This window comes from Kineococcus gypseus (assembly GCF_050871305.1).
Classification (GTDB): Bacteria; Actinomycetota; Actinomycetes; order Actinomycetales; family Kineococcaceae; genus Kineococcus; species Kineococcus gypseus.
On sequence record NZ_JBJLRD010000035.1, the window covers coordinates 1 to 46006 of the forward strand.

Sequence of the window (46006 nt, forward strand, 5' to 3'; positions counted from 1 at the left end):
GGCGGGGGCGGGGCCCCGCCGGCCCCCGCGCCCCCCCGCCCCCCCCCCCCCCCCCCCCCCCCCCCCCCCCCCCCCCCCCCCCCCCCCCCCGGCCGCGCCTCAGCACCAGCCGGTGTCGACGTGGCACTCGTCGGAGGGCCGGTGGCCCACCGGCGCGAGCGAGCCCGGCACCGTCGTGCCGAAGAGGTCGACCACGCCGCCGGCCGCCGGGCGCCCCGCACCGCTCCAGGCGACGGTGAGCTCGGCCACCAGCAGGCCCGCTCCGCAGTACAGGCCCGGTGGGCACACCGGCTGCTCCAGCGCCGCGACGGTGACGGCGCCGGCGGTGACCTGCGTGACGCTGACACCGCGCAGCACGACGCGACGTCCCGCCCCGGAGGTCTCGGACCGCACGGCGGAGATGGTCGTGGCGCAGTACGACGCCCCCTCGAACGGCACCGCCGAGCAGATCGTGGGGCTCGCGGTGGGCGTCGGCGTGGTGGTGGTCGGCGTCGGCGTCGGCGTGGGCGTCGGCGTCGGCGTCGTGGTGGGCGTCGTGGTGGGCGTCGTGGTGGGTGTCGTGGTGGGTGTCGGCGTGGGTGTCGTGGTGGGTGTCGGCGTGGGGATCCGCGTCGCCGGCGGTCGCCCGGGGCGGGGGGCGGCCGCGGCGGCGCCACCGGCCGCGGTGGCGCCGGAGCCCGCCCACGCGCCGGTGAGGAGGGCGCCGGCGAGGGCGGCGGCGGCGCCCGCCGCGGTGAGCGAGCTGCGCCTGCTGCGCACCGCCCCCCGCGGCGCGGCGGTGCGGGGACGACCCTGCAGGCCCATGTCCGGCTCCCTGCCTCGTGCTGCTCCCGGAGCGCCGGTCCCGACGCGCCGGTCCTGCTGCCCGGCCCCATGGTGGGAGCGCTGCGCACCTGCCGGCATCGCGGGTTTCCGTGACGGTGGGCGAGGGGACTGCGACCATGCGCTCATGCGTGGAGCGGCACGCTTCGTCCTGCTGGTCTCGGGCGCGCTCACCGCCGCCGCGGCCTGCGCGTCGCTGCTCTGGCTGGGGCTGCGCCACGGACGGGCCCCGGCGGCGCTGGTCCTCTCCGACGTGCTGCTGCCGGTGCCGTGGCTCACCGCCGGCGCGGTGCTGTGGTCGTGGCGCCCGCGCAGCCGCGAGGGACCGGCGATGCTGGTGCTCGGCGCAGCGGTCCTCGTCTCGGCCCCCGGCGGCCTGCAGCTGCCGCCCGGGACGCCCGGTCTGGCGCTCGCGCTGCACGCGGCTCCGCTCGCCTGGTGGGGGCAGTTCCCCGCCGCGGCGTGGGTGCTGCTGGGCTACCCGTCCGGACGGCTCGAGCCGGGTGTCGACCGCTGGGTGGTGGGTGCCGCGGTCGTGGTGGCCGGTGCGGCGGCCACCGCGGTGCTGCTCGGCCCATCCGGCGCCGCCGCGGGGGCGTGCGCGGCCGGGTGCTCCCCGCAGCCCACCGCGGTGCGGGGGGGCGAGCCGGTGCCCGTCGGCGGGGCCCACGCCGCCCTGGGGGTCCTCGCGGTCCTCACCGGTGCGCGGTGCCTGCGGCGGCTGGCACCCCCGTACCGGCACCGCTGGACGACCGCGGCCGCCGCCGCCCTCGGCGCGCCCGCCGTCGGGCTGGCGCTGCTGCCCTCCGCCGGCGGCAGCACCGCCGCGCTGGTCACGCAGTACACCGGCGGGTGGGTGCTGTCCCTGGTGCTGCCGGTGGCGATCGTGGCCGGTCTGATGCGGCAGCGGCTGGCGTTCGCGGCGGTGACCGACCTGCTGCCCACGATCTCGCGGATGGCCGTCCCGCAGCTGCAGCGAGCGCTGGCCACCGTGCTGGACGACCCGTGCGTGCGCCTGCAGGTGCCCGCCGGCGCCCCGGCGCGGCCCGGCGTGGACGGTGCACCCCGCGGCCCGCGCGAGCACGGCCCGCGCGAGCACGGCCCGCACGAGCACAACCCGCACGAGCACGGCCCACGGGGCGCCGGCGGCTCCCGCCCGGAGCGCCCGGGCGCCGCGCGCCGGGGAGGTCCGGCCCTCGAGCGCGTGGCGGTGGGGGACCCGCCCCTGGCCTGGCTGGTGCACCGCGCGCGCGGGCCCGAGCACGCCGAGCTGGTCGCGGCGGTGACCGCCGCCGCGGCGCTGGCGCTGGGCAACGCGGACCTGCAGGAGCGGCTGCGCCGGCGGCTGCGCGAGGTGCGCGCCTCGCGCCGGCGCCTGGTCAGCGCCGCCGAGCGCGAGCGGGTGCGCATCGAGCGCGACCTGCACGACGGCGCCCAGCAGCACCTCATCGCCGCCGGCATGCGCCTGGCGGTGCTGCGCGAGCGGCTGCGGCGCGCCGGCTGGCAGCCCTGGCACGAGGTGGAGGCGGTCGACGAGGCCCTGCGCGCGGCGATCACCGAGCTGCGCAGGCTCGCCCACGGGGTGCGCCCGGCCGAGCTGACCGGCGGGGGGCTGCCCCTGGCGCTGCCGGCGCTGGCGCGCACCGCGCTCAACCCGGTGCACCTGCACGTGCGGGTGGAGGGGCGTGCGCCGCTGGAGGTGGAGGCGGCGGCCTACTACGTGGTCTCGGAGGCGCTGCAGAACGCCGCCAAGCACGCGCCGGGCGCCCGCGTGCACGTGGACGTGCACCGCGACGGCGACCTGCTGCGGGTGCGGGTGCGCGACGAGGGACCCGGTGGCGCCGACGCCGCCGGCGCGGGCCTGCAGGGTCTGCGCGACCGGGTCGGCGCGCTCGACGGCCGCTTCGCGGTGACCGCCGGGCCGGGCGGGGCGGGTACCGCGGTGCTGGCGGAGCTGCCGTGCGGGTGATCGTCGTGGAGGACTCCGTGCTGGTGCGCGAGGGGCTGCGCGCCCTGCTGGTCGCCGCCGGGCACGAGGTGCTCGCCGCCCTGGAGCGCCCCGGTGCGGTGCCGGCCCTGGTGCGCACCGCCGCGCCCGACGTGCTCGTCGTGGACATCCGCCTGCCCCCGAGCCACACCGACGAGGGCCTGCGCCTGGCCGAGCAGGTGCGCGCGATCGACCCGCGGGTGGCGCTCGTGGTGCTGTCCCAGCACGTCGTGGTGGAGTACGCGCTGCGCCTGCTGGGCGAGCCCGCCGGCGGGCGCGCGTACCTGCTCAAGGACCGGCTGGTGCAGCCGCAGCAGCTGCTGGAGGCGGTGCAGCGCGCCGTCGAGGGTGGCACCGTCGTCGACCCGGCGCTCGTGGAGGAGCTGGTGCGGGCCCGCTCGCGCAGCGGGGCGCTCGCCGTCCTCTCCCGGCGCGAGCGCGAGGTGCTGGCCCTGATGGCGCAGGGCCTGTCGGACCGCGGCATCGCCGAGCGGCTGCGGGTGTCGCTGAACACCGTGGGCACCCACGTGCAGCACGTGTTCGCCAAGCTGGCGATCCCCGCGGGGGCGGACCAGAACCGCCGCGTCCACGCGGTGCTGGCCCACCTCGGGCGGACCTGAGCGCGGTCGGCCGGCAGCCCGCGCGGGTCACCGGTTCCCGTGATGGCGCGCGGGCGGCGCGGGTGCAGGCTGCTCACCGCGCCGCGCAGCACCGGCACCGGCGCCCGAACCCGGCAGCGAGGAGAGGGACGATGAGCGCGCAGACGGACCCGGCGACGGGGGCGGACGACGCGGACCGCCGCATCGCCGAGCTGGAGGACTCGCTCGAGCGCTTGACGCAGCAGGTCCACCGGCTGCTCGAGGAGCGCGAGCGACCGACGGGCCGCGGGGCGGCGGCACCCGCCGTGAGCACCGTGAGCACCGTGAGCACCGTGAGCGCCGCGCCCGCCGCGAGCGCCGTCGCGGACGGCGCGCCGGCGCACCGCGGCGGGACGACGCGGCGGGGTCTGCTGACGGTGCCGGCCGCGGCGCTGGCCACGGTGGCCGGCGTGGCCGGGGCGCTGGCCACCGCGCGCCCGGCCGCGGCCGCCGACGGGCAGCCGCTCGTGCTGGGGGAGGAGAACACCTCCTCCACGACGACGGTGCTGGAGAGCACCGCCGACGTCGACGTGCAGCTGGGCGCGGAACCCGGTGACCTGCTGCAGCTGAGCGCCTCCGGCCTCTCGGCGCAGACGGCCGACGGGTACGGCACCGCGCTCACCGGGCGCAGCGTCGACGTGGACGCCCCCGACGCGACCGCGGTGAGGGTGCACCTGTCGAACCACGGCGAGGCCTACGGCTACAGCAGTTCCCTGAGCGTCGGGGGCGGGTCCACGCTGACCGTCAGCGGGGCGCAGGGCGGGATGTTCACCATGGGAGGTCGCCCGGCCGTCACCGCGGACTCGCGGGGCTGCCCGGCGGTGGTCGTCAGGACGGTCGACGGCTTCCTGCGCACCGGCGACGACACCAGCGAACCCATCCCCGGCACCGGGATCGACACCGCCGCCGACGGGGAGGGCACCGGCCTGTCGACGAGCGCGGAGCTGGGGCGGGCGCTGACGGCGAGCACGACGTCGACGGAGTCGGCCACCGACGCGGTCGCGGTCACCCACGCCGGGCGCGGGCGGGCGCTGCTGGCCACCAGCACGAACACCGCCAACGGCATGGGCGCGATCACCGGGGTCAACGACGGCCTCGGGGCGGGGGTGTGGGGCCACCAGCCCAACACCGCCTCCACCGAGGCCGCGGTGGTGGGCTGGTCCGAGGGCACCGCCGGCCGCGGCGGGCGCTTCCGCGGCCGGGCCGCCCAGGTCCGGCTGATGCCCGGGCTCGCCCCCACGCACCCGGCGTCCGGCCTGGCCGGGGACCTCTACGTCGACAGCGCCAACCGGCTGTGGTTCTGCGCCGGGGGCACGGCGTGGAGGCAGCTCGCGTGAGGGCGCGTCCCCGGCGGACGCGGCTGCGGCGGCGCGCGCTCGTGACGGCCCGGTGCACCACCGCGCCTCAGCGCAGCAGCGGCTCCAGCCGGGTCAGCCACGCCCCGACGGGTCCCAGGTCGAGCAGGCCCGATCCGGCGCCGGCCCGCTCCGAGGCGCTGCCCGACAACCCCCGGTGGGCGCGCCCGGCGAGCTCGGGCGAGCCGAGCCGCAGCGCTGCGTGGGCGACCAGCGCCCAGCGCACCTCGCGCAGGTGGTCCGCCGGCGGCTCGGGCAGGGCGCCGGCCAGCCGCAGCGCACGCCGCGGGTCACCGCCGTCGAGGGCGAGGACCGGCTCCACCCACGGCAGGTGCGGCCCCCACCCGCCGTCCGCAGCGGGGTCCGGCAGCGCCCGCCCGGTGCCGTCCCGGCGCCCGCCGGCGCCCGAGGGGCGCGGGCGGTCGTGGCGCAGCCGCAGGCACAGCAGCGCCAGCGGCAGCAGGCCCTCGCGCACCCCGGGCATGTGCACCCGGGACAGTTCCCGGTCGGCGCCCCGGTAGGCCGCGGCCGCCTGCGCGGCGGTGGAGGTCTGCGCGGTGCGCATCGCCCAGAACCAGGCGGTCAGCATGCGCGCGACCGGTGAGCCGTGCGCGTCGCCGGCCGCCTCCGCCGCGCGCGCGTACCGCTCGGCGTCCGCGAAGGCGCCCGTGGCGGCGCTCGCCTGCAGGCGCACCAGGTGCCCGAGCACCGTGAAGGCGCCCAGGTCGTGGCGCAGCGCGAGCTCGGTGATCTCGGCGCCGATGCGCTCGCGCTCGCCGGCGGCGCCGGGGCGCTGGAAGGACTGCACGAAGCGGGCGTCCAGCGCCAGCAGGAGCACCACGGGGTCGCCCAGCGTGCGGGCGGTGCGCTCGGCCTCCAGCGCCGCCTGCAGCGCCCAGCCGTCCCGGGTGCCGCGGTGCTCCAGGGCCAGCACCGCCAGCAGCCGGGCCCGCAGCGCCGGGCCCGCCCGATCGCCGAGGCGCTCCAGCGTGCGGCGGGTCAGCGCCACCACGGCGGCGGCCGCGACTGGGTCGTCGCTGCGGGTCCACACGGTCGGCACGTCGTAGGCGCCCAGCAGGCGCGCGGTCAGCAGCGCGTCCCCGCTCGCCTCGGCGGCCAGGGCGGCCTCCAGCCGCCGGTGCTGCGCCGCGGCGAGGTTCTGCCCGCCCGCGTAGGCGAGGGTGCGGGCGAGGTCGACGCTGGTGCGCAGGCGCCCGCTCTCGCCGGGCGGCAGCTCGACCACCACCCGGTCGGCTCCCCGGGTGGCGACGCGGGCGTCGTCGCCCTCGCGCGCGCCCGGCAGGTCCAGGTGGGGGGCGCGGGTCAGGACGTCGCGTTCGAGCTGCACCAGCTCCGGGCCGGGGTCGAGGCCGAGCTCGCCGGCCAGCAGGGCGCGGGCGCGGCGCAGCACCGCCAGGGCCTCGCCCCGGCGGCGCTCGCGGTACAGCGCCAGCGCCAGGTCGGCCCAGCCGCGTTCGCGCCAGGGCCGGGAGCGGGTGTGGGCGTCCAGCACGCCGACGGCCTCCGCGGAGCGGTCCAGCCGCAGCAGCGCGGCGGCGTAGCGCTCGGTGGCCCGGGCGTGCAGCTCGCCGAGGTGCTCGCGCTCGGCCAGGACCCACTCGCGCCCGGGCAGGTCCGCGTACGGCTGCCCGCGCCAGTCGGCCAGCGTCGCCCCCAGCCGTGCCAGCAGCCGTGCTGCGTCGTCCGCGCCGTCGCCGGCGCCGGGGCCGGTGGGGGCGGTGGTCGGTGCCGCCTCCAGCCGTGCGGCGTCCAGGGCGCCGGCGTCCAGGCGCAGGGCGTACCCCGCTCCGGTGGTCAGCAGGGTGCGCGGCGGGGTGCGCGGCGCCCGCTCGGGCTCCAGGCGGCGGCGCAGCTCGCCGACGGCCGTGGCCAGCGCGCCGCGGGCGCCGGGCGGCGGCTGCTCCCACAGGTCCCGCACGAGCGCGGCCGTCGTGACGGCGCGCCCCCGGGCGGCGGCCAGCCGCCCGAGCAGCTCGCGCTGGCGCGGACCGCCCAGCGCCACCTCGACGCCGTCGCGGCGGGCGCGCAGCGGGCCGAGGACGTCCACCTGCAGCACCACGGTCCCATCCTGCCCAGCCGCACGGGCACCGCGGCACCGGAGCCGCCGCTGCGGACCGCGAGCAGCGCTGATCGAGCGCTGATCGAGCGGGGGGAGCATCGCGGCGTGACCACCGCGACCCCGCACGACACCCCCTCCGGCGCCCCCTCCGGCGCCGCTCCCGACGCCCCCTCCGGCGACCTCGTCATCGACGGCTTCACCTCCCGCTCCGTGGAGGTCGCCGACGGCGTGCACCTGCGCGTGGACCTGTCCCACGAGCCGTCCGCGCCCGACCGCCCCACCAGCGCGGTGGTGCTCCTGCACGGCTTCCCGCAGACCCGGCACACGTGGCGGCACGTGGCGCCGCGCCTGGCCGGCGAGCACTTCGTGGTCTGCCCCGACCTGCGCGGCTACGGAGCCAGCAGCAAACCGCCGGCCACCGCGCCGGACGTGTACTCCAAGCGGACCATGGCCGCCGACGTCCTCGCCCTCGCCGACGTCCTGGGCGTGGAGCGCTTCGTCGTGGTCGGGCACGACCGCGGCGCCCACGTCGCCTTCCGCGCGGCCCTGGACCACCCGGGGCGGGTCAGCCACCTGGCCTGCCTGGACGTGCTGCCCACCGTGGAGACGTGGGACGTCCTGCACGGCAGGGGGGCCGCGGTGGCCTTCCACCTGTACCTGATGGCGCAGCCGCCGGGGCTGCCCGAGGCGGTGATCCGCGCCAGCGCCGACGCCTTCTTCGGCCACTTCCTCGACGTGTGGACGAAGGACCCCGCGGCCATCGGGCCGCGGGTGCGCGAGCACTACCTGCGCGCCAGCCGCGAGGCCGTCGACTCGATCGTGGCCGACTACCGCGCGCTCGCCGGCATCGACGTCGAGCACGACCTGGCCTCCCGGGAGGCCGGGCACCGGTTGCGGGTGCCGGTGACGGTGCTGCAGCAGGACTGGGGCGCCCAGCTGGGCTTCGACGCCGCGGCCCTGTGGCGGCCGTGGGCCCCGGACCTGGAGCACCTGACGACCACCGCGGGGCACTTCATGGCCGAGGAGGCACCCGGGGAGGTCGTCGAGGTGATCCGTGCCCTGGCGCGCCGCTGACCGCGCCCACCGGCCCCGCTCGGCCACCGGCTACTCGAGGTCGTGCGGCGCTGCCGGACGCGTGAGCCGCAGCGTCGCCTCGTAGACGCTGCGCCTGCGTCGCCCGGCGAGCTGCCCGCGCGCCACCCCGACGTCCTCGACGGCGTGCAGCGCGGGGGAGGCCAGCGCCCAGTACTGCACCAGGGCCAGGATCGCCGCGAGGACGTGGGCGGCGGGCATCCCGGTGGCGAGCGCGCCGGCGCGCTGCGCGGCGTCGATCGCGTGCACCTTGTCCCGGTAGGAGGCCAGCTCGGGTTCCGAGGAGGCGGACTCGACCCCCCGCTCCAGGGTGCGCCAGGTGAACAGCCGCAGCAGCTCCGGGCGCTGGTCCAGGTAGTCGAACAGGTCCGCGGCGTAGGTCGGCAGGTCCTCGACGGTGAAGGGCACGCCGTCGATCAGTGCTTCGAGGTGCTGCTCCAGCACGGTGTCGAAGAGCGTCTCCTTGTCGACGAAGTACACGTAGATCAGGCGCTTGTTCGAGCCCGCCCGCTCGGCGATGCGGTCGACCCGGGCGCCGGCCAGGCCGTGCTGCTGGAACTCCTCGAACGCCGCGGACAGCAGGCGCGCCCGGGTGGCCCGTGCCTGCCGCTGCTTGCCGGTGAGCTCGGCGGGCTCGTCGACCGGGTCCGCCTTCGATGTGGTGCTCGTCACATTCATCTCCTGCCTATCTTCCCTAACCAGTTGGAGAACTTGCGTGCTACGGTCTTCCCATCATAACCGATCAGTTACTGAAGGAGACGTCATGACCGGCACGTGGCTCATCACCGGCACCTCCAGCGGCTTCGGCCGGCAGCTCACCGAGCAGCTGCTCGAGCGCGGCGACACCGTCGCCGCCACCCTGCGCACCCCCGCCCGCCTGGACGACCTGGCCGCCCGCCACGGCGCGCGGCTGTGGCGCGCCCCGCTGGACGTCACCGACAGCGCCGCCGTGCGTGCCGTCACCGACGCCGCCTTCTCCGCGCTCGGACGCATCGACGTGGTCGTCTCCAACGCCGGCTACGGCCTCTTCGGCGCTGCCGAAGAGCTGACCGACGCGCAGGTCGAGCGTCAGCTGGCCACCAACGTCACCGGCGCCATCGCGCTGGTCCGCGCGGCGGTCCCGCACCTGCGCGCCCAGGGCGGGGGGCGGATCCTGCAGGTGGCCTCCATGGGCGGCCAGCTCGCCTTCCCCGGCATGTCGCTCTACCACGCGAGCAAGTGGGCCGTCGAGGGCTTCATCGAGGCCCTGGCCCCGGAGGTGGCCCCCTTCGGGATCACCGCCACGCTCATCGAGCCCGGCATGGCCCGCACCGGCTTCGGCGGCCCCTCCGCCGACGTCGCGCCCGCGCTGGCCGTCTACGAGGGCACCCCGGCCGCGCAGTTCGTGCGCGGGGAGGGCATCCCGCGCGAGGCGATGCCCGGGGACCCCGCCAAGATGGCCGCGGCGATGATCCGCGTCGCCGAACTGCCGCAGCCCCCGCTGCGCCAGGCGCTGGGCTCGGACGCCGACGCCATGATCCGCGCCGCCCTGACCCAGCGGCTGGCCGCCATGGACGCCCAGCGCGAGATCGCCCTGAGCACCGACGCCGACGACTTCACCGCCGCCGCGTCCGCGGCCCCCGAGCCCACCGGCGTCTGAGCCCCCACCCCGGCCCGGCTCCGGACGCACCACCACCGCCCCCCCGCGCTCACCGCTGGACGATCACCGACCCGGCGAGGGCGCCGGCTCCAGGACGGGGGAGGGGCGCACAGGAGAAGCACATCCACTGGATCACACGAAGGGAACGGTCGTGGCGAGCATCGAGCAGCTCATGACGGCGAACCTGCTGGACATCTTCAACGAACGGGACGCTGATCGCCGCCGGGCGGCGATCACCAGGACCTGGGCGCCCGAGGGACGTTTCAACTCCCCCGACGGGTCCGTGTCGGTCGGGCACGACGCCCTGCACGCCAAGGTGCAGGAGATCCTGGACACGGGCGAGGGCCTGGAGTTCACCGCGGCCGGCCCGACCCTCGTCAACCAGGACCTGGGCTACGTGGCCTGGAACTTCGGGCTGCCCGGCGAGCAGCCCGTCCTGCGGGGCGTGGACGTGGCTCACGTCCAGGACGGGCGGATGGTCAGCCTCTACACGCTGCTGCTGGCGGACTGACCGCCGCTCAGCCCCACCGCTGCGGCCCACCCGCGCCCCGAGCTCGCTCGCCGACCTCGGCCGTACGCCTGCTCCAGCCCTGCAGCACTCCCCGTGAGCCTCGAGAGGCCATCGTCCACGACCGTGAGGAAGAGCATGTCCCAGTTCATCGAGCCCACCGACACCCGCTACGACGAGCGCTCGAGGGCGCTCGTGCAGGTCGGGCGAGACGCCATCGCCCGGGAGGACCCGGCCGTGCTGCGGGAGTGCTTCAGTGAGGGCTTCAGGTTCCACGGTCCTGGCGTCGAACTCGACTTCTCGGGACTCGAGACCTTCTTCGCCCGGATGCGTTCCGCCTTCAGCGGGTTCTACTGCGAGCGGTACGACATCGTGTCGTCCGGAGACCTCGTGGGGTGTCGCACCGAGATGGGTGGCACCTTCGACGGGCCGTTCGAGGTGCCGCCCTTCGGCGCTGTCCAGCCCCACGGTGGCAGGTTCACGCTGTCGCTGATCAACATGTTCCGCTACGACGAGGACGGCAAGCTCGCCGAGGAGTGGGTGCAGTACGACAACCTCGAGACGCTGCGTCAGCTCGGCGTCGAACTGGCACCTCGGTCGTGACGCCGGGCGCCGACGCCGACGACCCCACCGCCGCCGCGTCCACGGCCCCCCGGCTCACCACCGTCCGACCTCCCGCACCTCAGCCCCGCGCCTCAGCCCGGCCCACCGCGCACGACCACCGCCCCCCGAGGAGGAACCCACCATGAGCACCGCCACGAGCACCGCCACCGCCACCAGCACCAGCCGCTTCACGGGCACCACCGTCGTGATCACCGGTTCGGCCGGTGCGCTGGGGCAGAGCCTGGTGCGCCAGTTCGCCGCCGCCGGCAGCGACGTCGTCGCCACGGCACGTCGGGCCGACGCCCTCGCCGGCCTCGTCGAGGAGGTCGGCGACGAGCACGTCCTCGCCACCCCGCTGGACGTGACCGACCCCGGCAGCTGGGCGAGCGCCGTCGCCGCCGCCGAGGAGCGCTTCGGCCGGCCGGTGACCGTGCTGGTCAACAACGCCGCACGCCTGATCCCCGGCACCACCGAGTCCATCACCTCCGAGCAGTTCCAGGAGGTGCTGCAGACGAACCTCTTCGGCGCCCTGCACGGCGTGCGGGCCGTGCTGCCCTCGATGCGCCGCGCCGGCGGCGGCTCGATCGTCAACGTCAACTCCATCTCCGGCCTGGTCGGCGCCCCGGGCCTCATCGCGTACTCCTCCAGCAAGTGGGCCGTCCGCGGGATGACGCAGACCATGGCCAAGGAGCTGGCGCGCGAGAACATCCGCGTCAACGGCGTCTTCCCCGGCATCATCGACACCCCCCTGGCCCACGACCCCGTCACCGGTGACGAGCTGGTGCCGGTCGACACCTTCGCCATCCCCCGCCAGGCCGGCGTGGAGGAGATCGGGCGCTACGTCCTCTTCGCAGCGGTGGACGCCACCTTCACGACCGGTGGTGAGTTCCCCGCCGACGGCGGTTTCCTGCTGGGACCGATCGCCTGACCGCGCAGCACACCCCCACGAGCAGCACACCCCTGGAGAGGAAGAACAGCCATGACCGTCAACCAGCAGTGGTTGATCGCCCGCCAACCGCGAGGACCGCTGCGCCCCAGCGACTTCACCTGGCGCGAGAGCCCGCTGGAGCCCCTGGGCCCCGGCATGGTCCGCACCCGCGTGCTGTACGCCTGGCTGGACCCCACCAACCGGGTGTGGTTCTCCCGCGGCAGCTACCTGCCCCCGCTGGTCGTGGGGGACGTGATGCGCGCCGTCTGCATCGGGGTGGTGGAGGAGTCGAACAACCCCGCGCTGCAGCCGGGCACCACCGTCACGGGTTTCATGGGCTGGCAGACCCGCTCCACCAGCGACGGCTCGGACCTCACGGTGCTGCCCGAGCTGCCGGGGCTGCCGCTGACCGCGCACTTCGGCCTGCTCAGCCACATCGGGCTGGCCGCCTACCACGGCGTGGTGGACATCGGCAGGCCGCAGCCGGGGCAGACCGTGGTGGTCTCCGCCGCCGCCGGGGCCGTGGGCAGCCTGGCCGGTCAGATCGCCAAGATCGCCGGCGCCCGCGTCATCGGCATCGCGGGGGGTCCGGAGAAGTGCCGCAGGATCACCGAGGACCTGGGCTTCGACGCCGCGATCGACTACAAGGGCGAGGACGTCGTCGCCGCCCTGCGGCGGCTGTGCCCCGACGGGGTGGACGTGTACTTCGACAACGTCGGCGGGGCGGTGCTCGACGCCGTCCTGGGCGAGATCAACGACTTCGGGCGCGTCGTGGCGTGCGGGATGATCGGCGAGTACGACGAGAGCGGCCAGGGGCACGTCTTCACCAACCTCAGCAACCTGGTCAACCGCCGCACCACCCTGCAGGGCTTCATCGTCCTGGACCACCTCGACCTCGTCGAGGTGGCCTACCCGCGCCTGCTGGACTGGCACGCCGCCGGCCGGCTGCAGTACGCCGTCGACGTGGTGGACGGCCTGGAGAACGTCCCCGCGGCGCTGGGCAGGCTCTTCGAGGGCACCAACTCCGGCAAGCTGATCGCGCGGATCTCCACCGACGAGGGCGCCGACGCCCGCTGAGCCCCGGGGACCCGTGCCTGCAGGCGGGCGGTCTTCAGGCGGGCGGCCAGACGCGCAGGGCGGCGTCGGCGACCGCCAGCAGCTCATCGCGCCCGGTGCCGCCGGCCGCCTGGACGGCGATCCCGTTGGCGACGGTCATCAGGAACCGGGCCAGCAGCTCCGGGTCGGAGCTCGGGGGCAGGTCGCCCTCGTCCCGGGCCCGCCGCAAGCGCTCGGCCAGGCGGGAGCACGCGTCGTTGCGCCAGGCGGCCAGCAGGTCGCGGACGGCCCGGTCGGCGGGAGCCGTGGCCAGGGCGCCCTGGGTGCCCAGGCACCCCTGGGGCCGGCCGCTGCCGGTGGTGGTGTCCACCGCCCCGTGCAGGACGGCGGTGGCCACCGCCTGGGCGGTGGGCTCCGCGAGGGCTCGCGTCGCGTAGGCCGCCGGTCCTGCGGAGTAGCGCTCCAGGGCGGCGCGGAACAGGTCCTCCTTGTTGCCGAAGGCGGCGTACATGCTCGGGCGGGTGATGCCCATGGCGGCCGTCAGGTCGCTCAGGCTGGCGCCCTCGTAACCCCGTTCCCAGAACACCAGCAGGGCCTGCTCGAGAGCCTGGTCGGCGTCGAACCCCCGCGGCCGCCCAGGTGCCGCCTTCCGAGTCACCGCCACGGCCGTCAGCATAGTCCGCCCCGTCCGGGCGGGAGCCGTGCTACGGTCTTTTCATACCGATCGGTACACATCTACGTCGGAGGAGCTGGACCCCATGGGGTACTTCGAGGGCAAGACCGCGGTGGTGACCGGCGGCAGCGCCGGCATCGGGCTGGCCACCGCGAAGCGGCTGGCCGCCGAGGGCGCGCACGTCTTCATCACCGGGCGCCGCCGGGAGGAGCTGGACAAGGCGGTCGCCGACATCGGCGACGCCACGGCGGTGGTCGGCGACGTCAGCGTCGCCGCGGACGTCGAGCGCCTCTACCAGCGCGTGAGCGAGCGCGGGCAGGGCCTGGACGTGCTGTTCGCCAACGCCGGCACCAACCACCTCGCCACGTTGGAGGAGCTCACCGAGGAGTCGCACGACCGCCTCTTCGACGTCAACGTCAAGGGAACCTTCCTCACCGTGCAGAAGGCCCTGCCCCTGCTCAACCGCGGCGCGTCGGTGGTGCTCATGGCCTCCACCGCCGCCGGCAGCGGCACGCCCGCCCAGGGCGCCTACGGCGCGACCAAGGCGGCCGTGCGCTCCTACGCGCGCACCTGGGCCAACGAGCTCAGCAGCCGGGGCGTGCGGGTCAACGTCGTCTCCCCGGGACCGGTGGACACCCCGCTGTGGGAGGAGGTCTTCGGCGAGCGCGCCGAGGACGTGAAGACGGCCATCGCGGCCGGGCTGCCCGCCCAGCGCATCGCCGACCCCGACGAGGTCGCCGCCGCCGTCACCTTCCTCGCCTCCCCGCAGAGCAGCTTCGTCTACGGCGTCGAGCTCCACGTCGACGGCGGCATGAACCAGGTGTGACCCCCCTGGTCACGCCACGCCCCCCGCGCCGGACCCCCTCACGCCCCTGGCGGTGGCGACCCGAGCCGGGTCCGCGCCCGCGCGAGCTCCGGAGAGGACGACCACCGGCATGAACCACCCCATCGGCGTCGGTGTCGTCGGGCTCAGCGCCCGGGGCGGCTGGGGAGCCGGCGCGCACCTGCCGGCGATGGCCGCCGCCGGCGGCTTCGAGCTGCGGGGTCTGGTGGCGAGCTCGCAGGGCTCGGCCCGGGCCGCCGCCCGGCGGTTCGGGGTGCCCGCGCACGACTCGGTCGCGCAGCTGGCCGCCGCGGAGGACGTCGAGCTCGTCGTGGTCACGGTGAAGACCCCGGCGCACCGCGAACTCGTCCTGCCCGCGCTCGCCGCCGGGAAGCCCGTCTTCTGCGAGTGGCCGTTCGCCGTCGACCACCCGGAGGCGGTGCGGATGGCCACCGCGGCGTCGGGCGTGCCGACGTTCGTGGGTCTGCAGGGCCGGTCCTCGCCGCGCTTCCGGTGGCTGGCCGACCTGGTCGCCGACGGGTACGTCGGCGAGGTGCTGTCGGTGACCGTCCTCTCGACGGTCGCGGAGTGGGGCTCTCCCGTGTCCGAGCGCATGGCGTACACCCTCGATCGCGAGCAGGGCGCGACGATGCTCGCGATCGCCTTCGGTCACGCCATCGACCCGGTGCTCATGGTGACCGGCGAGCTGCGCGACGTCGTCGCCACGACGGCGGTCCGCCACCCCCGGGTGCCCCTGGCCGGCACGGGGCGGTACGTGCCCGTGACGGCGGACGACCAGATCGCGATCTCCGGGACGCTGCCGGGCGGAGCCGTCCTCTCCGCCCACCAGAGGGGCGGCACCGCCTCCGGCCCCGGGTTCTCGCTGCGGATCGACGGCACCGCGGGAACCCTGGTGGCCACGGCCGCCGACCACCCCCACCTCGTGCCGCTGACCGTCCGTGGCGCGCGGGGGAGCGGGGAGCCGGCGACGCTGGCGCTGCCGGCGGGGTACGACGCGTTCCCCCGGTTCGACGGCACCGTCATCCACACCCTGGTCCACGCGTACGCGGGCATCGGGGAGGGGCTGCGCGGCGGTGCCCGCACCGTCCCGGACTTCGCGCACGCCGCGCAGCGTCACGGGCTCCTCGACGCCGTCGTGCGCTCGTCGGCCACCGGACGGCGCGTCGAGCTCTGAAGCGGCCCCGCCACCCCGCTCCCGCTGCGGGTGGGCCGCGAGCACTGCGCCCGACGCCTCGGCGACGAGCGTCCGGCCACCGCACCGCTGCCGGCCGACGGCGTCACGGCCGTCTCCGGAGCACCACTTCTCGCACACCGCTGCGGCGCTGCGTCAGCGCACAGCCACACCCCTGGAGGAAACAGCGTGGATCAGCTCACCGGCAAGACGGCGGTGGTCACCGGCGGCAGCAGCGGGATCGGGCTGGCGGCGGCGCGACGGCTCGCCGCCGAGGGTGCGCACGTCTTCATCACCGGTCGGCGCGAGGACGAGCTCCGGGCGGCGGCGGACGCGATCGGTGCGGCGACCGCGGTGCCGGGTGACGTCGCCGATCCAGCCGACCTGGACCGGCTCTACGACGCGGTCCGCGCCCGGGGCGAGGGGCTGGACGTGTTGTTCGCGAACGCGGGTGCAGCCGGGTTCGCGACCCTGGCGGAGACGACCGTGGAGCACGTCGACCAGATCCTCGGGGTCAACCTCCGGGGCACCCTGTTCACCGTGCAGAAGGCGCTGCCCCTGCTCAACGAGGGAGCCGCCGTCATCGTCAACTCCTCCGTCCGCGCCGACGACGGGGTCGAGGGGTTCGGGACCTACGCCGCCTCGAAGGCGGCCTTGCGCTCCTACACCCGGACCTGGGCCAACGAGCTCAAGGGGCGAGGCGTCCGGGTGAACGCGATCTCCCCCGGCCCCATCGACACCCCCGCGCTCTCGGGGCTGGTGTCCGCGGAGGAGCTCGAGACGGTCCGCAGCGAGTTCGCGGCGAAGGTCCCGCTGGGCCGCATGGGAACCGCCGAGGAGGTCGCCGCCGCGGTCGCCTTCCTCGCCTCGGACCAGAGCACGTTCGTGCTCGGCGCCAACCTCTACGTCGACGGCGGGGAGAACCAGGTGTGAGGTCGCACTCCCCGCACGGCGCTCGTGCGGCGGTGGCCCGGCCGGCCGCTCCGCCCCCGGCCGGGCACGGCGCCGTCGCGTCACCGACGTCGCGCTGAGCCCGCGGGGCGGGGACGTGGTGCGCCAGGCGACGCCGAGCCACGTCGCGCTCGTCGAGCGCCTCTTCTTCGACGGTCTCGACCCCGCCCTGCTCGCCCCGCTGCGCAGCGGCCTGGAGCAGATCCACGACCAGGTCGTCGCCAACGGCACGCTGCCGCCGCCTCCCGGCCGCCAGACGCGCTGGCGCGGGTGAGCCGAGCGGCCGCTCAGGCCGGCGCCGCTCCGGCCGGGACGACGGGCAGCACCTGCTCGGCCACCCGCCACCACCGCTCGTGCAGGTCGTGGTAGCGGTTGCCCGGTTCCGTGCGGCCCTGCCACGGCTTGTCGATGATGTAGTGCAGGTTCTTCACCTGCCGCTCGTCCCACACCGAGGGGTGCTGGTGCGAGAGGGTCTTCAGCGCGTTGTAGACGTACGGCAGCGGCCGCCACCGGCCCGCGAAGGACTCGTTGAGGAAGTCCTGCTCGGCGAACTGGTAGCGGGTGAGGTCGCTCAGGCCGTGCAGGCGGGTCAGCAGCGCGTCGAGGACCGCCTCGTCCGGCTCGAGGACGAGGAACCCGCCGTTGAAGTAGTTGTCCACCACGCCCGGCTCCTCGGTGTGCTCCAGGCCGCGGCAGTGCGTGTAGAAGCAGTTCTGCGGCGTCCAGCTCGCCGGGTAGCTGGCGATGCGGTTGGGGTTGCACCGGCACGCGTGGCAGGCCGCCAGGCCGCCCTCGGGCAGCTCCAGGGTGAACAGCTCGTCCATGTTCGCCACCACGAGCATGTCGGCGTCCAGCACGACCAGCCGCTCGAACTCCACCAGGCCCCAGGCGGCGAGCTTCGTCCAGACCTCCACGAACCGCTCGTTGGCGTAGTTCGCCTCCAGCCGGCTGTCCGGGCGCAGCACGCCGACCTCGCGCACCAGGCACCCGTCGTCCAGGAGCGCCCGGCGGCTGGGCTCGTCGACGTCGGCGGTCACCATCACCACCAGCGGGTGCTCGCTGCTCGAGCGGCGCAGCGAGGCGTGCAGGACGCGCACCCCCACCAGGTAGTCCGGTTTCGTCAGCAGCGTGGCCCAGGCCTTCATCGGGGTCTCCTCGTCGGTTCGGGAGGCGTGCGGTGCAGCGGTCGTGCGGTGCGGCGGTGGCCGGGCGGTGGGCCCGCCGGGCCGCGCCTCAGCCGAGCAGGCGGTCGGTGAAGGCGTTGGCGAAGCGGTGCTGCGGGTCCAGCTCCTCGCGCACCCCGCGGAAGTCGTCCCAGCGGGGGTACAGGGCGGGCCAGTCGTAGAGGGCCTCGTCGAAGTACTTGCCCCAGTGCGGCCGCGCGCCCTCGGCGGCGAGGACCTCCTCCACCGAGCGCAGGAAGTCCATCCCGCCCGCGGAGAGCGTGCCGTCCTCGGCGTAGTACACGACGAAGCCGAAGTAGCACGTCTCCCGCCCGTGCGCCGGGCTGAGCCAGGCCGTGGACGGGCCGGTGCAGCGCAGGATGATCGGGTAGTGCATGTGCGGGTTCGTCCGCGCGTGCCACTCGCGCAGCACCGCGACGACGTGGTCGACCCGGTCCAGCGGCACGGCGACCTCGACGTTGATCTGCGGCGTGGCGATGCCCCGGCAGAACACCTGGTAGACGTCGCCCGTCACGTCGGAGAAGTCCTTGAACCGGTTCACCGTGCGGTACGGCTTGCCCTGCGCGTCGCTGATCCGGGTGTCGCCGCGCATGGTGCTCAGGGCCGCGTCGACCGCGCGGTTCACCGCGTCGCTGGTGCCGGGGTGCTCGACGAGGCGGCCCCCGCCGGCGCGGTGGGCCAGCGCGGCCGCGGTGTCGGCCTCCTGCGCGTTCCACACGTGGACGACGTCCTCCCCGGGGAACCACCACGCCTTGCTCAGCGCGTTGTCCCGGTTCCAGCGCGTCAGCAGGGCGCCCAGGTCGCCGGCGCCGGCGACGTCCTTGCGGCAGGTGTAGACCGTGTTCGCGACGGTGCGCAACGTCACCGCGCTCACCGCGCCGAGGACGCCGAGGCCGAGCTGCACGGCGGGGAACGCGGGGTGCCCGCGGTCGAACTCGGCCACCGAACCGTCGGCCAGGACCGTGCGCACGCTCAGCACCGCGTCGGCGACGGAGCTCTGCCGCAGGCCCTGCCCGTGCGTGCCGGTCGCCAGCGCGCCGGCCAGGGTCTGCGAGGCGATGACGCCGGGGGAGGAGGGCAGCGCGCGCCCCGTGGCCGCCAGGACGTCGTAGACCTCCTGCAGGGCGGTGCCGCCGGCGAAGGTGGCGCTGTCCGGGCCGGAGGCGAGCAGGCCGCGCAGGCGGCTGGTGTCGACCAGCCGGTCGCCCTCGGCGGAGAGCTGCAGCATCCGCCCGGCCGACATGCGCGAGCCGACGAGGCGGACGCGGCCGGTGGTGGAGGTGACGGCCGCGCGCAGCTCCTCCTCGGTGCCCGGGGACACCACGGCGCTGCTGCGGCCGAGCACCGCGTTGCCGGCCCAGTTCCACACCTCGGTCCCGTCGTCGAGCTCCGTGCTGCGACGGGGGTGGGCGCTCGCGGTGACGCTCATCGGCAGCTCCTCGGTGTCTTCAAGGGTCCCGCGGGCGCGGGAGGTGGCCGCAGGACGACGAGAACCTAACCCCGTTCGGGGCGGTCGGCGCTGCGGCGGGGGTGAAGGTGACGCACGTCGCACCGGCTCCCGGCGACTCGGGCAGACCCCTGCCGTCCCGGTCGGCTAGAACGTGCGTGTGCGCACCCGGGCAGCCGTCTCGCGACCCCCCTCCCGCCGGTGGAGCGGGGGGTCCCCGGCGGCGGTGCGGGCGTCCCGGTGAGCGGTCCGCGCGTCCTGGCCGTCCGCCTGGACAGCGACGGCGACGTCCTCATGACCGGGCCGGCGGTCGCGGCGCTGCGCCGCGGTCCGGACGGCGCGACCGCAGCGCGCGTCGACGTGCTGGCCGCGCCCGGCGGGGCCGCGGCCGCGCGGCTGCTGCCCGGTGTCGACGAGGTCCTGGTGGCCGACGTGCCGTGGTCCGGCTACCGCCCGCCGGCCCCCGACGCCGCCGCGCTCGAGGCCCTCGTGCGCACGCTGCGCGAGCGCGCCTACGACGAGGTGGTGGTCTTCACCTCGTACCACCAGAGCCCGCTGCCGGTGGCGGTGCTGGCCCGCCTGGCCGGGGTCCCGCGGGTGGCCGCCGCCAGCGACGACTACCCCGGCAGCCTGCTCGACGTGCGCCACCGCCGTCCCGGCCCGCCCGACGGCACCGGTGGCGAGCACGAGGTGGTCGCCAGCCTCGGCCTGGTGGCCGCCACGGGGCGCGCGGTGCCCGCCGACCCGCGCCTGGCGGTGCGCCGCCCGCTGCCGGAGCTGCCGGCCGCGCTGCGCGAGGAGCTCGGCGACGACCTGGCCGCCGGCCGCGTCGTCGTCGTGCACCCCGGCGCCTCCGTGCCCGCGCGGGCGCCGGAGCCGCGGGTGGCGGCCGCGGCGGTGGCCGCGCTCGCCGCCGCCGGCCGGCGCGTCGTGGTCACCGGCGGGCCCGGCGAGGTGGAGCTGGCCGCGGCGGTGGCCGCCGGGGCGCCCGGCGTCGTGGACGCCTCCGGGCGCACCTCCTTCGCCCAGCTCGCCACCCTGCTCGACGCCGCGGCGGTCGCCGTCGTCGGCAACACCGGCCCCGCGCACCTGGCGGCCGCGGTCGGCACGCCCGTCGCCAGCCTGTTCTCCGCCGTCATGCCCGTCGAGCGCTGGGCGCCGTTCGGGGTGCCCGTGGTGGTGCTGGGGGACCTGTCGGCGCCGTGCCGGCTGACGCGCGCGCAGGTCTGCCCGGTCCCCGGGCACCCCTGCCTCGACGTGCCCCCGCAGCGCGTCGTCGACGCCGTGGCGGACCTGGCCGCCGGGCGGGTGCCCGTCCCGCCCCCCGCGGCGCCGCTGCAGGCGCGGACCGCCGGCCCCGCGGGCTCCGAGCAGGGGCTCTGAGCCGGCCCGCGGCCGGTCCGGTGGGCCGGACGGGCGGGAGCGGGCACCGATCCGCGCCGGGTGGTCGCGAGCGCGCTCGCGCGTGGGCGACAATCCTGCGGGGGTCCCGCGCGCCCGGCGCCGCGGGAGCACGCACACGCATCCGCAGCACGGGGGAGGAACACGCATGGGCAACCACGTCGTCGTCGCGGGTGGGGGGATCGTCGGCCTGTCGACGGCCTGGGCGCTCAGCTCGCGCGGGCACCGCGTCACGGTGCTGGAGAAGGAGAGCCGCCTGGCCGAGCACCAGACGGGCAACAACTCCGGCGTCATCCACTCGGGCCTGTACTACGCGCCCGGCAGCCTGAAGGCCACGCTGGGCACGGCCGGCGCTCGCTCCATGCGCGAGTTCGCCGAGGAGCACGGCGTGGCCGTGGACATCTGCGGCAAGCTCGTCGTGGCCACGACGCCCAAGCAGGTTCCGGCGCTGCGCCGCCTGCTCGAGCGCGGCCTGGCCAACGGCGTGCCGGTGCGCATGGTCTCGCCCGAGGAGGCCCGCGAGCACGAGCCGCACGTGCGCTGCGTGGCGGCCCTGCGCGTGGAGACCACCGGCATCGTCGACTACCGCGGCGTGTGCGACACCCTCGCGCAGCTCGTGGAGAAGGACGGCGGCGAGATCCGCTTCGACTCCGAGATCGTCGGGGTCTCCTCCACGTTCCGCTCCGTGACGGTGCAGACCACCACCGGTGAGGTCACCGGCGACGTCTTCGTCAACTGCGGCGGCCTGCACTCCGACCGCATCGCCCGCCTGGCCGGCCTGGAGCCGGAGGTGCGCATCGTGCCCTTCCGCGGGGAGTACTTCGAGCTCACCCCGCAGCAGACGCACCTCGTCAAGGGCCTGATCTACCCGGTGCCGGACCCGACGCTGCCCTTCCTGGGGGTGCACCTGACGAAGATGGTCGGCGGCGGCGTGCACGCCGGCCCCAACGCGGTGCTCGCCCTCAAGCGCGAGGGCTACACCTGGGGCGACGTCTCTCCGCGCGACCTGCTGGACACCTTCCGCTGGCCGGGCACCTGGAAGCTGGGGGCGCGCTTCTGGCGCACCGGCGTCGACGAGGTGCTGCGCTCGGCCTCGCGCAAGCGGTTCCTGGCCAGCCTGCGCGAGCTGGTGCCCGCGCTGTCCGACGACGCCCTGGTGCCCACCCACTCCGGGGTGCGCGCGCAGGCGCTGCACCGCAGCGGCGCTCTGGTCGACGACTTCTACTTCGAGCGCGGCATCCGCCAGGTGCACGTGCTCAACGCGCCCTCCCCGGCGGCGACGGCCTCGCTGGAGATCGGCCGGCGCATCGCCGACGAGATCGACACCGACCTCTGAGCGGGCGCACCCGCGCGGGTGCCCCGCGGACGCCGACGCCCCCGCCCGTCCCGGGCGGGGGCGTCCGCGCGCGGGGCGGCGTGCGGTGGCCGGTGGCCGGTGGCCGGTGGCCGGTGGCCTCAGGCGACGCCGAACGCCTCGCGCAGCGGGTCGATGGCGAAGTACAGGACGAACAGCGCGGCGGTCACCCACAGCAGCGGGTGCACCTGGCGCGCCTTGCCGCGCGCGGCCTTGACCACCACGTGCGCGACGAACCCGGCGCCGATGCCGGCGCTGATGGAGTACGTGAACGGCATGAGCACGATCGTCAGGAACGCCGGCAGCGCGACCTCCACGTCGTCCCAGTCGATGCCCTTGACCTGCGTCATCATGAGGAACCCCACGACGACGAGCGCGGGCGTGGCGGCCTCGTAGGGCACGATCGCCACGACGGGCGCCAGGAACGTGGTGAGCAGGAACGCCACGCCGGTCACGACGCTGGCCAGGCCCGTGCGCGCGCCCTCGCCCACCCCGGTGGCCGACTCGATGTAGCTGGTGTTGCTCGAGACGCCCGCCGCGCCGCCGGCGACCGCGGCCAGGGAGTCGACGACGAGGATGCGCCGCGTGCCGGGGGGGTTGCCCTCGGCGTCGAGCAGGTCGCCCTCCTTGCCGATGGCGACCATCGTGCCCATCGTGTCGAAGAAGTCGGCCAGCAGCAGCGTGAAGACCAGCAGCACCACGCTGACCACGCCGATGCGCTCGAAGGAACCCAGCAGGCTGAACTGCCCGAGCAGCGAGAAGTCCGGGGTGTCCACCCAGGAGTCCGGCAGCGCCGGCACGTTCAGGCCCCAGGCGCGCGGGTCGCGCACCTGCCCGTCCTCGCCGGTGCGCGGGCCGAGCCGGGCGACCGCCTCGACGACGACGGCCAGCGCGGTGGCCGCCACGATGCCGCCGAGGATCGCCCCGCGCACCCCGCGCGCCAGCAGCACGACGATGAGCAGCAGGCCGACGACGAAGACTAGCGTGGGCCAGCCGGAGAGGAACCCGCCGATGCCCAGCTGCAGCGGCGTGCCGCTGCCCGAGCGCACGAAACCGGCGTCGACCAGGCCGACGATGGTGATGAACAGCCCGATGCCCACGCTGATCGCGGTCTTCAGCTGCGCCGGGACGGCGTGGAAGACCGCCTCGCGGAACCCGGTGAGCACCAGCACCAGGATGATCAGGCCCTCCAGGACCACCAGGCCCATCGCGTCGGCCCAGGTCATCCCCGGCAGCCCCGCCACCCCGAAGGCGACGAACGCGTTCAGGCCCAGCCCGGTCGCCAGCGCCAGGGGGTAGTTGGCCACCGCGCCCATGAGGATCGTCACGACGCCGGCCACCAGCGCCGTGGCGGCCGCGACGGCCGCGAGGTCGGGCGCCTGCCCGCCGCCGAGGAACGAACCGGTGCTGTCCGGCTGGGTCCCGATGATCAGCGGGTTGAGCACCACGATGTAGGCCATCGTGAAGAAGGTCGCCAGCCCGCCGCGGACCTCGCGCGCGACGGTGGAGCCGCGCTCGGTGATGCGGAAGCAGCGGTCGAGCGCGGAGCGCGGGCGCGTGGCACCCGTCTGTGTGGCCATCGATCACCTCGGACGTAGTCGGGCCGGGGGAGCGGCCGCGACGCCGGGGCCGGGCAGGATCCTGCCAGAACCGGTGCGCGCCGCGGCCGGACCGCGCCGCGGGGCGGGCGCGGGTAGCCTCGCCGGGGTGCGGGGCTGGCGGCCGGCGGGGCGGTTCGAGGACCGCGTGGAGCGGCAGGTGCGCGAGGCCGTCGAGCGCGGCGACTTCGACCACCTGCCCGGCGCGGGTGCGCCCCTGCGCGGCCTGGACCGGCCCTTCACCGCCGACGGCTGGGCCGCCGACAAGGCGCGCCGGGAGGGTTTCGACGTCTCGGCGATGCTCCCGCCGGCCCTGGCGCTGCGCCGCGAGCGCGAGGTGCTGCTGCGCGACGTCGGCGAGCTGCGCTCGCCCGCCGAGGTGGAGGAGGTCGCCGAGGACTTCAACGCCCGGGTGCGCGAGCTGTACCGGCGCGGCACCGACGGCCCGTTCGTCGTGGTGGCCCTGCTCGACCCGGCGGACCTGCGCGCGCGCTGGGGGGCCGCGCGCCCGGCCCCGCCCCCCGCGCCGCCGCAGCCGGCCGCGCCCGCGCCGGGGAGGCGGTGGAGCCGGTGGCTCCCGTGGCGCCGCCAGCGCCGGGGACACCGGGAGGGCGGGGGCTGAGGCCCGCGCTCAGGCGCTGCCGCGCCAGGGGGCGCTCGTGCCGCGCAGCAGGCGCCGGGCGGCCTCGCCGACCACCGCGCTGTACGTGGGGTACGCGAACTCCACGCCGGCCAGCGTCGCCACGTCCACGCCGGCGGCCATGGCCGTCGTCACGGCCTGCACCACCTCGACGGCCTCCTCGCCGACGGCGTGCGCGCCCAGCACGACCTCCCGGCGCCGGTCGGCCACCAGCTTGAGGAACCCGCGCGTGCGGTCGTCGATGACGGGCCGCTCCATCTGCGCGAACGGCACGGTGACGACGTGGCACTGCGGGTCGCGCGCGCGGGCCTCGTCCTCGGTCAGGCCCACCCCGGCGTAGTCGGGGTCGGTGAACCCGCCGGCCGGCAGCAGCCGGTGCGCCGCCCTGCGGGTGGGCCCGAGCACCGCGTTGCAGGCGGCGACCTCGGCCTCGGCGTGCGCGGCCTGCACGAGCATCGAGCTGCCGTTGGCGTCGCCGGCGACGAACACGTGCGGCACGTCGGTGCGCAGGAACTCGTCGACGGGGATCGACGAGGGCCCCGCGCCCACCCCCGCGGCCTCCAGCCCCAGCCCCTCCAGCGCGGCCGGCCAGCCCACGCTGAGGACGACCGCGTCGAAGGGCTCCGTGCGCACCGCGCCGCCCTCGCGCCACGCCAGGTCGATCGCGCCGTCGGCGCGGCGGGCCAGGGAGTCCACGCCGTCGATGCCGGTGCCCACCCGCACGCCCTGCTCCTCGAACGCCTCGCGCACCGCGCGCGAGACGTCGGCGTCGGAGGTGGGCAGCACCCGCGGGGCCAGGTCCAGCAGCAGCACCTCGCTGCCCAGGGCGCGGAAGACCGTGACCAGCTGCGCGCCGGTGTTGCCGGCCCCCACCACGGCCAGCCGGCGCGGCAGCGCGGGCAGGTCCAGCACCGTCTCCGGGTAGGTGGCCAGCTCCGCGCCCGGCAGCGGCAGGCGCCGCGAGCGCCCGCCCACGCACAGCACCACGCTGCGCCCGCGCACGCGCCGGCCGGTGCGCTCCAGCTCCAGCTCGTGCGGGCCGGTGAAGCGCGCCCGGCCCTCCAGCACCAGGTCCACGCCCAGCTCCGCCAGGCGCCCGGCGTCGTCCTTGGCCGCGTGCACCCGCTCCACGGTGGCGCGCACGCGCGCGACGGTGGCGGCCCAGTCGACCTCCTGGCGCGGCACCGCGATGCCGTAGTCGGCGGCCGTGCGCACCTCGCGCACCAGCCGCGCCGTCTTGGCCAGCACCCGGGTCGGCACGCAGCCGCTGTGCACGCAGGTGCCGCCGGTGCGCCGCGCCTCCAGCAGGGCGGTGCGCGCCCCCAGCTCCGCGGCCCGCACGGCCGCCGACGTGCCCGCCGGCCCGCCCCCGACCACCACCACGTCGTACTCGGACACCGCGTCCCGCCCCGACGATGCGCTCACGGCGCCACCGTGCCGCGCGCCCCGCGGCGGTGCCACCGCTGCCGGCGTGAGACCGGCCACGTGACGGCGACCACGTGACGGCGGCCACGTGACGGCGGCCACGCGGGGGCGGTCCCGTGACGGCGGCCGCGCGGGGGCGGCCGCGTGCGCGCCCGGCGTCTGGCACGCTCGGTGGGCACCGGCGCACCGCCGGCCCCGAGCGCCGAGGAGCACCGTGGCACCCGCCCTGTCCGCCGTCGTCCTCAACGACCACGCGCCCGCGGCGTTCACCGCCGCCGTGCGCGCCGTGGAGGACGCGGGCCTGCGCGCCGCGTGGACCTACGACCACCTGTCCTGGCGCGACATGCGCGCGGGGCCGTGGTTCAACGCGGTGCCCCTGCTGGCCGCCGCGGGCGCGGCCACGAGCACGGTGCGCCTGGGCACCCTCGTGGCAACCCCGAACTTCCGCCACCCGGTGACGTTCGCCTCCGAGGTGGTCACCCTGGACCACGTGTGCGGCGGGCGCCTGGAGCTGGGCGTGGGCGCCGGCACGGCCGCGCACGACGCGGCCGTGCTCGGGCTGGACGCGCTGAGCCCGGCGCAGCGCCAGCGCCGCTTCGAGGAGTGGGCGCTGCTGCTGCGGCGCGTGCTCTCGCAGCCGGCCGTCGACGCGCGCGGGGAGTTCTTCAGCGCCGTGGACGCGCGCGCGCTGCCCGGGCCGGTGCAGCCGGGCGGGGTGCCGTTCACCGTCGCCGCCGCCGGCCCGCGCGGCACGGCGTTCGCCGCCCGCACCGCCGAGGCGTGGGTCACCTACGGCGACCCGGCCGCGAGCGGGCCGGAGGAGGTGGCGGCCGGCTTCGTCGAGGCGGCCGAGCGCTTCGAGCTCACCCGCCGCCGCGTCGCCCCGGAGCGCTCACCGCGCCGCCTGGCCCTGCTCGGGCGCGACGAGACCGCGGTGTTCGCCGACTACCCGCGCTTCGCCGACCGGCTGGCCGCGGCGGGCTTCGACGAGGTCGTCGTGCACTGGCCGCGCCCGGACGGGCGCGGCGTGCCGGCCGCGGCGCTGGGCGCGGTGCTGCGCACCCACGGCCTGGCCTGACGCCCGCGCGCCCGGCGCCCGCGAACCCGGCACCGGGTGCGCGGGTGCCGGGCGTCAGTCCGTCTCCGGGCCCCGGCAGAAGAAGCAGTCCACCCCGCAGCCGTCCGCGCCGCTCGTCGTCACGCCGTCCTCGTCGTCCCCCACGGTTCCTCCTCCGCTCGCGCCGCCCCGTCCGGTGCCGCTCGTGCTCCCCGGCCGCGCCCCCGCTCGGGCGCCGCCGGTGGGATCCGTCCATGGTGCGCGCCCCGGGCCCGCCGGTGCGTGCCCGGGGCGGGCTGCCGCCACCGCCTCGGCAGGGTCCTGACGAGGCGGTGCGGGGGCGCGGGGACCCCCGGGCGGACCCGGGGAGGTGCGCGCGCGGGCGCCGGGGGAGACTGCGGCCCACGAGGAGAGGGGGCGCCGTGCCGCGCGAGGACGAGCCGCTGGAGCGGATGGGTTTCCTGACGATTGGGTCGTTCGACCCCGACGACCCCGGCGCCGGGCACCGCACGACGCTGTCCGTCATCGAGCTGGGCGAGCGGCTGGGCTTCGACAGCGCGTGGCTGCGCCACCGGCACCTGCAGCACGGCATCTCCTCGCCCGTGGCGGTGCTGGCCGCGGCCAGCCAGCGCACCCGTCGCATCCACCTGGGCACGGCGGTCACCCCGCTGGGCTGGGAGAACCCGCTGCGCCTGGCCGAGGACCTCGCCACCGTCGACGTGCTCTCCGGCGGCCGGCTCGAGCCGGGCGTGAGCACCGGGCAGCCGGTGCACTTCGAGCACGTGCGCGCGGCGCTGTACCCGGACACCGCCGACGCGGAGGACTTCGGCCGCGAGCGGGTGCTGCGCCTGCAGCGCCTGCTGCGCGGGGAGCCGGCGAGCACCTTCAGCGGCACCGAGGGCGTCGAGACGTACTCCAAACGGGTGCAGCCGCACTCGCCGGGGCTGGCGCAGCGCCTGTGGTACGGCGCGGCGAGCACCGCCTCGGCCCGCTGGGCCGGGGAGCGGGGGCTGAACCTGCTGACCTCCAGCGTCGTGCGCGCCGAGGGCGAGGGGCCGCACGACTTCGCGCGCATCCAGGCCGGCCAGCTCGACGAGTTCCACCGCGCGCACCCGGCCGGCACCGCGGCGCGCGCCTCGCAGGGCCTGGTGGTCGTGCCCACCGACAGCGCCACCGCCGCCCAGCGCGAGCGCTACGCCGCCTACGTGGCCGCGCGCACCCCGCGCACCCGCGAGCCGCAGGGCCCCGGGCGGTTGCTGTTCGCCCCCGACCTGCTGGGCACCTCCGAGGAGATCGCCGCCGCGCTGCGCGCGCACGAGGGGTACCGGCGCGTGCGCGAGGTGGTCTTCGCGCTGCCCTTCGGCTTCGCCGCCGAGGACTACGAGCAGATCCTCACCGACACCGCCGAGCGGCTCGGCCCGGCGCTGGGCTGGCGCCCGGGCGCCTGAGCGCGGCGACGCAGGGCGCAGGCACCTCGACGCACCGTCACCGCCGGCCGACTACGATGGGCGGCTGCACCCGGCCCGGACCCCGCCGGAGGCGCACCCGGCGCTGCACCGCGCCCGGGAGGAGCCCCACCGGAGGTCAGCCATGCAGGAGAGCACCCGCGAGCGCGCGCACGCCGGGGGCCCCGTCCCCGAGCGCTCGGAGGACGAGCGCCTGCGCGCCGAGGAGGTCCAGCGCCTGCGCACCGAGGTCGAGCAGCTGCGCACCGCGCTGGCGCGGCGCCCGGTGATCGACATGGCCAAGGGCGCCGTCATGGCGGTGGCGCGCTGCGACGAGGAGACCGCCTTCGAGCAGCTCTCGCGCGTCTCGCAGACCCACAACGTCAAGCTGTTCGACCTGGCCAGCGCCCTCGTGCAGGACCTGCCCGTCAGCGCCGAGCAGGTCCCGCCGCGCCCGGCGGAGCCGGTGCCCGCCTCCGTGCGCGACCCGCGCGAGCTGGTGGCGCGCAACTGGACGCGCATCTAGGGCTGCGCGCCCGCGACCGCGCCGCGACCGCCCCGAGACCGCCCCGGGACCGCTCCGGGGGTCGCGGCGCGGTCGTGCGCGTGGTCCTCGTCACGGGCTCGCGACGCGGCCGCGACATCGGTTAGCCTGCCCTCACTCGCCGGGTGCACCAGGACGCCGGCACCCGTGAGGAGCTGAGAGTGCTCGCGAACCTGCTGATCGGCCTGCGCGAGGGCCTGGAGGCCACCGTCGTGGTCTCCATCCTCGTCGCGTTCCTCGTCAAGGCGGACCGGCGCGACCGCCTGCCGGCGCTGTGGGCGGGGGTGGTCGCCGCCGTGGCGGTGTGCGTGGCCGTCGGCCTCGGCCTGGCGCTGGCCGCCAAGCAGCTGACCTTCACCGCGCAGGAGCTGCTCGGCGGGGCCCTGTCGATCGTCGCGGTCGCCTTCGTCACGTGGATGGTCTTCTGGATGAAGCGGGCCGGGCGCTCCCTGGCCGGCGACCTGACCGAGCGCATGCGCTCGGCCGTGCAGGTCGGCGGCACCGCCGTGGCGGTCACCGCCGCGCTGGCCGTGGGCCGCGAGGGGATGGAGACCAGCGTCTTCGTCACCGCCGCGATCCGCGCCACCGGGCGCACCGGCGAGCCGCTGGCCGGCGCGGTCCTCGGCCTGGCCCTGGCGGTGCTGCTGGGCTGGCTGCTGTACCGCCAGGCCGTCCGCATCGACCTGCGGCGCTTCTTCGCCGTCACCGGCGCCGGGCTGGTCGTCGTCGCTGCGGGGGTGCTGGCCTACGGCGTGCACGACCTGCAGGAGGCCCGCGTCCTGCCGGGCCTGACCTCGCTGGCCTTCGACGTCAGCGAGCAGGTGCCCCCCACCAGCTGGTACGGCGTCCTGCTCAAGGGCGTCCTCAACTTCTCCCCGGCCACCACGTGGCTGGAGGCCGCCGCCTGGCTGGCGTACGTCGTGCCGGTGCTGGCCCTGTACCTGCGCCGCGCGCCGCGGCCGGCGCCGGTCGCGGCGCCGGTGCCCGCCACCGTCGAGCGCTGACGCCCGAGAACCGCCCCTCCCCACCTCGACGACCCCTGGAGACACCCGTGCGCCTGCGCACCCGCTCGGCCCGCCCCGCGGCCGTGCTGCCCCTGCTGGCCGCCGCCGCCCTGGCCGGCTGCACCGACGTCCCCGCCGAGCCGGCCGCCGCGGCCGGGGAGGACGACGGCACCGTGGCGGTGCGCGCCGCCGACGACGCCTGCGAGGTCTCCCGCACCGACCTGACCAGCGGCATCACCACGTTCGCCATCACCAACGAGGGCAGCGACGTCACCGAGGTCTACGTCTACGCGCCCGGCGACCGCATCGTGACGGAGAAGGAGAACATCGGCCCCGGCACGAGCTACGAGCTGACCGTCGACCTGACGGAGGGCCCCTACCAGGTCGCCTGCAAGCCGGGGATGGTCGGCGACGGCGTGCGCCAAGACGTGCGGGTGGCCGGCACCACCGCCCCGCCGGACCCCGCCGCCGAGGAGGCGGTGCGGACGTACCGCGCCTGGGTGCAGGAGCAGGCCGACCTCTCGGTCGCGCCGGTGCAGCAGCTGCGCGACGCGGTCGCCGCCGGCGACGCCGAGCGCGCCAGGGCCCTGTACGCGCCCTCGCGGGTGCCGTGGGAGTCCATCGAGCCGGTCGCGGAGAGCTTCGGCGACCTCGACCCGCGCATGGACGCCCGCGAGGCCGACCTGGCCGAGGGCGAGGTCTTCAGCGGCTGGCACCGCCTGGAGAAGGCGCTGTGGACGGGGGAGGACCTCGCCCCGCTGGTGCCGGTGGCCGACCAGCTCGTCCTCGACGTGCAGGAGCTGGCCCAGCGCGTGCCCAACGCGGCGCTGACGCCGACCTCGATCGGCAACGGCGCCAAGGAGCTGCTCGACGAGGTCGCCACCGGCAAGATCACCGGCGAGGAGGAGGCGTTCAGCCACACCGACCTCGTCGACTTCGACGCCAACGTCGCCGGCGCCGCCCGCGCGCTCGACGCGCTGCGGCCCCTTGTCTCGCAGAGCGACCCGGAGCTGGTGGCCACCCTCGACGCCGAGTTCGCCGACGTGCGCGCGGCCCTGGAGCCGTACCGCACCGCCGACGGCTTCGTGCCCTACGACACCGTCGGCGAGGAGCAGCGCCGGGAGCTGGCCAGGGTGGTGGACGCGCTGTCCGAGCCGCTGTCGCGGCTCGGCGCCGCCGCCGGGCGGGCCTGAAGTCGTGGCCGCGGGGCGGGGGGCGCTGAGCCGGCGCGGGCTGATCGCCGCGCTGGGCGCCGGCGCCGGCGGGGTCGGCGCGGCCGCGCTCGTGGGCGCGGCCGCGAGCGGGGACGCGCCCGCGGCCCGCGACGAGGTCGTGCCCTTCGAGGGCGAGCACCAGGCGGGCGTGTCCACCGACGTGCAGGCGCACCTGCACTTCGCGGCCTTCGACGTGCTCGCCGCCGACCGCGAGGAGCTGGCCGGGCTGCTGCGGGACTGGACGCGCGCGGCGCGCTCGCTGACCGCCGGGCGCCCCGTGGGTGAGAGCGGCGCGGTCGGCGGCGACCCGCTGGCCCCGCCGGAGGACACCGGCGAGGCCCTCGGGCTGCCCGCCGCGCGCCTGACCCTCACCCTCGGCCTGGGACCCTCGCTCTTCGACGACCGCTTCGGCCTGGCCGGGCGGCGCCCGGAGGCGCTGGTGGACCTGCCGCCCTTCCCCGGCGACGCCCTCGAGGCGGCCCGCTGCGGCGGGGACCTGGCGGTGCAGGCGTGCGCCGACGACCCGCAGGTGGCCGTGCACGCCGTGCGCACCCTCAGCCGCATCGCGGCCGGGCGCGCGGCGGTGCGCTGGGCGCAGCTCGGCTACGGCCGGGCCGCCACCGTGGACCCCGGCGCCCCCACCCCGCGCAACCTCTTCGGCTTCAAGGACGGCACCGCCAACGTGGCCGGCGACGACACCGGTGAGCTGGACGAGCACGTGTGGGTGGGCGCGCAGGACGCCGCCGCGCCGGAGCAGGCGTGGATGACCGGCGGCACGTACCTGGTGGCCCGGCGCATCGCCATGCACGTGGAGACGTGGGACCGCAGCTCCCTGGCCGAGCAGGAGCAGGTGATCGGGCGCACCAAGGGCGAGGGCGCCCCCCTGGGCGGGCGGCGCGAGCACGAGGGGTTCGACCCCGCGACGCTGCCGGCCACCTCCCACGTGCGCCTGGCGCACCCCTCCCGGCACGGCGGCGCCCGGATGCTGCGGCGCGGCTACAACTACACCGACGGCGCCACCGCGCTGGGACGCCTGGACGCCGGGCTGTTCTTCCTGGCCTACCAGCGCGACGTGCGCCGGGCGTTCGTGCCCGTGCAGCGCGCGCTGGCCGCCGACGACGCGCTCAACGAGTACGTGCGGCACACCGGCTCGGGCGTGTGGGCGGTGCCGCCGGGCGTGGGCGCCGACGGCTGGTGGGGCGAGCCGCTGCTGGGCTGACCCCGCGCCGGGCGCCGACCGCCGGGTCACGGGTGCCGGTCGCCGGGCGCCGACCGCAGGTCGCGGGGTGCCGGTGTCAGGCGCGCACCGCGCTGCCCGTCGGGTCGGCCAGCACGGTGGCGTCGCGCCCGCCGCCCTTGCCGCGGTAGAGGGCCTCGTCGGCGCGCGCGAGCACCTCGGCCGCGCTGGCCCCCGGGGTCCAGGCCGCCACGCCCACCGTGGCGCTCTGCCCGCGCGGGACCACCGAGCGGATCCGGTCGGCCACCCGCACCGCCTCCTCGGCGGTGCACCCGGGCAGGGCCAGGGCGAACTCCTCCCCGCCCCAGCGCGCCAGCGTGTCGCCCTCGCGCAGGCACGCGCCCGCCGCCGCCGCGAACTCGCGCAGCAGCGCGTCGCCCTCCAGGTGCCCGAAGGTGTCGTTGTAGCGCTTGAAGCGGTCCAGGTCGACCAGCGCGAACGCCAGCGGCGCGCCGGTGCGCTGGGCGCGCGCGATCTCCCGGGGCGCCGTCTCGTCCCAGCGGCGGCGGTTGGCCAGGCCGGTGAGCGCGTCGCGCTCGGCCGCGCGCGCCAGGCGCTCGAGCAGCTCCGCGCGCTGCACGGCGTGGGCCGCCTCCCCGGCGAAGGTGCGCAGCAGCGACGACAGCGCCGGCGCCGGCTCGGGCACCCCGCGCTCCCACACCACGCTGAGCACGCCCACGGGCACGTCCTCGCCCAGCAGCACCGGCTGCCACAGCGCCGAGACGGCCCCGACCGCGCGGGCCAGGGCCCGGTCCGCGCCGGGGTGGGCGAGCAGGTCGGCGACGAAGAGCTGCTCCCCGCGCCGGAACGCCTCGGCCGTCACGCTCGCGGGGGTCCTCAGGTCCACCCGCGTGCCGGGCCGCCGGCGCGCGCCCGCCGACGCGGTGGCCACCAGCTCGTGCGCGCCCTCCGGCTGCAGCAGGTGCACGGTGTCGGCGGCGGCCAGCTCGCGCACCGCCTCGCACACCGCCTCGCGCGGGTCGTCCGCGGTGGCCACCGCGCGCGAGGCCCGCGCCAGCGCCTCCACCTGCCCGGCGTGCTCGGCGAGCTGCTCGTGCGCGGCGGCCAGCGCGGCCTCGCGCGCGCGGGCGGCGGTGACGTCGTGCATGGCCAGGACCGCGCCCAGCGGCTCGCCGGTGGCCGAGCGCATCGCGCGCGCCGTGCACAGCACGGTCATCGACGGCCGGCCGAAGGGCACCAGGAGCACCTCGGCGCCGACGACGTCCTCCCCGCGCAGGGCGCGCTGCAGCGGCAGCTCCCCCTCGCGCAGCAGCGTGCACCCGTCGGGCCGGTAGAAGCCGTACTGGGCCGGGTGGTCGGCGGGGTCGAGGTCGTCGCGCAGCGGCTGGCCCAGCCACTCCAGCGCGGTGTCGTTGCCCATCTGCCAGCGGCCCTCGGGGTCGGCCACGAGGATGCCCACGTCGACGCTGGCCAGCACCGCGCCGGTCAGCTCCCGCCGGTGCTCGACCTCGGCCGAGACCAGCTCGGCCAGCGTGCGCCGCTCCTGCTCGTCCAGACCGTCGCCCGGGTCCTCGCCGGGCGTCCCGCCGGCCGGCGAGCGCTCCAGCAGCGGCACCAGGACGCGGGCCAGGTCCCGCAGGTCGCCGGGCGCGCGCGGGGCGTCGGGCGCGTGCAGGCACAGCGCCCCCAGCAGCGAGCCGCGCGCGCCGGTCACGGGCAGCGGCCGGCACGCGGCCGGGCCCACCCCGCGGCGCGGGCACGGCTGCTCGCCGCGCAGCAGCTCCACGTCGGCGGGGGGCACCCCGGCCAGCGCCGCGGCCACCCGCACGACGGCGTCGTGCTCGGCGTCGTGCCCGGCGTCGGCGGCACCGGCGGGGGTGCCGGGCGCGCGCGGGGGAGCCGTCACCCCGCCAGTGCTCCTCGTCACGCCGCTGCTCCCGCCCGCTCGTCCCCGGCGGCTCTGCTGCACCGGGGTCCGCTGCCCCATCGGCAGGCCGGGGGGCGGGCTTGAGCGCCGGGCGCGCGGGTCTCAGTCCACGTCGACGGTCAGCGCCAGGTGGTCCGACAGGGGCAGGCGGTGTGCCCCCGAGCCCGACACGCGCAGCGGGCTGGGCTCGTCGCCGCCGAGCAGCACGTGGTCCAGCTGCCGCGCGGGCGCCTCGAGCGGGAACGTGTCGGCGCGCACCAGCGGGCGCATGCCGCTGGCGCGGTGCACCGCCTGCGGCTCCAGGTTCAGGTCGCCCATGAGCACCACGGGGGTGGCGCAGCGGCGCAGCGTGCGCACCAGGCGCCGCAGCTGCCAGGTGTTCCAGCCCGGCACGAAGGACAGGTGCGTGCCGGCCACCGTCAGGCAGCGGCCGGTGGACGGCTCCTCCACGACGGCCACCACCGCCACGCGCGGCTCGTCGCGCACCAGCTTCGGGCGCCGGGCGCCGGGGAAGAGCACCGGCACCGTCCACGGCACCGACGGCAGGCGCACCACCTCCCACGAGCGCACCGGCAGGCGCGAGAGCAGCGCGATGCCGTAGGCGGCCTCGTCGGGCTGCTCGTGCCCGGTGGCCGCCATCCACGTCGCCCCCGGCGTGCCGGACAGCGCCGCGACGAAGCGGTGCTCGGCCGCGCCGAGGGCCTCGGCCGCCACCGCGGTCAGGTCCGCGCGCGAGGAGCGCTCCTGGCCCCGGTCCACCTCCTGCAGCGCCACGACGTCCGCGTCCAGCGACGCGATCGCCGCGGCGTAGCGGTCGACGTCCACCCGGTCGTCCTCCAGCGATCGACCGTGGAGGATGTTGAAGGTCGCCAGTCGCACCTCCCCAGGGTGCGGCACACCAGCGGAGGGGGCACGGTGGAGAGCACGGGGAACCACGGAGCGGCCGACGGGGAGGTCGACGCGGGCGTCAACGCCACCGCCACCACCGTCGCGCAGCGGCGCACCGCGCTGGTGCGGGTGGCGGCGGAGCTCAAGCGCGCCGACGTGCCGTTCGCGCTCGCCGGCGGGTACGCGGCGTGGGTGCACGGCGCGCCGGAACCGGTCCACGACGTGGACTTCGACCTGCGCGCGAGCGACGCCGACCGCGTGCGCGAGCACTTCCGCGAGGCCGGTCACGAGGTGCTCGAACCGCCGGAGGACTGGCTGTTCAAGGTCCTCAGCGACGGCGTGGAGGTCGACCTGCTGCACCGCGGCGGTGGGCTGCCGGTGGACGACGCGCTGCTCTCACGCGCGGCCTGGACGGAGGTGCTCTCCGTGGAGATGCCGGTCCTGAGCGCCACCGACGTCGTGGTGCACAAGATGTGCGCGTTCGACGAGCACACCCTCGACCTCGCCCCGGGGCTGCGCGTCGTGCGCAGCATCCGCGAGGCCGTCGACTGGGACGAGGTGCGCGAGCGCGTGGACGGCCGCCCGTTCGCGATGGCGTTCCTGCACCTGCTGGAACTGCTCGACGTGGTCCCGGCGCGCGCCTGAGCGCGCCGGGCCGCGGCCCGGCGGGGTGGCCCGGTGGGGCGGTGGCGGGGCGGTGGGGGTTGCGGTTGCCGACCCGGTGCGTCGGTGCTCGACTGTGGCCGCGGGTGCAGCAGGTCGCCTGATCACCGAGCAGGACTGATGCGGAGGGTTCCGTGACCGCTCTAGTTCCCGACGTCGACAGCGCCGTCGGTGCCCACACCCGACCCGACGCCCCCGCCGTGGACGACCTGGTCGTGGAGCACCTCGACCTCGCCCGGGGCCTGGCGTCGCGGTACCGCAACCGCGGGGAGTCGTGGGAGGACCTCGTCCAGGTGGCGTTCCTGGGCCTGGTGAAGGCGGCCCGCGGTTACCAGCCCGGTGCGGGCGCGTCGTTCGCGGCGTACGCCACGCCCACCATCACCGGCGAGATCCGCCGCCACTTCCGCGACCACGGCTGGGACGTGCGCCCGCCGCGCCGGCTGCAGGAACTGCGCTCGCGGCTGCGCTCGGTCGAGCGCGACCTCGAGCAGGAGAACTCCCGCGGCGCCGACGAGGTGGCGCTGGCCGACCGGCTGGGCACCACCGTCGCCGAGGTGCGCGAGGCGCGCTGCGCCGCGGCCGCCTACTCCGCGGTCTCGCTGGACGCGCGGCTCGGCGCCGACGACGACACCACCGTCGCCGACACCCTGGTCGCCGCCGGGGACGCGGTCTCCGTGGTGGACGACCTGGCCTCCCTCGGCCCGGCGCTGGCGGACCTGACCGACCGCGACCGGCGCATCCTGGCGCTGCGGTTCTTCGCCGACGCGACCCAGTCGCAGATCGCCGCGGAACTCGGCATCAGCCAGATGCAGGTCTCGCGGCTGCTGTCGGCCGTGCTGCGCCGCCTGCGCGAGGCGCTGTCCGGCGAACCGGCCGGCGGTGCGCAGCGCACCGCCGGCCGACCCCGCACCGCCGGCCGACCCCGCACCGCCGGCCGGCCCCGCACCGCCGACCAGCTCCGCACCGCCGACCAGCTCCGCACCGGTGCCGTCGCACCGGTGCGGCCGGTCCGGCTGCGTCACGTCCCCACCCTCGAACCCGGTGCCGCCACCGAGCGGCTGCGCAGCGCCGGCGAGGTCGTCCCGGCGTGCGCGCGCATCCCCGCGAGGAGTTCCGCCAGGACGTCCGCCGCGGCGTGACGCGGCTGCCAGCCGAGTTCGCTCCTCGCCCTGCCGGTGTCCATCAGGGGCACCGACAGCGCCAGGTCGTACCAGCCGGGTTGCACCGGGTGCACGTGCGCCCGGTAGGTCGCCGCGACCGCGGCGCGCCCCAGCGCGTGCGGGACGGCCAGGAGCCTGCCGGCGTTGAGCGCCCCGGCGATGTCGCGCCCGCCCAGGACGGGTTCGTCGGCGAGGTTGAACGCCCCGCCGGCGCGCTGCTCGACGATCCGCACGAGCCCGTCGGCGAGGTCGTCGGCGTGGACCAGCTGGATGCGCACCCCGCGCGGCAGCGGCAGCACCGGCAGCGGCAGGCGGCCCAGCACGCGCGCCGGCACCAGGGCCCCGGCGAAGTAGCGGGCGATCTCGCTGGCGGAGTCGCGCTGGAACACCAGCGCCGGGCGAACGCGGGCCACCGTCAGCCCCGGCGCCTGCGCCTCGAGCACGTCCAGGTGCGCCTCGACGGCGACCTTCTCCCGCGAGTACTGCGAGGTGGGCACGCCGGTGGTGGGCCACGACTCGTCCACGCGGTGGTCCTGCGGGGGCCGCGGGGCGTACGCCCCGATGGACGACAGGTGCACCAGCTGCCCGACGCCCTCCTCGCGCGCGGCGCGCACGACGGCGCGGCTGCCGGCGAGGTTCACGCGCGCCAGCTCCGCGGGCTGCCGCGCCGGCTGGATGAGCCAGGCGGCGTGCACGACCGCGTCCGCGCCGCGCACGGTGCTGCGCAGCCGCTCCTCCTGGGCGGGGTCGGCCACGTCCAGCGAGACCCACTCCGCCACGTCGTAGGGGGCGCGGTCCCCGGTGGGCAGGCGCCGCGCGATGCCCACCACCTCGTGCCCGGCTCCCTCGGCGTTGCGCTGGGAGAGGCGGCGCAGCAGCGCGGTGCCCACGCTGCCGCTCGCCCCGGTGACGACGATGCGCACGTCTAGTCCTCCTGACCGGTCGCCGGGACGGTCCCCGGGTCGACCTCGGTGACGGTGAAACCGCTCGCGGGTCGCGACGGCACGGGCCGCGCGGGCATCCGCAGGTCCTGGGGCGGCACCACGAGCGCCAGGGCGCTGAGCACCTCGACCGCCTGCGCCAGCAGGCGCACGGTGGCCGGCTCGCCGGGGCAGCGGTGCCCGGTGCGCGCGTCGCCGCCGCCCTGCGGCACGAGCGCGGGGGAGGCGGGGCACACCCCGGCGCCGTCGAAGCGGCCCGGGTCGAACTGCTCGGGCCCCGGCCAGCGGGCCGGGTCGCGGTGGGTGCCCACCACGTCGAGCACGAGGCGGTCGCCGGCGCGCAGGCGGTGCCCGGCCACCTCGGCGTCGCGGCGCAGCCGGCCGGCCAGCGCGGGCACGAACGGGTAGCGCCGGCGGACCTCGTGCGCGACGGCCAGGGCGGTGCCGGACGGGTCGGGCCCGCCGGTGCGCGCGGCGCCCACCGCGGCGCGCCAGCGCGGCGACTCGTGCAGCGCCACCGCGGCCTGCGCGACCAGCCACGCCACCGCCACGGTCGGGCGCAGGACGTTGAGCAGCTCCACGGCGGCGGTGCGCTCGTCCAGCGCCCGCCCGCGCTCGTCGCGGTGCGCCGCCACCAGCGCCAGCGCGCTGCCGGCGGGGGCGTGGCGGCGCCCGGTGCGCACGTCGCGCACCGCGCGCGCCGCCCAGCGCTCGCAGCGCTCGCGGGCGCGGCGCGCGCGCAGCAGGCGCGGGCCGGCCGAGCCGAACCCGTCGACGATCGCGGCGAGGTCGGCGGCGCGCGCGGTGTCCACCTCCCGGCCGGCGCCCGCGCCGGCCCAGCGCAGCACCGCGCGCCCGAGCACCCCCACCGCCTCGTCGAAGACCACCACGCGCTCGCGCCCGGGCCAGGCGCGCACCGCGCGCGCCCACTCCGCGGCGGCGGCGTCGACGAGCCCGTCCACGCGGTCGGGCGCCAGCGCCCCGGTGAACAGCGCCTTGCGCGCCCGGTGCTCGGCGTCGTCCAGGCCGTGCACGGCGCCGCGGCCGAAGAGCACGCGGCTCAGCGGGGCGGGCACGGCCCCGCGGCGGGCCACCAGCGAGCCGTCGTAGAAGGCGCGCACGCCCAGCGGCCCGCGCACCACGAGCGCGGGCCGGCCCAGCAGCCGCGCGCGCACCGGCTCGCCCGCCGCGCCGCCGCGCGCGCGGCGCAGCGCGGGCAGCGCGTCGAAGCCGCGCACCAGCAGCGTCAGCAGCAGCTCGGGGGAGCGGGTGCGCGCCGCGGCCCCTCCCGGGCCGGGGACGGCGCCGGGCACGGGCGTGCCCGCTGCCGGGGCCGCGCCGGGCGAGCCCGGCAGCGCGGCGCCGCGCGCCGTCGTGGTGGTGCCCATGCCGCCCAGGTACCCAGCCGCGGGGTGTCCATGCACCGGTGCGCGCGGCGCCGGGGCCTCAGGCGGCGGTGCCACCGTCCGGCACGCCCCCGACGACCTCGCGCGCCACGTCGTGCAGCGGGCGCCGCCCGGTGCGCGCCGCCGCCCGCAGCCGCTCGAACGCCTCGTCCGGCGAGACGCGGTGGCGCTCGGCGAGCACGCCCTTGGCCTGCTCCAGGACGACCCGGCTGTCCAGCGCCCGCTGCAGCTGCTCCTGCACCCGCCGCCCGGCCGCGACGCGCTCGAGCTGGGTGAAGCCCACCGCGCCCAGCGCGGCCATCGCGCGCACCACGGCGGCCTCCACCTCGTCCAGGGCGCCCTCGCGCTCGCGGAAGACGCCCAGCGCGCCGATGCTGCGCCCGGCCACCACGAGGGGCTCGGCGTGCACCGACAGCACGCCCAGCGGCGCGGCCACCAGCGCCAGGCCCGGCCAGCGGCGCGCCATCTCCTGCGGGCCGGCGCAGCTGACGGGCACCGCGCCGGCGTGGCACTCCACGCACGGGCCCTCCTCGGAGCCCAGCTGGAACAGCTCGAGCTCCTGCGCGGTGCCCGAGCTGCCGGCCAGCAGCTGCAGGCGCCGCCCGGAGTCCTCCACGAGCAGGCCGACGGCCTCGGCGCCCAGCAGCTGCGCGCAGCGGCGCACCAGGCCGTCGGCCAGCTCCAGCGGGTCGCCGTGCTGCGCGAGCAGGGCGGCGACCTCGTCCACGGCCGCCGCGACGCCCCGCACCCCGACCGACACCGCGCACCCCTCGTCCCCGCACCGCCCGCACCGCCGGCGCCCCGGGGGCGACCGGCCGGGTCCCGAGCCTGCCAGGTGCGCGCCGGGCGCGCGAGGGGCGGGCGCGCCGGGGTGCTCCCGGGGTGCTCCGGGGGTGCTCCGGGAGTGCTCCGGGGTGCCGGGGCGGGCGGCGAGGAGTAGGCAGGGGGGCATGAGCCTGATCGGCACCCTCTTCGACGCGCCGTCGCGGCTGACCGTGCTGGACCCGCTGGCCGCGCGCGCGGCGGCGGTCGCCGACCGCGTGCTGCCGGGCGGGCGGGTGCGGGCCCTGCTGCACGGGCGCCCCTTCGGCCACCCCGCGCACCCCGCGATGGCTCAGCTGCCGGTGGGCACGTCGGTGTCGGCCCTGCTGCTGGACGTGGCCGCCGCCGTGCTGCCCGGCGGGCGCGCGCTGCGCGCCCCGGCGCGCGGGCTGACCGCCGTCGCGCTGGCCTCGGCCGTGCCCACGGCCGCGGCCGGCTGGGCGGACTACACGGGCCTACACCCCGACCAGCAGCGCACCGCGCTGGTGCACGCCAGCGGCAACGCGCTCGCCGTCGCCTGCTGGGGCGCCTCGCTGCTGGCCGGTCGCCGCGCCCCGCTGCTGCGCAGCGCCGGGACCCTGGCCGCCGGTGCCGCCGGCGCGCTGGGCGGGCACCTGGCCTACCGCTGGGCCGCCGGGCCCAACCACGCCGAGCACCTGCCGCACCTGGCCGGCGACGGCAAGGAGCACGTCGACGTCGGCGCGCTGGAGGACCTGCCCGACGGGGAGCTGACGCAGGTGCGCGCCGGGGACGCGCCGCTGTGTGTGCTGCGCCGGGGCGCCTCGGTGCTCGCCCTGGCCGACACGTGCACCCACCTGGGCGCGGGCCTGCACGGCGGGCGGGTGCGCGAGGGCGAGCGCGGGCCCGAGGTGGTCTGCCCCTGGCACGACAGCGCGTTCCGCTTCGCGGACGGCCGCGTGGTCGGCGGGCCGGCGACCGCGCCGCAGCCCACGGTCGACGTGCGCGTGGTCGGCGGGCGCGTCCTGGCGCGCCTGGACGCCCCGCCGCAGCCCTGAGCCGGCGGGGCGCCGGGCGGGTCAGCCCAGGAAGGTGGCCGGGTCCGGGCCGCTGCGGCGCAGCGGCGCGCCCACCGGGCGCAGCACCTCCTCCAGCGCGCGCACCCGCTGGGCGCTGCGCGCCAGGGCGTCCTCGGGGGCCCGGGCGGCCAGCAGCGCGAGCCGGTCGGCGTAGGCCTCGCGCAGGGCGTCCAGGGGACCGGCCTGCGTCAGGTCCAGCAGCCGGCCCGCCTCCGGCTGCTCGGGCGCGCGCACGCGGCGCGCCGGTGCGGTGCGGGGGGTGCGGGTCGTGCGGGTGGGGGTGGTGCTGAGGGTGTCCACGGCAACTCCGATGTCCGCCGGCGCGCGGTCGTCCCGGGGGGCCGCGCCGGGACCGTCCTGGCGGTCCCGCACCGTCGATCGGACCACGCCCGCCCGGGCCCGGCAACCGCGGGCGGGTCGCGGCCTCAGGCGCGCGGCACGTGCGGCAGCGGGGCGGTGCGCGAGAGCGGGGCGACCGCGGTCGGACCCGCCGGGGGCAGCTGGGCGACCGCGGCGACCGGTGCCGACGGGGCGGCGGGCGCCGCCGGGGCGACGGGCACGGTGCGGCGCGCGTCCACGGCGCGCGGCCCGCGGCGCGCGCCCGCCGGGCCGGGGGGAGGGGCGGTGGTGGCGCGCACCACCAGCTCGGTGGCCAGCTCGACGTGGTGGGAGTCCAGCTGCTCCCCGGCCACCACGCGCATGACGGTGCGCAGGGCCACCCGGCCCATCTCGCGCAGCGGCTGGTGCACGGTGGTCAGGGGCGGGGTGGCGACCTCGGCCAGCTCGGTGTCGTCGAAGCCGACGACGGAGAGGTCGTCGGGCACCCGCAGCCCGCGCACCCGCGCCGCCTCCATGACGCCCAGCGCGATGGCGTCGCAGCCGGCCACCACGGCCGTCGGGGGGTGCTCGCGCTCGAGCAGCCGCTCGGCGGCGCGCCGGCCCGGCTCGTAGGCGAACTCCTCGGTGTCCAGGGCCGCCTCCGGCGGCACCGGCAGCCCGGCCGCCTCCATGGCGGCGCGGAAGCCGTGCTCGCGGGCGCGGTTGCACGAGGAGGTGCCCGGGCCGCCGACGTAGACGACGTCGCGGTGCCCGAGCTGGAGCAGGTGCTGGGTGGCGGTCATGCCGCCGGTGAAGTTGGTCGAGCCGACGCTGGTCACCTCGCGCCGCGGCAGGTTCAGCGGGTCGATGACGACCAGCGGCAGGCCGGCGCGGTCCAGGGCGTCGACGTGGGCCGCGCTCAGCTCGCCGGTGACGACGATGACGCCGAGGCGGCCCAGGGCGGCCAGCTCGCGGGCCCAGGGGCGCGCCGTGGCCGGGTCGGCCAGGTCCTCGCCCAGGCGCCCGACGGAGACGGAGACCCCGGCCTCCTCGGCCCCGCTGAGCACGCCGTCGATCACCTGGGTGGCGTAGGCGCGCAGCTCGCCGTGGACGAGGAACTGCACCGCCCCGCCGGCCTGCGGGGACCGGCGCGCGGAGGGGGGCGCGTAGTCGTGCCGGCGCAGCAGCTCCTCCACGAGGGCCCGGGTGTCGGGGGCCACGTCGTCGCGGCCGTTGACGACCTTGGAGACGGTGGCCACCGAGACGCCGGCGGACTCGGCGATGAGCGCGAGGGTGGGACGCCGAGCGCTCCTGCTGCGCGGGGTGCGTTCGAGCACGGCGGCCTCCTGGGCGGGCTGGGCGGAGCTGGGGGGCGGAGCACCCGGTGCGGCCGTGCACGGGGTGGTGGTGCGCTGACGGTGGGTGAGCGGAGGGTGCGGCGACCGTGCCGCGCCCGCTTCTATCGAAAACTTTAGCCCGCGCGGGGGCGGCGGCGGTAGTGCCTGCACGCCCCGGGTGGTACGGCCGGACGCCCCGGGTGGCACGGCTCGGACACGGTACGGACACGGTCGGCGTCGCCGCGGGCGAACGGCTTGACCCGTCCCGACCCGCTGCCTATGGTTCCGTGCGAACGCCGTTGTCGAAAGATTTCGACACGCGGTGAGAGGTCGGGCCCCCACGGGCCCCCGGGAGCGGCACCCGCCGCGTCCGTTCGAGAGCAGCCGCGAGGACGCGGCTCGGCGCATCGGAGATCACAGTGGTTCAGAACCGCACCTCCCGTCGGTCCTTCATGGCCCTGGCCGTGGCGACCCCGCTGGCCGCCACGACGCTGGCCGCCTGCGGCGGCGGCTCGGCGGGCCCCGGCCAGGCGGCCGACGGCGACGCCACCATCTGGTACCTGACGGGCGCCCCCAAGGAGGAGGTGCGCGACCAGTCGGTGGAGTCGTTCAACGAGTCCTCCGAGAACGGCGACCTGGCTGCCACCCCGTACCAGAACGACGCGTACAAGACCAAGATCCGCACCGCCATCGGCGCCGGCCAGGCCCCGACCCTCATCTTCAGCTGGGGCGGCGGCAGCGTGCGCGACTGGGCCGAGGCCGGCCAGATCGACGACCTGACCTCCTTCGTGGACGAGAACCCGGACATGCGCACGCGCCTGTTCGACGCCGCGTGGATCCCGGGCGAGGTGGACGGCAAGGTCTACGCCGTGCCGCACGAGACCGTGCAGCCGATCGTGCTCTACACGAACAACAAGCTGTTCGAGCAGGTCGGCGCGCAGCCGCCGCAGACCTGGGACGAGCTGCTCGCCCTGGTGCCCGTCTTCACCCAGGCCGGCATCGCCCCCATCTCGCTGGCCGGCCAGTCGCGCTGGACCACCATGATGTGGCTGGAGTTCCTCGTCCTGCGCGTGGGCGGCCAGGAGGCCTACCAGGCCCTCAACGACAGCCAGCCGAACGCCTGGTCGAACCCGGACGTCCTCCAGGCCCTCACCCTGGCCCAGGACCTCGTCCGCGCCGGCGGTTTCGTCGAGGGGTTCAACTCGATCGTCGCCGACCAGAACGCCGACCAGGCGCTGCTCTACACCGACCGCGCCGCCATGCTCCTGCAGGGCAGCTGGTGCTACGGCTCCATCAAGGCCGACGGCGGCGACTTCGTCACCGGCGGCAACCTGAGCTTCCAGTCCTTCCCGGTCGTCACCGGCGGCAAGGGCGACGCCTCCGGCACCGTCGGCAACCCGGCGCAGTACTACTCGATCTCCTCCAACGCCTCCGAGGAGCAGAAGCAGATCGCCCGCGACTACCTGCTCGACGGCGTGCTGACCGAGGAGATCGCCGAGGCGTTCATCACCCAGGCCGGCGAGGTCCCGATCCTCAAGGGCGTCGAGGACCAGCTCGCCGCCGCCCCGGACGGCGACTTCCTCACCTTCGTCTACGAGGTCGCCAGCGGCGCGTCCTTCTTCGGCATGTCCTGGGACCAGGCGCTCAGCTCCACCGCCGCCCAGGAGCTGCTCACCAACATCGAGCAGCTCTTCCAGCTCTCGATCACCCCGCAGCAGTTCGCCGACAACATGAACGCGGTCTCGGCGCAGTGAGCAGCGCCACCTCGGGCACCGTCGCGGCCGCTCCGGCCGCGGCGGGCCCGCTCCGCGCCAGCTCGAAGCAGAACAGCACCGGTTCCCTCTGGTGGCTGGTCCTCCCCGCGCTGATCTTCTTCACCGTCTTCGGGATCGTGCCCCTCGTGGGCGTCTTCGCGCTGAGCTTCACCGCCTGGGACGGCATCAGCCCCGTGACGCAGAGCTTCGCGGGCCTGGATAGCTGGACGGCCGTGCTGCGCGACCCCGAGCTGCCCAACGCGCTGCTGGTGACCTTCCTCATCATGGCGCTGTCGTGGCTGGTGCAGACCCCGATCAGCCTGCTGATCGGCGTCTTCATCGCGGGCAACCAGCGCTACCGCGCGTTCCTGGCGGTGCTGTACTTCATCCCGCTGCTGCTCAGCTCGGCCGCCATCGCCATCGTCTACAAGGCGCTGCTCGACCCGAACTTCGGCATCGGCGCCAGCACCGGCCTGACCTTCCTCGACCAGGACTGGCTCGGCCGGCGGTGGCTGGCGCTGGGTGTCGTCGTCTTCGTCGTCTCCTGGCAGTTCGTGCCGTTCCACTCCCTGATCTACCAGGGCGGCGTGCGGCAGATCCCCGTCTCGATGTACGAGGCGGCGCAGCTGGACGGCGCGGGCCGCGTGAAGCAGTTCTTCCACATCACGGTCCCGCAGCTGAAGTACACGATCATCACGTCCTCGACGCTGATGGTCGTCGGGTCGCTGACCTTCTTCGACCTCATCTTCGTGCTCACCCAGGGCGGCCCGGGCAACGCCACCCGCGCCCTGGCCCTGGACATGTACCTGCGCGGCTTCCGGGCCAGCCTCATGGGGCAGGCCAGCGCGATCGCCGTCATCCTGGTCCTCGTGGGTCTCGCGCTGGCGCTGCTGCTGCAGCGCCTGGGCGGCAAGGACGCCAACACCAGCCAGCTGGAAGGGGCCTGACCTCATGGCCACCACCGTCTCCGCCCCGCCGCGCTCCTCCGCCGGCGACGGCGGCACCGGCCGCCGCGGGCGCTCGGGCCTGTCGCGCAACTACCTCGGCGGCCTCGCCGGGTGGATCTGGCTGGCGATCATCATCATCCCGATCTACTGGATCCTGGTCACCAGCTTCAAGGAGCAGTCCGAGTACTTCCGGACCAACCCGCTGGCCCCGCCGCAGAACCCGACCTTCCTGGCCTACCAGCAGGTCATCGAGGCGGACATCGTCCGCTACTTCTTCAACAGCGTCATCGTCACCGTGTGCTCGGTGGTCCCGGCGGTGCTGATGTCGTTCATGGCCGCCTTCGCCATCGTGCGCGGCGGCGGCGGGCGGTTCCTGAAGTCGGTCAACGCCGTCTTCCTCATGGGCCTGGCGATCCCGCTGCAGGCGACGATCATCCCCGTCTACCTGATCATCATCCGCCTGGAGCTGTACGACACCCTCACGGCGCTGATCCTGCCGTCGATCGCCTTCGCGATCCCGCTGACGGTGCTGCTGCTGTCGAACTTCATCCGCGACGTGCCCAACGAGCTGTTCGAGTCCATGCGCCTGGACGGCTCCAGCGAGTGGGGCAGCATGTGGCGCCTGGCGTTCCCGCTGACGCGCCCCGCGATCGTCACGGTGAGCATCTACAACGCGCTGCAGGTCTGGAACGGCTTCCTGCTGCCCCTGGTGCTGACCCAGAGCCCCGACCGGCGCGTCATGCCGCTGGCGCTGTGGGACTTCCAGGGCCAGTACACCGTCAACATCCCGGCCGTGCTGGCCGCGGTGGTGCTGAGCACGCTGCCGATCCTCGTCCTGTACGTCGTGGGCCGTCGTCAGCTCATCGCCGGCCTGACCGCCGGCTTCAGCAAGTGACCACCCCCGTGCAGTGACGTCCCACCCCCGTCGGCGCGCCGCCTGAGCGGCGC

At 76.8% G+C, this 46006-nt stretch carries 42 protein-coding genes and 1 pseudogene; 28 read left to right on the plus strand and 15 right to left on the minus strand.

The window, feature by feature from the left end; genetic code table 11:
- Positions 1-99: 99 nt before the first annotated feature.
- Positions 100-393: a hypothetical protein gene (locus ACRYMN_RS13735; RefSeq protein WP_432496063.1), complete on the minus strand. Its 294-nt coding sequence runs from the start codon at positions 391-393 to the stop codon at positions 100-102.
- A 13-nt stretch (positions 394-406) separates the two neighbouring features.
- On the opposite strand from ACRYMN_RS13735, the gene ACRYMN_RS13740 reads away from it, so the two are divergent.
- From ACRYMN_RS13740 to ACRYMN_RS13750, 3 genes are all read left to right on the plus strand, one after another.
- Positions 407-2791, plus strand: a complete 2385-nt coding sequence (locus tag ACRYMN_RS13740) for a sensor histidine kinase (RefSeq protein ID WP_432496065.1) — start codon at positions 407-409, stop codon at positions 2789-2791.
- Positions 2782-3429 (plus strand): LuxR C-terminal-related transcriptional regulator, encoded by a 648-nt coding sequence (locus ACRYMN_RS13745; RefSeq protein ID WP_432496068.1) that lies wholly within the window; start codon positions 2782-2784, stop codon positions 3427-3429. Before ACRYMN_RS13740 ends, ACRYMN_RS13745 begins: the two co-directional genes overlap by 10 nt.
- A gap of 131 nt (positions 3430-3560) precedes the next feature.
- Positions 3561-4784 (plus strand): hypothetical protein, encoded by a 1224-nt coding sequence (locus tag ACRYMN_RS13750; RefSeq protein WP_432496070.1) that lies wholly within the window; start codon positions 3561-3563, stop codon positions 4782-4784.
- A 67-nt stretch (positions 4785-4851) separates the two neighbouring features.
- On the opposite strand, the gene ACRYMN_RS13755 is transcribed toward ACRYMN_RS13750, so the two are convergent.
- Positions 4852-6882 (minus strand): AfsR/SARP family transcriptional regulator, encoded by a 2031-nt coding sequence (locus tag ACRYMN_RS13755; RefSeq protein WP_432496072.1) that lies wholly within the window; start codon positions 6880-6882, stop codon positions 4852-4854.
- A 186-nt stretch (positions 6883-7068) separates the two neighbouring features.
- On the opposite strand from ACRYMN_RS13755, the gene ACRYMN_RS13760 reads away from it, so the two are divergent.
- Positions 7069-7956 carry an alpha/beta fold hydrolase gene (locus ACRYMN_RS13760; protein ID WP_432496155.1) on the plus strand — a complete coding sequence of 296 codons (888 nt, stop codon included), beginning with the start codon at positions 7069-7071 and terminating at the stop codon, positions 7954-7956.
- 30 nt (positions 7957-7986) lie between these two features.
- Here ACRYMN_RS13760 and ACRYMN_RS13765 read toward each other — a convergent pair whose 3' ends face one another.
- Positions 7987-8646 (minus strand): TetR/AcrR family transcriptional regulator, encoded by a 660-nt coding sequence (locus tag ACRYMN_RS13765; RefSeq protein WP_432496075.1) that lies wholly within the window; start codon positions 8644-8646, stop codon positions 7987-7989.
- Between the two features lie 91 nt (positions 8647-8737).
- Here ACRYMN_RS13765 and ACRYMN_RS13770 point away from each other — a divergent pair, with 91 nt between their 5' ends.
- The 5 genes from ACRYMN_RS13770 to ACRYMN_RS13790 all read left to right on the plus strand — a co-directional run bounded on the left by ACRYMN_RS13770 (position 8738) and on the right by ACRYMN_RS13790 (position 12729).
- Complete coding sequence (locus ACRYMN_RS13770; protein ID WP_432496078.1) at positions 8738-9613, plus strand: SDR family oxidoreductase; 876 nt, start codon at positions 8738-8740, stop codon at positions 9611-9613.
- 151 nt (positions 9614-9764) lie between these two features.
- Positions 9765-10124: a nuclear transport factor 2 family protein gene (locus ACRYMN_RS13775; protein ID WP_432496081.1), complete on the plus strand. Its 360-nt coding sequence runs from the start codon at positions 9765-9767 to the stop codon at positions 10122-10124.
- A 123-nt stretch (positions 10125-10247) separates the two neighbouring features.
- A complete protein-coding gene (locus ACRYMN_RS13780) occupies positions 10248-10724 on the plus strand; it encodes an ester cyclase (RefSeq protein WP_432496083.1) in 477 nt (158 codons plus the stop codon).
- A 142-nt stretch (positions 10725-10866) separates the two neighbouring features.
- Positions 10867-11652, plus strand: a complete 786-nt coding sequence (locus ACRYMN_RS13785) for an SDR family NAD(P)-dependent oxidoreductase (RefSeq protein WP_432496086.1) — start codon at positions 10867-10869, stop codon at positions 11650-11652.
- A gap of 51 nt (positions 11653-11703) precedes the next feature.
- Entirely contained in the window at positions 11704-12729 is a 1026-nt protein-coding gene (locus tag ACRYMN_RS13790; RefSeq protein ID WP_432496089.1) for an NADP-dependent oxidoreductase, read from the plus strand.
- 34 nt (positions 12730-12763) lie between these two features.
- Here ACRYMN_RS13790 and ACRYMN_RS13795 read toward each other — a convergent pair whose 3' ends face one another.
- Entirely contained in the window at positions 12764-13384 is a 621-nt protein-coding gene (locus ACRYMN_RS13795; protein ID WP_432496091.1) for a TetR/AcrR family transcriptional regulator, read from the minus strand.
- An 82-nt stretch (positions 13385-13466) separates the two neighbouring features.
- On the opposite strand from ACRYMN_RS13795, the gene ACRYMN_RS13800 reads away from it, so the two are divergent.
- The 4 genes from ACRYMN_RS13800 to ACRYMN_RS13815 all read left to right on the plus strand — a co-directional run bounded on the left by ACRYMN_RS13800 (position 13467) and on the right by ACRYMN_RS13815 (position 16621).
- Positions 13467-14207: an SDR family NAD(P)-dependent oxidoreductase gene (locus ACRYMN_RS13800; protein ID WP_432496094.1), complete on the plus strand. Its 741-nt coding sequence runs from the start codon at positions 13467-13469 to the stop codon at positions 14205-14207.
- Positions 14208-14316: 109 nt separating this feature from the next.
- Positions 14317-15399, plus strand: coding sequence for a Gfo/Idh/MocA family protein (locus ACRYMN_RS13805; RefSeq protein ID WP_432496097.1), 1083 nt, complete (start codon positions 14317-14319; stop codon positions 15397-15399).
- A gap of 186 nt (positions 15400-15585) precedes the next feature.
- A complete protein-coding gene (locus ACRYMN_RS13810; RefSeq protein WP_432496099.1) occupies positions 15586-16329 on the plus strand; it encodes an SDR family NAD(P)-dependent oxidoreductase in 744 nt (247 codons plus the stop codon).
- Between the two features lie 115 nt (positions 16330-16444).
- Complete coding sequence (locus ACRYMN_RS13815; protein ID WP_432496102.1) at positions 16445-16621, plus strand: hypothetical protein; 177 nt, start codon at positions 16445-16447, stop codon at positions 16619-16621.
- Between the two features lie 13 nt (positions 16622-16634).
- On the opposite strand, the gene ACRYMN_RS13820 is transcribed toward ACRYMN_RS13815, so the two are convergent.
- Entirely contained in the window at positions 16635-17492 is an 858-nt protein-coding gene (locus ACRYMN_RS13820) for a glycosyltransferase family 8 protein (protein WP_432496103.1), read from the minus strand.
- Positions 17493-17580: 88 nt separating this feature from the next.
- Entirely contained in the window at positions 17581-18960 is a 1380-nt protein-coding gene (locus ACRYMN_RS13825) for a D-arabinono-1,4-lactone oxidase (RefSeq protein ID WP_432496106.1), read from the minus strand.
- A gap of 258 nt (positions 18961-19218) precedes the next feature.
- Here ACRYMN_RS13825 and ACRYMN_RS13830 point away from each other — a divergent pair, with 258 nt between their 5' ends.
- Together ACRYMN_RS13830 and lhgO are read left to right on the plus strand one after the other, a co-directional pair.
- Complete coding sequence (locus ACRYMN_RS13830) at positions 19219-20361, plus strand: glycosyltransferase family 9 protein (protein ID WP_432496108.1); 1143 nt, start codon at positions 19219-19221, stop codon at positions 20359-20361.
- Between the two features lie 166 nt (positions 20362-20527).
- The gene (lhgO, locus tag ACRYMN_RS13835) at positions 20528-21715 is read left to right on the plus strand and encodes an L-2-hydroxyglutarate oxidase (RefSeq protein ID WP_432496110.1); all 1188 of its coding nucleotides are present in this window, start codon (positions 20528-20530) and stop codon (positions 21713-21715) included.
- Between the two features lie 119 nt (positions 21716-21834).
- Here lhgO and ACRYMN_RS13840 read toward each other — a convergent pair whose 3' ends face one another.
- Positions 21835-23313 carry an NCS2 family permease gene (locus tag ACRYMN_RS13840; protein WP_432496112.1) on the minus strand — a complete coding sequence of 493 codons (1479 nt, stop codon included), beginning with the start codon at positions 23311-23313 and terminating at the stop codon, positions 21835-21837.
- A 127-nt stretch (positions 23314-23440) separates the two neighbouring features.
- On the opposite strand from ACRYMN_RS13840, the gene ACRYMN_RS13845 reads away from it, so the two are divergent.
- Positions 23441-23953 (plus strand): DnaJ family domain-containing protein, encoded by a 513-nt coding sequence (locus ACRYMN_RS13845; protein WP_432496114.1) that lies wholly within the window; start codon positions 23441-23443, stop codon positions 23951-23953.
- Between the two features lie 9 nt (positions 23954-23962).
- Here the strand turns inward: ACRYMN_RS13845 and ACRYMN_RS13850 are convergent, their stop codons facing one another.
- On the minus strand, positions 23963-25396 hold the full coding sequence (locus ACRYMN_RS13850; RefSeq protein WP_432496116.1) for a dihydrolipoyl dehydrogenase family protein: 1434 nt from the start codon (positions 25394-25396) through the stop codon (positions 23963-23965).
- Between the two features lie 214 nt (positions 25397-25610).
- On the opposite strand from ACRYMN_RS13850, the gene ACRYMN_RS13855 reads away from it, so the two are divergent.
- The 6 genes from ACRYMN_RS13855 (at position 25611) to efeB (ending at position 31879) form a co-directional block, all read left to right on the plus strand.
- Positions 25611-26474, plus strand: coding sequence for an LLM class flavin-dependent oxidoreductase (locus tag ACRYMN_RS13855; RefSeq protein WP_432496118.1), 864 nt, complete (start codon positions 25611-25613; stop codon positions 26472-26474).
- 431 nt (positions 26475-26905) lie between these two features.
- On the plus strand, positions 26906-27901 hold the full coding sequence (locus ACRYMN_RS13860; protein WP_432496156.1) for an LLM class flavin-dependent oxidoreductase: 996 nt from the start codon (positions 26906-26908) through the stop codon (positions 27899-27901).
- Positions 27902-28043: 142 nt separating this feature from the next.
- A complete protein-coding gene (locus ACRYMN_RS13865; RefSeq protein ID WP_432496121.1) occupies positions 28044-28424 on the plus strand; it encodes an ANTAR domain-containing protein in 381 nt (126 codons plus the stop codon).
- A 179-nt stretch (positions 28425-28603) separates the two neighbouring features.
- A complete protein-coding gene (efeU, locus tag ACRYMN_RS13870) occupies positions 28604-29446 on the plus strand; it encodes an iron uptake transporter permease EfeU (RefSeq protein WP_432496124.1) in 843 nt (280 codons plus the stop codon).
- Between the two features lie 47 nt (positions 29447-29493).
- Entirely contained in the window at positions 29494-30639 is a 1146-nt protein-coding gene (gene efeO / locus ACRYMN_RS13875; protein WP_432496126.1) for an iron uptake system protein EfeO, read from the plus strand.
- A gap of 4 nt (positions 30640-30643) precedes the next feature.
- A complete protein-coding gene (efeB, locus tag ACRYMN_RS13880; protein ID WP_432496129.1) occupies positions 30644-31879 on the plus strand; it encodes an iron uptake transporter deferrochelatase/peroxidase subunit in 1236 nt (411 codons plus the stop codon).
- Positions 31880-31955: 76 nt separating this feature from the next.
- On the opposite strand, the gene ACRYMN_RS13885 is transcribed toward efeB, so the two are convergent.
- A complete protein-coding gene (locus ACRYMN_RS13885; protein WP_432496132.1) occupies positions 31956-33785 on the minus strand; it encodes a sensor domain-containing diguanylate cyclase in 1830 nt (609 codons plus the stop codon).
- 102 nt (positions 33786-33887) lie between these two features.
- Positions 33888-34664, minus strand: a complete 777-nt coding sequence (locus ACRYMN_RS13890; RefSeq protein WP_432496134.1) for an endonuclease/exonuclease/phosphatase family protein — start codon at positions 34662-34664, stop codon at positions 33888-33890.
- A gap of 36 nt (positions 34665-34700) precedes the next feature.
- On the opposite strand from ACRYMN_RS13890, the gene ACRYMN_RS13895 reads away from it, so the two are divergent.
- Together ACRYMN_RS13895 and ACRYMN_RS13900 are read left to right on the plus strand one after the other, a co-directional pair.
- On the plus strand, positions 34701-35318 hold the full coding sequence (locus ACRYMN_RS13895; protein ID WP_432496136.1) for a nucleotidyltransferase: 618 nt from the start codon (positions 34701-34703) through the stop codon (positions 35316-35318).
- A gap of 218 nt (positions 35319-35536) precedes the next feature.
- A pseudogene (locus tag ACRYMN_RS13900) lies at positions 35537-36184 on the plus strand (sigma-70 family RNA polymerase sigma factor); the annotation flags it as partial.
- 170 nt (positions 36185-36354) lie between these two features.
- On the opposite strand, the gene ACRYMN_RS13905 reads toward ACRYMN_RS13900, so the two are convergent.
- Genes ACRYMN_RS13905 through ACRYMN_RS13915 form a run of 3 tightly spaced genes read right to left on the minus strand, consistent with a single transcriptional unit; the run spans position 36355 to position 39603 of the window.
- Positions 36355-37419, minus strand: a complete 1065-nt coding sequence (locus ACRYMN_RS13905; RefSeq protein WP_432496138.1) for an NAD-dependent epimerase/dehydratase family protein — start codon at positions 37417-37419, stop codon at positions 36355-36357.
- 2 nt (positions 37420-37421) lie between these two features.
- Entirely contained in the window at positions 37422-38825 is a 1404-nt protein-coding gene (locus ACRYMN_RS13910; protein WP_432496141.1) for a cytochrome P450, read from the minus strand.
- A gap of 58 nt (positions 38826-38883) precedes the next feature.
- Positions 38884-39603 carry a GAF and ANTAR domain-containing protein gene (locus tag ACRYMN_RS13915; protein ID WP_432496143.1) on the minus strand — a complete coding sequence of 240 codons (720 nt, stop codon included), beginning with the start codon at positions 39601-39603 and terminating at the stop codon, positions 38884-38886.
- Between the two features lie 190 nt (positions 39604-39793).
- Between ACRYMN_RS13915 and ACRYMN_RS13920 the strand changes: the two genes are divergently transcribed.
- Entirely contained in the window at positions 39794-40681 is an 888-nt protein-coding gene (locus ACRYMN_RS13920) for a Rieske (2Fe-2S) protein (protein WP_432496146.1), read from the plus strand.
- Between the two features lie 21 nt (positions 40682-40702).
- Here the strand turns inward: ACRYMN_RS13920 and ACRYMN_RS13925 are convergent, their stop codons facing one another.
- Together ACRYMN_RS13925 and ACRYMN_RS13930 are read right to left on the minus strand one after the other, a co-directional pair.
- Entirely contained in the window at positions 40703-41002 is a 300-nt protein-coding gene (locus ACRYMN_RS13925; protein ID WP_432496149.1) for a hypothetical protein, read from the minus strand.
- A 125-nt stretch (positions 41003-41127) separates the two neighbouring features.
- Positions 41128-42357 (minus strand): LacI family DNA-binding transcriptional regulator, encoded by a 1230-nt coding sequence (locus ACRYMN_RS13930; protein ID WP_432496150.1) that lies wholly within the window; start codon positions 42355-42357, stop codon positions 41128-41130.
- Positions 42358-42809: 452 nt separating this feature from the next.
- Between ACRYMN_RS13930 and ACRYMN_RS13935 the strand changes: the two genes are divergently transcribed.
- The 3 genes from ACRYMN_RS13935 (at position 42810) to ACRYMN_RS13945 (ending at position 45953) form a co-directional block, all read left to right on the plus strand.
- Positions 42810-44111, plus strand: coding sequence for an extracellular solute-binding protein (locus tag ACRYMN_RS13935; RefSeq protein WP_432496158.1), 1302 nt, complete (start codon positions 42810-42812; stop codon positions 44109-44111).
- 95 nt (positions 44112-44206) lie between these two features.
- The gene (locus tag ACRYMN_RS13940) at positions 44207-45058 is read left to right on the plus strand and encodes a carbohydrate ABC transporter permease (RefSeq protein ID WP_432496160.1); all 852 of its coding nucleotides are present in this window, start codon (positions 44207-44209) and stop codon (positions 45056-45058) included.
- A gap of 4 nt (positions 45059-45062) precedes the next feature.
- Positions 45063-45953 (plus strand): carbohydrate ABC transporter permease, encoded by an 891-nt coding sequence (locus ACRYMN_RS13945; protein ID WP_432496153.1) that lies wholly within the window; start codon positions 45063-45065, stop codon positions 45951-45953.
- Positions 45954-46006: the final 53 nt, after the last annotated feature.

Coding starts and splice junctions, on each gene's coding strand:
- ACRYMN_RS13750 (WP_432496070.1), top strand. CDS start 3,561: ATGAGCGCGCAGACGGACCCGGCGACGGGGGCGGACGACGCGGACCGC.
- ACRYMN_RS13770 (WP_432496078.1), top strand. CDS start 8,738: ATGACCGGCACGTGGCTCATCACCGGCACCTCCAGCGGCTTCGGCCGG.
- ACRYMN_RS13785 (WP_432496086.1), top strand. CDS start 10,867: ATGAGCACCGCCACGAGCACCGCCACCGCCACCAGCACCAGCCGCTTC.
- ACRYMN_RS13790 (WP_432496089.1), top strand. CDS start 11,704: ATGACCGTCAACCAGCAGTGGTTGATCGCCCGCCAACCGCGAGGACCG.
- ACRYMN_RS13795 (WP_432496091.1), bottom strand. CDS start 13,384: ATGCTGACGGCCGTGGCGGTGACTCGGAAGGCGGCACCTGGGCGGCCG.
- ACRYMN_RS13800 (WP_432496094.1), top strand. CDS start 13,467: ATGGGGTACTTCGAGGGCAAGACCGCGGTGGTGACCGGCGGCAGCGCC.
- ACRYMN_RS13805 (WP_432496097.1), top strand. CDS start 14,317: ATGAACCACCCCATCGGCGTCGGTGTCGTCGGGCTCAGCGCCCGGGGC.
- ACRYMN_RS13820 (WP_432496103.1), bottom strand. CDS start 17,492: ATGAAGGCCTGGGCCACGCTGCTGACGAAACCGGACTACCTGGTGGGG.
- ACRYMN_RS13825 (WP_432496106.1), bottom strand. CDS start 18,960: ATGAGCGTCACCGCGAGCGCCCACCCCCGTCGCAGCACGGAGCTCGAC.
- lhgO (WP_432496110.1), top strand. CDS start 20,528: ATGGGCAACCACGTCGTCGTCGCGGGTGGGGGGATCGTCGGCCTGTCG.
- ACRYMN_RS13840 (WP_432496112.1), bottom strand. CDS start 23,313: ATGGCCACACAGACGGGTGCCACGCGCCCGCGCTCCGCGCTCGACCGC.
- ACRYMN_RS13860 (WP_432496156.1), top strand. CDS start 26,906: ATGGGTTTCCTGACGATTGGGTCGTTCGACCCCGACGACCCCGGCGCC.
- ACRYMN_RS13865 (WP_432496121.1), top strand. CDS start 28,044: ATGCAGGAGAGCACCCGCGAGCGCGCGCACGCCGGGGGCCCCGTCCCC.
- ACRYMN_RS13910 (WP_432496141.1), bottom strand. CDS start 38,825: ATGGGCACCACCACGACGGCGCGCGGCGCCGCGCTGCCGGGCTCGCCC.
- ACRYMN_RS13920 (WP_432496146.1), top strand. CDS start 39,794: ATGAGCCTGATCGGCACCCTCTTCGACGCGCCGTCGCGGCTGACCGTG.
- ACRYMN_RS13935 (WP_432496158.1), top strand. CDS start 42,810: ATGGCCCTGGCCGTGGCGACCCCGCTGGCCGCCACGACGCTGGCCGCC.
- ACRYMN_RS13945 (WP_432496153.1), top strand. CDS start 45,063: ATGGCCACCACCGTCTCCGCCCCGCCGCGCTCCTCCGCCGGCGACGGC.